Annotated in this window: 47 protein-coding genes (2 of these 47 running past the window's edge); 33 read left to right on the top strand and 14 right to left on the bottom strand. The window is 63.3% G+C overall.

What is annotated here, in order from left to right; translation table 11 throughout:
* From FBZ90_RS09120 to FBZ90_RS09075, 10 genes are all read left to right on the top strand, one after another.
* Nucleotides 1-332 carry the end of a thiamine pyrophosphate-dependent enzyme gene (locus FBZ90_RS09120; RefSeq protein ID WP_145731178.1) on the top strand. It extends 1825 nt beyond the left edge of the window, so 332 of the gene's 2157 nt are visible here — the last part of the coding sequence; its start codon lies beyond the left edge, outside the window; the stop codon is at nucleotides 330-332.
* Complete coding sequence (locus FBZ90_RS09115) at nucleotides 329-1900, top strand: indolepyruvate oxidoreductase subunit beta family protein (RefSeq protein ID WP_246130231.1); 1572 nt, start codon at nucleotides 329-331, stop codon at nucleotides 1898-1900. Before FBZ90_RS09120 ends, FBZ90_RS09115 begins: the two co-directional genes overlap by 4 nt.
* A gap of 86 nt (nucleotides 1901-1986) precedes the next feature.
* A complete protein-coding gene (locus tag FBZ90_RS09110) occupies nucleotides 1987-3393 on the top strand; it encodes an alpha/beta hydrolase domain-containing protein (RefSeq protein ID WP_145731176.1) in 1407 nt (468 codons plus the stop codon).
* 99 nt (nucleotides 3394-3492) lie between these two features.
* Nucleotides 3493-4137 carry a GNAT family N-acetyltransferase gene (locus FBZ90_RS09105; RefSeq protein ID WP_145731174.1) on the top strand — a complete coding sequence of 215 codons (645 nt, stop codon included), beginning with the start codon at nucleotides 3493-3495 and terminating at the stop codon, nucleotides 4135-4137.
* A gap of 184 nt (nucleotides 4138-4321) precedes the next feature.
* On the top strand, nucleotides 4322-5935 hold the full coding sequence (locus FBZ90_RS09100) for an AMP-binding protein (RefSeq protein ID WP_145731173.1): 1614 nt from the start codon (nucleotides 4322-4324) through the stop codon (nucleotides 5933-5935).
* Nucleotides 5932-7104 carry a thiolase family protein gene (locus FBZ90_RS09095; protein ID WP_145731171.1) on the top strand — a complete coding sequence of 391 codons (1173 nt, stop codon included), beginning with the start codon at nucleotides 5932-5934 and terminating at the stop codon, nucleotides 7102-7104. The genes FBZ90_RS09100 and FBZ90_RS09095 overlap by 4 nt, the downstream gene beginning before the upstream one ends.
* The gene (locus FBZ90_RS09090) at nucleotides 7101-8303 is read left to right on the top strand and encodes an SDR family NAD(P)-dependent oxidoreductase (RefSeq protein ID WP_145731169.1); all 1203 of its coding nucleotides are present in this window, start codon (nucleotides 7101-7103) and stop codon (nucleotides 8301-8303) included. Before FBZ90_RS09095 ends, FBZ90_RS09090 begins: the two co-directional genes overlap by 4 nt.
* The gene (locus tag FBZ90_RS09085) at nucleotides 8300-9085 is read left to right on the top strand and encodes a cyclase family protein (RefSeq protein ID WP_145731167.1); all 786 of its coding nucleotides are present in this window, start codon (nucleotides 8300-8302) and stop codon (nucleotides 9083-9085) included. The genes FBZ90_RS09090 and FBZ90_RS09085 overlap by 4 nt, the downstream gene beginning before the upstream one ends.
* Before the next feature lie 286 nt (nucleotides 9086-9371).
* Entirely contained in the window at nucleotides 9372-9857 is a 486-nt protein-coding gene (locus FBZ90_RS09080) for a DUF6644 family protein (protein ID WP_145731165.1), read from the top strand.
* A gap of 50 nt (nucleotides 9858-9907) precedes the next feature.
* Complete coding sequence (locus FBZ90_RS09075) at nucleotides 9908-10411, top strand: DUF6644 family protein (RefSeq protein ID WP_145731163.1); 504 nt, start codon at nucleotides 9908-9910, stop codon at nucleotides 10409-10411.
* A gap of 104 nt (nucleotides 10412-10515) precedes the next feature.
* Here FBZ90_RS09075 and FBZ90_RS09070 read toward each other — a convergent pair whose 3' ends face one another.
* The 4 genes from FBZ90_RS09070 to FBZ90_RS09055 all read right to left on the bottom strand — a co-directional run bounded on the left by FBZ90_RS09070 (nucleotide 10516) and on the right by FBZ90_RS09055 (nucleotide 14185).
* The gene (locus tag FBZ90_RS09070; RefSeq protein ID WP_145731161.1) at nucleotides 10516-10932 is read right to left on the bottom strand and encodes an acyl-CoA thioesterase; all 417 of its coding nucleotides are present in this window, start codon (nucleotides 10930-10932) and stop codon (nucleotides 10516-10518) included.
* A gap of 1 nt (nucleotide 10933) precedes the next feature.
* A complete protein-coding gene (locus FBZ90_RS09065) occupies nucleotides 10934-11416 on the bottom strand; it encodes a MarR family winged helix-turn-helix transcriptional regulator (RefSeq protein ID WP_246130230.1) in 483 nt (160 codons plus the stop codon).
* Between the two features lie 189 nt (nucleotides 11417-11605).
* A complete protein-coding gene (locus tag FBZ90_RS09060) occupies nucleotides 11606-12808 on the bottom strand; it encodes a hypothetical protein (RefSeq protein WP_145731159.1) in 1203 nt (400 codons plus the stop codon).
* A gap of 309 nt (nucleotides 12809-13117) precedes the next feature.
* Nucleotides 13118-14185, bottom strand: coding sequence for an AraC family transcriptional regulator (locus FBZ90_RS09055; protein ID WP_145731157.1), 1068 nt, complete (start codon nucleotides 14183-14185; stop codon nucleotides 13118-13120).
* A gap of 279 nt (nucleotides 14186-14464) precedes the next feature.
* Between FBZ90_RS09055 and FBZ90_RS09050 the strand changes: the two genes are divergently transcribed.
* The 3 genes from FBZ90_RS09050 to FBZ90_RS09040 all read left to right on the top strand — a co-directional run bounded on the left by FBZ90_RS09050 (nucleotide 14465) and on the right by FBZ90_RS09040 (nucleotide 17442).
* Nucleotides 14465-15604 carry an ornithine cyclodeaminase family protein gene (locus tag FBZ90_RS09050; protein WP_145731155.1) on the top strand — a complete coding sequence of 380 codons (1140 nt, stop codon included), beginning with the start codon at nucleotides 14465-14467 and terminating at the stop codon, nucleotides 15602-15604.
* Nucleotides 15605-15651: 47 nt separating this feature from the next.
* On the top strand, nucleotides 15652-16074 hold the full coding sequence (locus FBZ90_RS09045; RefSeq protein WP_145731153.1) for a Rid family hydrolase: 423 nt from the start codon (nucleotides 15652-15654) through the stop codon (nucleotides 16072-16074).
* A gap of 75 nt (nucleotides 16075-16149) precedes the next feature.
* Nucleotides 16150-17442 carry an NAD(P)/FAD-dependent oxidoreductase gene (locus FBZ90_RS09040; RefSeq protein ID WP_145731151.1) on the top strand — a complete coding sequence of 431 codons (1293 nt, stop codon included), beginning with the start codon at nucleotides 16150-16152 and terminating at the stop codon, nucleotides 17440-17442.
* Between the two features lie 115 nt (nucleotides 17443-17557).
* Here the strand turns inward: FBZ90_RS09040 and FBZ90_RS09035 are convergent, their stop codons facing one another.
* Complete coding sequence (locus FBZ90_RS09035) at nucleotides 17558-19096, bottom strand: aldehyde dehydrogenase family protein (protein ID WP_145731149.1); 1539 nt, start codon at nucleotides 19094-19096, stop codon at nucleotides 17558-17560.
* Nucleotides 19097-19157: 61 nt separating this feature from the next.
* Nucleotides 19158-20648: an APC family permease gene (locus FBZ90_RS09030; protein ID WP_145731147.1), complete on the bottom strand. Its 1491-nt coding sequence runs from the start codon at nucleotides 20646-20648 to the stop codon at nucleotides 19158-19160.
* Nucleotides 20649-21033: 385 nt separating this feature from the next.
* On the opposite strand from FBZ90_RS09030, the gene FBZ90_RS09025 reads away from it, so the two are divergent.
* The 3 genes from FBZ90_RS09025 (at nucleotide 21034) to FBZ90_RS09015 (ending at nucleotide 25814) form a co-directional block, all read left to right on the top strand.
* Nucleotides 21034-21972, top strand: a complete 939-nt coding sequence (locus FBZ90_RS09025) for a carbon-nitrogen hydrolase family protein (RefSeq protein ID WP_145731144.1) — start codon at nucleotides 21034-21036, stop codon at nucleotides 21970-21972.
* A 502-nt stretch (nucleotides 21973-22474) separates the two neighbouring features.
* A complete protein-coding gene (locus FBZ90_RS09020; RefSeq protein WP_145731142.1) occupies nucleotides 22475-24880 on the top strand; it encodes a TonB-dependent receptor in 2406 nt (801 codons plus the stop codon).
* Between the two features lie 274 nt (nucleotides 24881-25154).
* Nucleotides 25155-25814, top strand: a complete 660-nt coding sequence (locus tag FBZ90_RS09015) for a hypothetical protein (RefSeq protein ID WP_145731140.1) — start codon at nucleotides 25155-25157, stop codon at nucleotides 25812-25814.
* A gap of 12 nt (nucleotides 25815-25826) precedes the next feature.
* On the opposite strand, the gene FBZ90_RS09010 is transcribed toward FBZ90_RS09015, so the two are convergent.
* On the bottom strand, nucleotides 25827-26345 hold the full coding sequence (locus tag FBZ90_RS09010; RefSeq protein WP_145731138.1) for a flavin reductase: 519 nt from the start codon (nucleotides 26343-26345) through the stop codon (nucleotides 25827-25829).
* Nucleotides 26346-26568: 223 nt separating this feature from the next.
* Here FBZ90_RS09010 and FBZ90_RS09005 point away from each other — a divergent pair, with 223 nt between their 5' ends.
* From FBZ90_RS09005 to FBZ90_RS08995, 3 genes are read left to right on the top strand one after another with little or no spacing between them, the layout of a single operon-like run.
* Nucleotides 26569-27741 (top strand): MFS transporter, encoded by a 1173-nt coding sequence (locus FBZ90_RS09005; protein ID WP_145731136.1) that lies wholly within the window; start codon nucleotides 26569-26571, stop codon nucleotides 27739-27741.
* A gap of 26 nt (nucleotides 27742-27767) precedes the next feature.
* Nucleotides 27768-28562 (top strand): SDR family oxidoreductase, encoded by a 795-nt coding sequence (locus FBZ90_RS09000; RefSeq protein WP_145731134.1) that lies wholly within the window; start codon nucleotides 27768-27770, stop codon nucleotides 28560-28562.
* A gap of 11 nt (nucleotides 28563-28573) precedes the next feature.
* Nucleotides 28574-29818: an acyl-CoA dehydrogenase family protein gene (locus FBZ90_RS08995; RefSeq protein WP_145731132.1), complete on the top strand. Its 1245-nt coding sequence runs from the start codon at nucleotides 28574-28576 to the stop codon at nucleotides 29816-29818.
* Nucleotides 29819-29860: 42 nt separating this feature from the next.
* Here the strand turns inward: FBZ90_RS08995 and FBZ90_RS08990 are convergent, their stop codons facing one another.
* The 4 genes from FBZ90_RS08990 to FBZ90_RS08975 form a co-directional block, all read right to left on the bottom strand.
* Entirely contained in the window at nucleotides 29861-30802 is a 942-nt protein-coding gene (locus FBZ90_RS08990; RefSeq protein ID WP_044562934.1) for a LysR family transcriptional regulator, read from the bottom strand.
* A 213-nt stretch (nucleotides 30803-31015) separates the two neighbouring features.
* Nucleotides 31016-31492 (bottom strand): VOC family protein, encoded by a 477-nt coding sequence (locus tag FBZ90_RS08985; protein WP_145731130.1) that lies wholly within the window; start codon nucleotides 31490-31492, stop codon nucleotides 31016-31018.
* Entirely contained in the window at nucleotides 31476-32504 is a 1029-nt protein-coding gene (locus FBZ90_RS08980) for a WD40/YVTN/BNR-like repeat-containing protein (protein WP_186455684.1), read from the bottom strand. The genes FBZ90_RS08985 and FBZ90_RS08980 overlap by 17 nt, the downstream gene beginning before the upstream one ends.
* A 44-nt stretch (nucleotides 32505-32548) precedes the next feature.
* Entirely contained in the window at nucleotides 32549-34054 is a 1506-nt protein-coding gene (locus tag FBZ90_RS08975; protein WP_276509087.1) for an aldehyde dehydrogenase family protein, read from the bottom strand.
* Nucleotides 34055-34092: 38 nt separating this feature from the next.
* Here FBZ90_RS08975 and FBZ90_RS08970 point away from each other — a divergent pair, with 38 nt between their 5' ends.
* The 9 genes from FBZ90_RS08970 to FBZ90_RS08930 all read left to right on the top strand — a co-directional run bounded on the left by FBZ90_RS08970 (nucleotide 34093) and on the right by FBZ90_RS08930 (nucleotide 45098).
* On the top strand, nucleotides 34093-35010 hold the full coding sequence (locus FBZ90_RS08970; protein ID WP_145731128.1) for a 2-keto-4-pentenoate hydratase: 918 nt from the start codon (nucleotides 34093-34095) through the stop codon (nucleotides 35008-35010).
* A 13-nt stretch (nucleotides 35011-35023) separates the two neighbouring features.
* Nucleotides 35024-35827, top strand: a complete 804-nt coding sequence (locus FBZ90_RS08965) for an SDR family NAD(P)-dependent oxidoreductase (protein ID WP_145731126.1) — start codon at nucleotides 35024-35026, stop codon at nucleotides 35825-35827.
* A gap of 114 nt (nucleotides 35828-35941) precedes the next feature.
* Entirely contained in the window at nucleotides 35942-36550 is a 609-nt protein-coding gene (locus FBZ90_RS08960; RefSeq protein WP_145731124.1) for an amino acid synthesis family protein, read from the top strand.
* 12 nt (nucleotides 36551-36562) lie between these two features.
* Nucleotides 36563-37480, top strand: coding sequence for an alpha/beta fold hydrolase (locus FBZ90_RS08955; RefSeq protein ID WP_145731122.1), 918 nt, complete (start codon nucleotides 36563-36565; stop codon nucleotides 37478-37480).
* Nucleotides 37481-37489: 9 nt separating this feature from the next.
* On the top strand, nucleotides 37490-38863 hold the full coding sequence (locus FBZ90_RS08950) for an aminotransferase (protein WP_145731120.1): 1374 nt from the start codon (nucleotides 37490-37492) through the stop codon (nucleotides 38861-38863).
* Nucleotides 38860-40431 (top strand): acetolactate synthase large subunit, encoded by a 1572-nt coding sequence (locus FBZ90_RS08945; protein ID WP_145731118.1) that lies wholly within the window; start codon nucleotides 38860-38862, stop codon nucleotides 40429-40431. The genes FBZ90_RS08950 and FBZ90_RS08945 overlap by 4 nt, the downstream gene beginning before the upstream one ends.
* Nucleotides 40432-40663: 232 nt before the next feature.
* Nucleotides 40664-42979 (top strand): TonB-dependent receptor, encoded by a 2316-nt coding sequence (locus FBZ90_RS08940; protein ID WP_186455683.1) that lies wholly within the window; start codon nucleotides 40664-40666, stop codon nucleotides 42977-42979.
* A 109-nt stretch (nucleotides 42980-43088) separates the two neighbouring features.
* Entirely contained in the window at nucleotides 43089-43604 is a 516-nt protein-coding gene (locus tag FBZ90_RS08935; RefSeq protein ID WP_145731283.1) for a cytochrome b/b6 domain-containing protein, read from the top strand.
* Between the two features lie 42 nt (nucleotides 43605-43646).
* Complete coding sequence (locus FBZ90_RS08930; protein ID WP_420872590.1) at nucleotides 43647-45098, top strand: NAD-dependent succinate-semialdehyde dehydrogenase; 1452 nt, start codon at nucleotides 43647-43649, stop codon at nucleotides 45096-45098.
* A gap of 99 nt (nucleotides 45099-45197) precedes the next feature.
* Here FBZ90_RS08930 and FBZ90_RS08925 read toward each other — a convergent pair whose 3' ends face one another.
* From FBZ90_RS08925 to FBZ90_RS08915, 3 genes are read right to left on the bottom strand one after another with little or no spacing between them, the layout of a single operon-like run.
* On the bottom strand, nucleotides 45198-46607 hold the full coding sequence (locus tag FBZ90_RS08925) for an efflux transporter outer membrane subunit (RefSeq protein WP_145731113.1): 1410 nt from the start codon (nucleotides 46605-46607) through the stop codon (nucleotides 45198-45200).
* Between the two features lie 50 nt (nucleotides 46608-46657).
* Complete coding sequence (locus FBZ90_RS08920; protein WP_145731111.1) at nucleotides 46658-49687, bottom strand: efflux RND transporter permease subunit; 3030 nt, start codon at nucleotides 49685-49687, stop codon at nucleotides 46658-46660.
* 2 nt (nucleotides 49688-49689) lie between these two features.
* Nucleotides 49690-50736 (bottom strand): efflux RND transporter periplasmic adaptor subunit, encoded by a 1047-nt coding sequence (locus FBZ90_RS08915; protein WP_145731110.1) that lies wholly within the window; start codon nucleotides 50734-50736, stop codon nucleotides 49690-49692.
* Between the two features lie 92 nt (nucleotides 50737-50828).
* On the opposite strand from FBZ90_RS08915, the gene FBZ90_RS08910 reads away from it, so the two are divergent.
* The 5 genes from FBZ90_RS08910 to FBZ90_RS08885 all read left to right on the top strand — a co-directional run.
* Nucleotides 50829-51578: a response regulator gene (locus FBZ90_RS08910; RefSeq protein ID WP_145731280.1), complete on the top strand. Its 750-nt coding sequence runs from the start codon at nucleotides 50829-50831 to the stop codon at nucleotides 51576-51578.
* Nucleotides 51579-51583: 5 nt separating this feature from the next.
* Complete coding sequence (locus tag FBZ90_RS08905; RefSeq protein ID WP_145731278.1) at nucleotides 51584-52645, top strand: ATP-binding protein; 1062 nt, start codon at nucleotides 51584-51586, stop codon at nucleotides 52643-52645.
* A 1016-nt stretch (nucleotides 52646-53661) separates the two neighbouring features.
* On the top strand, nucleotides 53662-54627 hold the full coding sequence (locus FBZ90_RS08895; protein ID WP_186455682.1) for a LysR family transcriptional regulator: 966 nt from the start codon (nucleotides 53662-53664) through the stop codon (nucleotides 54625-54627).
* A 260-nt stretch (nucleotides 54628-54887) separates the two neighbouring features.
* Nucleotides 54888-57158 (top strand): TonB-dependent siderophore receptor, encoded by a 2271-nt coding sequence (locus FBZ90_RS08890; protein ID WP_145731106.1) that lies wholly within the window; start codon nucleotides 54888-54890, stop codon nucleotides 57156-57158.
* Nucleotides 57159-57183: 25 nt separating this feature from the next.
* On the top strand, nucleotides 57184-57671 hold the beginning of the coding sequence (locus tag FBZ90_RS08885; protein WP_145731104.1) for an ABC transporter ATP-binding protein/permease. The gene runs 1288 nt beyond the window's last position; the window shows 488 of its 1776 coding nt (coding positions 1-488); it begins with the start codon at nucleotides 57184-57186; the stop codon falls past the right edge of the window.

Raw genomic sequence — 57671 nt, 5'->3', positions numbered from 1 at the left:
GCGTGGTAAAGGAGCGCTTCGGCGTCGATGAGGATATATGCACCGGCGATCATGCCTGCATCAGGCTGTCCGGCTGCCCGTCGCTCTCGGTCAAACACCTTGACGACCCTTTGCGGGATGACCCCGTGGCCGCGATCGACAATTCCTGTGTCGGCTGCGGCAATTGCGGCGAGGTTTCGGAGGCCGCGGCCCTCTGCCCCTCCTTTTATCGGGCCGAGGTGATCCACAATCCGACCTGGTGGGACAGGGCGCAAGCCCGGTTTGCGATGGCCTTGATCGGCTTTCTGCAGCAGCGGCGTGCCCGCCATCGCATCGCGTTCGAGGTGGCATGATGGGGGACAATATCCTCAAATTGCCGCTGGCCGCCGCCGGAGCCATGACCGAGCGGCCCATTTCCGTCGCCATCGTCGCCATGGGGGGACAGGGCGGGGGCGTCTTGTCCGGCTGGATTGTCCAGTTGGCGGAAAATGCCGGCTGGGTGGCGCAGTCGACCTCGGTGCCGGGCGTGGCGCAACGCACGGGCGCCACCATTTATTACGTCGAAATGATGCCGCCCGCCGGGGGCCGCGCGCCTATTCTGGCGCAGATGCCCACGCCGGGCGATGTCGATATCGTGCTGGCGTCGGAATTCATGGAGGCCGGACGCTCAATCCTCAGGGGGATCGTCACCCCTGAGCGGACCACCCTGATCGCCTCCGACCATCGCTCTTTGGCGATCTCGGAAAAAAGCGCCCCCGGCGAGGGTATCGCCGACAGTGGCGCCGTGATCGACGCCATTGGCGTTGCGGCGCGCCAGCGGATCGTCTTCGACATGGATGAACTGGCGACGCGCAACGGCAGCGTCATCTCCTCCGCCATGTTCGGCGCGTTGGCCGGGTCGGGGGCCCTTCCCTTCGAGCGCGGTGCCTATCATGCCGTCATCAGGCAGGATGGCAAGGGCGTGGCCGCCAGCCTGAAGACGTTCGATGCGGCCTTCGAACGGGCGGCGAACCCGGTTCTCCCCGCCGTCGAGGCGGCGGCCCCAGCGATGCCGGGAGCGGGGGGGGGGCCATCATCAGCCGCCGATCCACGCGCCGCCCGCCTGCTCAGCCTGCTTCGGACGTCGCTGCCCGAGGGAGCTTGGCCGATGGCCTGGGCGGGCCTGCGTAAGGTGGTCGATTATCAGGATGAGCGGTATGGGGATGAGTATCTGGAAATCCTCACCCGGTTGCATGAGGTCGACCGGCAGGCGGGTGGGCGAACCCGGGGTTATGATTTCACCCTGGCCGCGGCCAAGTATGTCGCCAACGCGATGACCTATGACGATGTTATCCGTGTCGCCGATCTTAAGACCCGCCCGGGCCGGCGCAGCCGTATCGAGCGTGAGGTTGGGGTGGGGCCGCAGCAGGTGCTGACCACCACGGAATTCATGCACCCTCGAATGGAGGAAATCGCCGGCCTGTTGCCAATGGGGTTCGCGCGCTGGCTGAAGCGGCGGAACGCCCTCTATGCCTGGCTGGACCGCCGGGTGAACAAGGGACGCCGGGTGCGCACCTATTCGCCCGTCTGGTTCCTGGCGCTTCATACACTGGGGGGCATGCGCTGGCTGCGGCGGCGCTCGCTACGGCATGCCGAGGAGATGGCGCACCGCGACACCTGGCTCGACTGTGCCTGCGACCTTGTCCGCAAAGATTACGCCCTGGGCGTGGAGGTGTTGAAATGCCGGCGACTGATCAAAGGCTATTCGGACACGCATGCGCGGGGACTGTCGAAGTTCGACACGGTGGTCGCGGAAATCCGCCGTCTCGCCCACCGCGATGATGCGGCGGACTGGGCCCGGCGCCTGCGCGAAACAGCGATCAAGGACGGGGAGGGGGGCGATCTGGACGGCTTGATCCGCACGATCCGCTCCTTCTGCTGATGACCGGCCGGGGCTTTTCGGCGGCTTTCCTGGCCTTCCTCCTGTTTGGCGGCTGGGGGGCCGTCGCATGGGGGGAGGTGCCCGCCATGCCGACAATCATGCCGGTACCGCCAAGCGGCCAGCCGCCCCTGTCCTCGGCGCTGCGGACCACCAACCCCGGGACCGAATATGCCGATCTCAAGGGGAGCGGCTATGTCGAGGACGAGTACTACATGTCGGGCGTCGCGCCTGCGATCACGGCGCAGGGGGCGATACTTTTCCAGCTTCCTTACATCACCCGCATTCTGGTGCGGAGGCCCAAGGACCCGCGCAAGTTCAACGGCACCGTGGTGATGGAACCCTTCACCTGGATCGGTGAACGCGGGGCCGGCTGGATTCTGACCAAGGACTATCTGATCCGGCAGGGCTACGCATGGGTGGGATACACACTCAACATCAACAAGCCCGCGCAGGATCCCAAGACCACGACCGATCCCGATTGGCGGCCCGATCCGGAACCGCAGGACCTCAACTTCGACTTCATGCGCCGGTTCGACTACGCGCGCTATGCGCCTCTGGGGACGTATTACGATCCCGTGCGGTTCCAACGGGGCGGGCATGCCGACCCCTTTGTTCCGCAATCCCAGGGTATCGGAGCGCAGCTCGCTTTGGCGCTCAAATCCAACCTGCCGGATGGACCGATGCGCGGGCTGGAGGTCAGCCGCGTCTATGTCGACAGCTGGGCGGTGACGGCGCAGGTCTGGATGGATTATCTGGATCAAGGGCGCCATCAGCAATGGCGCATGCCGGACGGACGGCCCCTCATCGACGCCTACATGACGGGCAAGATGTCTTTCGGAGAGGTTGGCGGTGACGTCATCCGCGTGCCCCGTCATATGCCGGACGATGCGCCGTTCGTGGTCGTCTACAGCGAGTCAGAGGCCATGCACGACGCGGTCGAACAGATCGCCGTCCCGGCGGACAGTGATCGCCCGCGCCTGCGCTATTACGAGGTGGCCGGCGTTTCCCACCTGCGTCTGGCCGACCTCGGAACCGAGGAAGTTGAGGATTTGCCGGCGGATGTAGGCAAGGAAACGGACCCGCGCTGCCGCCATCTTTATGACGAGCCCGCACAGATGGTCGTATCGGCCCTTCTCGACGCGATGGACCGTTGGGTCCGGGATGGCAAGCCGATGCCCAAAGCGCCCCGTTTCAAGCGGGAGGGTCGCGGCATCGCGCGGGATCCGGAAGCCGGGAACATGATCGGGGGCGTGCGGCCCGCGTGGATCGAGGTGCCGGCGGCGGCCTACCTCACCGACCAGGAAACCGGTTGCGGCATGGTCTACGACACCAAGGTGCCCTACACGCGGGACAAGCTGAGATCGCTCTACGGCGATTTCGCCACGTACGCCCGCAGGTTCGAGGCGGCGAAATCACGGTCCGTGAGCCAGGGCTATCTGCTGCCCGCGGATGCCGGCCGGTTGGCGCCGATCGCCAAGCCCGACGACTTTTGAAGGTGCGCGCACCGACATATTTTCGAGACAGTTAATTTAAAATCTGTCTATTGTTTACGATACGGAACAATCATCAAGGCGCTTCAGGAGGCTCGTCACATGTCATGGGCATGGCCGGAAGGCATTAGGAACTTGCGGGGTGGCGGCATCAGGCTTGAGCCGCTGTCCTTGAGTCATGTCGCGGGCTTGACCGAGGCGGCGGCGACCGCGACCGACCATGAATGGGACATGGGCTTCGTTCCCAGGCCGGACGACATGAAGGTCTATGTCAACCGGGCGATTTACGATCTGCGGGCGGGACGGAGCTTTCCATTCGCCGTTTGTCTGGAGACGGGCGAACCGATCGGCACCAGCTGGTTCCGGGTATTCGATCCATGGCGGAAGAAGTTGGAGATCGGCTTCACCTGGTACGCGGCGCCATACCGCAAGGGCGTCGCCAACCTTCAGACCAAGCTCCTGCTGATGTCCTTCGCGTTCGACGTGCTTCACTGCATACTGGTCGAGTTCCTCGTATATGAAGGTAACTGGCCCTCACGGCGCGCTGTCGCCGGGCTGGGCGCGCGCCAGGACGGAATGCTGCGCCGCGTGATCCCCATGGGTGATGGCACCTTCGGCGACGTGGTCGTCTTCAGCGTCTCGAATGACGAGTGGCCGGGGGTGAAAGGCGCCATGGCCAGCCGGCTGGAGTCGCGAAGGCAAGTACTGCTCAATGGGCTCCGCGCCGCTGACCCAACTGAATCTTGACGACTTGCGCCTGGGCGGCGAGGGGACAGCCAGCGGCGCGATTTCCGGACGACCCCAGCGGGCCTGGATTCAAACAGTTTATGCTTAAAAAAATAAATCCGCGCACATGGGGCGGTAGGTCCCGGTGCATCGACCATCAGGCCACGCGCTGTCTGAGTGAGGGGCCTGTCTGAGAGAGGGTATTGTGAGCGGCGAAACTGTCTTTTCAAGGTTCGCGGCGGCGGCCGCGAAATATTCGGACAATCCGTTCCTGAACGTGCTGCCCGAAACGGCCGGCATATATGGCATCGCCGCCGGGGAGATCACCTATGCCACCATGCTGGGACGGGTGCTGGCGCGGCAGGAGGCGCTGCGCGCCGCTGGCTTCGGCGGAGGCAGCCGGATCGGCCTTCTGTTGCAGAACCGGCCGGAGTTCATCGAGATCTGGCTCGCGGCCAACGGCCTTGGCGCCTCGGTGGTGCCGATCAATCCTGACCTGCGGCGCAGCGAACTGGAATATTTGATCGGCCACTCGGAAATGGATGCGGCTTTCGTCCTGGAGGACCGGCGGGCGGAGGTGGCAACGGCCGCCCGGACCATTGGCCGCGCCATGGTCACGCTGCTGCCGCAAGAGCCGCTTCCACAAATCCCGGGGACGGTGCGTGATCCGGCGCCGCCGGATCGATCCACGGAAGCGGCCCTGCTTTACACCTCCGGCACCACGGGGGATCCCAAGGGTTGCGTGCTGACCAATGAATATTTCCTCCATTCCGGCGACTGGTATCGTGATGTCGGGGGACTGATTTCCCTAAGACCGGGGCAGGAGCGCATGCTCACACCCCTGCCGGTGTTTCATATGAACGCGATGGCGGTATCGGTGCTGGCCATGATCACCGTTGGCGGCTGCCTGACCATCCTGGACCGCTTCCACCCCAGCACCTGGTGGGATTCCGTGCGGCGCAGTGGCGCCACCTGTCTGCATTACCTGGGGGTCATGCCGTCCATGCTGATGAAGGCGCCGGCGAGCGACCAGGACCGGAACCATGCGGTGCGCTTCGGCTTTGGGGCTGGCACGCCCCGCGAACTCCACGCGCCTTTCGAGGATCGCTTTGGTTTTCCCTTGATCGAGGCCTGGGCGATGACCGAGACGGGCAGCGGCGGCGTCATCTGCGCCAGCCGAGAGCCGCGCAAGACGGGCACCAACTGCTTCGGCCGGCCGACCGACGAGGTGGAGGTCCGCATTGTCGACGACGTGGGGGCGGAGGTTGCCACCAACATGCCGGGCGAGTTGCTGGTGCGGCGCGCGGGTGACGATCGGCGCTACGGCTTTTTCAGGGAGTACCTCAAGAATCCGGCGGCGACGCAAGAGGCCTGGCAGGGTGGCTGGTTCCATACCGGCGATATCGTCGCGCGTGACGAGGACGGTGACCTTCACTTTGTGGATCGCAAGAAGAACGTCATCCGCCGCTCTGGCGAAAACATCGCCGCGGTCGAGGTCGAGGCCGTCCTGATGAAGCATCCGCTGGTGAAGCAGGCGGCCGTCGCCGCCACACCCGATGATGTGCGCGGTGATGAGGTCGCGGCACTAATCGTGACGACCGCCGCCCACGTTGGACATGGGTTGGCGGAGGAAATCGTGCGGTGGAGCCTGGGGCAATTGGCCTACTACAAGGTGCCAGGCTGGGTCGCCTTCGTGACGGAGTTGCCGCGGACGCCGACGGAGAAGATCCTGCGGGCGGCGCTCAAGACCCTGGTCACCGAGAAAATGAGCCAGGGTGCGTTCATCGACATGCGCGCGTTGAAGCGGCGGCAGACATGACGCGCGCCCGGACCCCCTACGATGGTGTCGCGCTGTGCGCGCCGGTGACGGTGGCCTATCAGCGGTATTCCGACCAATCCGCCCACTGGTGGGCCGGGCGGGCCATGCGGGGCCTGGCGGAAAGCACCGGGTTCGGTCCGGTCGATATCGACGGCTTCTGCTTCGCCAGCTTTTCGGCGATGCCGGATACGGCGGTCGGCCTGGTCCAGCATCTGGGCCTTTCCCCACGCTGGTTGGATCATATCCCGACCGGCGGCGCGAGCGGCGTCATGGCGCTGCGCCGGGCCGCCCGGGCGGTGCAATGCGGCGACGCGGATGTCGTCGCCTGCGTGGCCGCGGACACCAACCATCTCGATAGCTTCCGCCACACCCTGGCGACGTTCTCCCGGTTTTCCCAGGATGCCGTTTATCCCTATGGTTTCGGTGGACCGAACGCGACCTTCGCCCTCATCACCGACGCCTACATGCGGGCCTACGGCGTCACACGCGAGGACTTCGGCAAGCTGTGTGTCGCCCAGCGCCGCAACGCCCGCTCCAATCCGTCCGCCCTGCAGCGCGGGGAACTCACCTTGGACGACTATCTGCGCGCCCGGCCCATTTCGGATCCGGTCCATCTCTTCGACTGTGTGATGCCCTGCGCCGGGGCGGAGGCATTCATTGTGACGACACCGGAAATCGCCGCGCGGCACGGCCTGGGGGTGGCCCGCATCCTGGCGACGATCGAGCGGCACAACGCTTATCCCGATGATCCGGTGCAGCTGCGCGGGGGGTGGGCGATGGACGGGGAGTCCCTTTGGGCGATGGCCGGTGTTGCCCCGGCCGATGTCGATACGCTTCAGGCCTATGACGACTATCCGGTGATCGTAGCGATGCAGCTTGAGGATCTGGGCTTTTGTGCCAAGGGCCGGGCTGCGGAATTCATCCGTGCGACCCGCTTCGAGATAGACGGCGACCTGCCGCTGAACACCAACGGGGGCCAGTTGTCGCTGGGCCAGGCGGGGGCGGCGGGCGGCTTTCAGAACGTGACCGAAGGGCTGCGCCAAGTGTTGCGCCAACCGTTGGGGGCCCAGGTGCCGGATGCCGATATCGCGGCGATATCGGGATTTGGCCTGGTGAATTACGACCGCGGCGTGTGTACAGCCGCCGCCATTATTGAGGCCTGCCGATGAGCCATGAGAAGCGTGACCCGCTCGCCCGGCTTAAGGAGCGGCATGTCCCGCCCGGTATGCGCAGCCGCGCGATGCAAGCCATGGCCGCCAGGGCGGCCATGGGGCGCTTCGTGTTGCAGGGCTGCGTGGATTGCGGCGCGGTCACCTATCCGCCTCGTGACGTCTGCCCGCGTTGCTGGGGTGAATTGCGCTGGGCCGACCATGGGCGCGGTGCCCAGGTCCTGTCGGTCACCACCATCCGCGTCTCAACGGACCTCTACTTCCGCGGTCAATTGCCCTGGCGCATGGGCACGGTGGCGCTGGATGCCGGCCCCGTCGCGCTCGCCCACCTGCATGCGGGGTTGACGGCGGGCGACCAGGCGGAAATGCGGCTGATGCTGGACAGGGGCGGTAACGCGGCGCTTTTCGCCTTGCCCGCCGGAAAGGAACCTGACATGAGCGATCGGCAATGGCGCGAATTCGTCGTTCCTGTGAAGGGCCGCACGATCCTGGTCAGCGACGCCCGCGGGGCGATCGGCCGCGCCCTTGTTCAGGCGCTTCTCGCGGCCGGCGCCGGCCACATCGTCGCCGGACTGGCCCCGCCCGCACGGATCGCGGACCTGTCGGATAGCCTACTGGGGATGGAGAGGGTTCAGTCGGTGCCCCTCGACCTCACCGACCCGGTCATGGTTGCGGAGTGCATGAGCAAGATCCCCGGTCCCTTGGACATCGTCATCAACACCGCACGTCTGGTGCGGGGCGGCGGCGTCAGCGCGGACGGCAACCTTGTGGAGCAGAGGCGGATGCTGGACGTCGCCGTTCTGGGGTTGATGCGCCTGGTGCAGGCCAGCGCGCCCCTGTTGCAGGGGCGGCCGTCCGCTGCCTTCGTCGATATCCTCTCGGCGCAGGCGCTGGCCGGTGATGCCGCCTTCGCCGGCTATGCCGCCGGTGAGGCGGCCCGCCATGCGCTCTTGCAGAGCTTCCGTCACGAAATGCGCGCCACCGGGGTTCGGGTGCTATCGGTCTTCACCGGACCCAGCGATGACGAGGATCACCAGTCCGTCCCGCCCCCCAAGGTCGCCCCGGCCCGGCTTGCCCGGGAAATCATCACGGCGCTTGAAACGGGGCGGGAGGTCTCATGCGTCGGCGATGTCGCCGTCGATGCTATGGACCGCTGGCTGGCTGATCCCGCGCTTTACACCAGGGAGAGGAACCTATGACCGCGATGGATCCCATACTTGCCGGTCTGGTCGCCGGCATCGCTTCGCAGCGGCTCCGTGCCGTCGATCTGACCAACACGCTGTCGCCGGACTTTCCGGTCATCGTCCTGCCATCGGAGTTCGGCCAGTGCGAGCCATTCCGGATGGAAACGGTGTCGCGTTATGACGGGAACGGCCCCGCCTGGTACTGGAACAATATTTCGATGAATGAGCACACCGGCACGCATTTCGACGCGCCGGCGCATTGGATCACGGGCCGCGATGTGCCGAACGGGACGGTGGACGAGGTGCGGCCCGAAGACTTCATCCATCCCGCCGTGGTCATTGATATCAGCCGGGAGGCCGCCGCCGACGAAGATTTCATCCTGACCCGCGCCTTTCTTGACGATTGGGAGGCGCGCAATGGCCCGATCCCGCCCCGGCACTGGATTCTGCTGCGCAGTGATTGGTCTAAGCGGGTAGGCACCGTGTCCTACCTCAACCTCAGGGAGGATGGCGCCCATTCACCCGGGCCGGACGCGACTGCCATGCGCTTCCTGGTGCACGACCGCGACTGTGTCGGCCTGGGTGTTGAAACCGTCGGCACAGACGCCGGGCAGGCCGCGCATTTCGATGAGCCTCTGCCGGCGCATTCCATCCTGCATGGTAACGGGCGCTTTGGCTTGCAATGCCTGACCAACCTTGACCAGTTGCCCGCCTTCGGCGCGCTGGTGGTGGCGATGCCGCTCAAGATCAAAGGTGGTTCGGGCAGCCCACTGCGCGTGATCGCCTTGGTCGCGTGAGGAAGGGGCAGGCATCCATCCATTCGCGCACGGCTAGGCGATGGCGCGGATATTGCTCCTCAAAACCGCGCGGTACGGCCCATTCGCATTACCGTTTCATGGCGCGTTGTTCCCGTATCAAACCGTTTCACCGTGCGGGGATGGGGGGCGATGCCGGTATTCCTGGTGGCGGGATGGTCGTTACGCGTCGGGCACCGAACGACCGCCATCAACCGAGAAACATTGGGCGGGGCCCGGCCCATCGGCAGCCACGCCGCCCATCACCCATCAGGGGGGAGTTTGAGGGATGTCCATACAAACATTCGGCCAGTGGCTTTATACCACGCCGGTTGCCGCCACCATCCGCGAGACCGTGTGGATCATTCCCACGGTACAGGCGGTCCATATCCTTTCCATCGCGGTTCTGGTCGGCTCGGCGCTGGTTTCCAATCTGCGGCTGGCGGGGGTGTTCGCCGCCGATGAAGCATCCCCGGCGGTTATCCGCCGGTATCTGCCCCGGATGTGGTCCGCTTTGGGCATTTTGCTGCTGACAGGCCTTGTGCTGATCGTGGCCGAACCGGGCCGTACCCTTAACAACGCGGTCTTCTGGACCAAGATGGCGCTGGTCCTGATCGCCTTTGTGCTGACGCTGGTCTTCCAAAAGCCGCTGCTTCAGTCCCCACCGGGGGGCAATGGTTCCGACAGGTCGGCCATGACCAAGCCGGTAGCCTGGCTGTCGCTGGCGTTGTGGACGGTCGTGATCTTTTGCGGCCGCTTCATCGCCTACACCTGACGCCATTCCGTCGCGCGCGACCATAATCGAAGTAAGCCAGGGGGCCCATCATGTCCTTGCAGACCATCCTTCAGAGTATCCAGAATTCCGGACTTTCCCTATGGATTCGCCAGAACCCCGCGATTTTCCCCATCATTGAATCGCTGCATGTCGTGGCGATCACCTTGGTTTTCGGCACAATCATGATCGTCGATCTGCGCTTGCTCGGCTTCGCGTCGCATCGGCGTGGCGCGAACAAGCTTATCGCCGAACTGCTGCCCTTTACCTGGGGGGCCTTCATTCTGGCCGTGGCGACAGGATGCCTGCTGTTCACCGCCAACGCCCCGGCGTATGCGAATAACACCCAGTTCCGTCTCAAGCTGGTGGTGATTCTGGCGGCAGGCATCAACATGGCGGTTTTCCATGTGACCACCCATCGCCGTATCGCCGCCTGGGACACCGTGATGCCGCCGCCGACCGCCGCTCGCGTGGCCGGTGTGACGTCACTCCTGTTATGGGTCGCGGTGATTTACATCGGGCGTTGGATCGGGTTCACGCTGGACATCCTGTTCTGACCGCATGCCCCGTTTCGTCTTTATCGCCGCCGCCCCTGATGCCGCGGGGGCGGCGGTTGGGCGTTGGACGGGCTGGGTATGGGGCAAGGCCGGACATTGGGCGCCTAGATCGCGTAGGCGATCCCCTCCTGGATGCGGGCCCGTATCTCCTCCGGCCATGGTGTCGCGCGCCGGGTATGCAGGTCCATGCAGACCAGAACGACGTTGGCCCGCAGTCTCACCCGCTCATCCCCCGAGAACACGACATGCAGTTGGCAACTGCTGCGGCCGATCTCACGCGGCGACAGGGTGATCGTCAACATGTCGCCAAGCTCGCTGGGGGAGACGAATTCGACGTCAAGCTTGACGGTTGGCACCCCGATGCCGCGATGAAGGTGCAGGGTTCTGAAGTCCTGGCCCAGGGCCTGCGCGCACCAATCCTCGACCGCGCTATTCAACATCTCGAAATAGCGCGGATAGAAGACGATGCCCGCCGCGTCGATGTGGGAGAAGCGGACCTGGGTGGTGGTTTCGAAAGGCATGTCAGTTCTCTTTGGAAAGAAGCGCCCGCAGGTCTGTCAGCAGCTCAAGCAGCGCCGTCATCCGCTCCGCGGGGAAATTGCTGAACGCATCGGCGATCCATTGGTGATGCGCTTCGGCCAGGGTGAGGAAGCGTGCCCGCCCGGCCTTGGTCAGGGACACGATCGCGGACCGGGCGTCCTGCGGGTCAACCGCCGACTGCACCAGGCCCTGTGCTTGAAGCTGACGCACGATCGCGGTCACGTTCCCGTTGGAGACCAGAAGCGCCCGGGACAGGGCCCCCATGCTGAGGCCCGCCGGCACGCGATAGAGCGCGGCCATGACATCGAAACGCGGCAGCGTGGTGTCGAATTGTTCTTCGAAATTGCGCCTCAGGCGCTTCTCGCCAATCTTGGCGCAGCTGAGCAATCGGATCCACATGCGCAGTTCCGTGGAACCAGCCCCGATGGGGGAGCGCTCGTCACTCGTGTCGCTGTCAGCGGTCATGTGCACTCTAACGTCTGAAGGGAAGGAACGGCCCCGGTTACGCCAGCTTGCCGGCAAGCGTGTGGGGCCCGGACTCTTATCTAGGTTATTTTAGGTTTAAAGGAAAACGTCGACTTGTCCAAGTGGATTGCCGGCCGGCGGTTCCACGGGCCGATATTCCCCCAGAATGGGCGAGAGGGCGCCGATGGTTCAGTGGTGCGGTCGAACGAATACCGGGCGCTGGTCCAGGGCGACGCCATTGATGGCGCGAATCTCGAAAAGGGCTTCATAATCCCCATGAATGTCGGCGTGGGATTCGAGGGCCTGCAATTGCTTCGAATTCGAAATGAGATTCGCCATGTTCTGAACCGCCGTGTCGCCAATACCGGCCGCCACGAAAATATGCTGACCCATGGGACCAGACAGGCTGGCGATATAGCCATAGTCCACCAGCGGCTTGTTTTCCTGGCTGGTGTCCAGATCGGCGACAAATCGGTTGCCGGACGTTGAATCCACCAGTTCCTTGTAAGAGGCGCCGGGCCGCAGATGGGCCACCTGGAATAATGGCGCCGCAACGCGCCCCAGGTCGGAAAAGCGCCCGACATAGATCAGGTTTCCGGTTTCAAGCATATGGGCATCAAGCTTCGAGGCGGGCACCAACCGCACCAGATCGGGGCTGCCGGGATGGAACCGGGTGACGGCGTTCTGTACCGTCCACGCGGCGATCACCGTGCCGGCAGGCGCGAGGTTCAAATCCAGATCATAGAGCCGGTAAAAGGCGTCGGGATGCGTCTTGAGATAAGTCCCGAGGTCCTCGCGTGAGCGGATGCCAGGCTCTTGGATCATGCGCTGTATATCCCGTTGGTCTTCGGTTTCGGCGACCAGGAAGGCGTCGCCCACCACCAGCCGGGCCGCTTCCTTGTCAGCCGCGAGCGGCCACCAGAAGGCCGTTGCCCGCAATTGCTCTTGCGCCTCGCGCGCGACCCAATGCCCCTGGCCCAAGAACCAGATCGCGAAACCGGCGATGATCGAGATCAGCAACATACCGAACATGAGCATAAGCGGCCGTTTGCCTAGTTTCGGCCAAGTCCAGTTTTCCGGCGTGAGACGGGGCGGGTGATCAGCGGGCACGTCGGGGGGCAGGGCCAGGACGATACGGTATTCCCCTTTGGGAATTTCCAGCTTGGGGCCCGGCTGATCCGCGTAGAAGTCATGGAGCCGCTTTCTCAGCCTGTGAACGTACACGCGAACGCCGGAATCCAGCGACTGCGACGTGGCGCCGGGGTCACCGTTTCGACCGAACACCGCGAAGGCGATTTCAATTTCCTTCGGGGCGCGATCGTCATTGGATCGTTCGACCAGGAAATCGAACAACTGCAGCAAGGCCGCTGAACGGGCGGCGGTCAGCGCCACCCTGAATTTCGCCACCTCCTCTTCAAACGCGGATGGGGAAACAGGGGTATCACCTGACCGTGGGACCTTCACGCCTTGCTCCATTCTGAATCGGTCAAGTTTTGATTCAATCGCGGCCTGTCATTGGCCGCCCAGACCGCGCATATGCCCTTGGTGTCGCGGAAAGCTGTCCAGTGCTGCGCCGCATCGGCGGTTGGACGCTGCAATATCTTAGCCTAACAGTAAGGATCGCAGCCTTTCAAAAAGGTTTTGTTAATGACGCGTCGGATTATCGGGGGGACAAAGGGGAATGCGATGTCCGCTCAGGCGCTATCGCGTGTTCTTTGAATAGCGCCCAGGTGAAACGCCCGTCCAATCCTTGAAGGCGCGCGAGAACGTTGCCGTATCCGAATACCCCAGTTGCTCCGCCGCGACGGAGAGTGGAAGGTCGGCGGTCTTCAGCATCGACCTCGCCCGCTCCTGCCGCGCCTCCTGCAGCAGGGCCCGGAATGAGGTGCCTTCCTCCATCAGTCGCCGGCGCAGGGAGCGTTCGGAAAGATTCAATTCCGCCGCCGCCAGGGCGCAGTCGACCCGTGTGCGCCCCAGCCCGCGGGCGATGATGTCCTTGGTCTGGGCGGCCAATCCGCCGCTTGACGTCGCCGCCGGTCCCATCAGGTCAAGCAGATGCGTTTCCAGAACCGTCCTCAGCTTATTGTCCTCAGACGACAGGGCGCTGATGAGCGGCTTGTCCAGATCCTCGTTGCGGATGATCAGGGCGTTGGCCGCCTGGTTGCCGTTCACCGGGCTCCGGAAAAAGCGCAGAAGGAACTCTTCGCGGCCAGTGATCGGATGTTCGAAATGGATCTCGGCCGGGGACCATTTGGCAGAGGTCAGCTGCCGGATCAGGTTGGCATATCCCGATATCGCAAATTCCGCGTCCTGTTGCCGGGGCCAGATTCGCGCGTCTTCGATGCGATAACTGTAGGTGGTGCAATCGGGGCCGACCTGGCTGTCGAACGAGGTCTTGCTCTGCAGACGCGATTGGAACAGCGCCAGATAATCCAGCGCGCCGCGCAGCGTGCCGGAAGCGCGCAGCAGGGCATGGAACGGTCCCAGATCCGCAAGCCCGAATGATCGTCCCATCTCCAGGCCAAGGTTCGGCCGTTGGAGCTTCGCAGCCGCCTGTTCCAGCAGCGCGACATAGCGATGCAAGGGCACGCGCTCGTAGGGTTTATCCAATTGTGCCCGAAAGAAGCCGTGCTCCCGCAACAAGGGGTCGATGCGATCGTCCATCTCGGACAGGACATTGAGCAACGCGGGGAGGAACAGCACGCGGATCGTTGGCTGATCGGTCATTGTGACGACGGCCCCATCCGGCGGCGCAGCGCTTTTCGACATTCAGCGGAAACCTCCCCTGACCGATTCTGCAAAGCAGCGGTCCACCCCTGCAATTTACACAGTCTCCCCCTTCATTGAAATTGTTCTTCGTCCGCGCAGGACTAAGACCCCTTCCCGGCGATAACGCCCAATGGCCGCAAGGATAGAGGGAGACGTTCGCCACGGTCATTTTGTCCTGAGCGGTTCCATCAACTGGCATCCAGTCCCGCCGTTGCAATCGCGCGCGACGTTTGGGGGTGCCCGTGTCAACAGTAATCGCCTCTTTGCCGAGCTGGACCCATGAATACCTTGCCCAAGATAGATTTCATCTACCTTTCCGAACCGGACATGATCCGGGCCGGCGTGACCGATATGGCGGCCTGCGTCGACACAATGGAGGAGATGTTCCGTTTGCTCTACGCTGGCGACTATCGCATGGCGGGACCGGACAGCAATTCGCACGGCGCCATCGTGGTCTTTCCGGAAGACTCCCCCTTTCCGGACATGCCGAAGCCGACGGCGGATCGCCGGTTCATGGCCATGCCCGCGTATCTGGGGGGGAAATTCCGCACCGCCGGAATGAAATGGTACGGCTCCAACATTGAGAATCGGGACAAGGGGCTGCCCCGCTCGATCCTGATGTTCATCCTCAATGATGCCGATACGGGCGCGCCTTTGGCCGTGATGTCGGCTAACCTGCTCTCGGCCTATCGCACTGGCGCGGTTCCGGGGGTGGGGGCCCGTCATCTGGCGCGTAAGGAGTCCCGCGTGGTTGGTATCCTGGGCCCTGGGGTGATGGCCAGGACCTCGCTTGCGGCATTCATGGCGACTTGTCCCCACATCGATACCGTCAAGGTGAAGGGGCGGGGCCGGAAGAACGTCGACGCTTTCCTCGCCTGGCTGAAGCAGACCTATCCGCAGATCACCACCGTGAAGGTGGTTGATACCGATGAGGAGGTGGTGCGCGGTTCCGACATCGCCACCTTCTGCGCATCGGTTGCGACGGGCGACCCGTCGAAGTACCCGACGGTGCGGCGCGATTGGGTCAATCCCGGCACGTTCCTGTCGATGCCGGCGCCCTGCGGTATCGATGCAGGCATGGAGACGCCAGAAATCCGCAAGGTGCTGGATTTCACCGGCCTCTATGAAACCTATCAGGCGGAAAACCCCAAGCCTGTCCATAAGGTCATCCCGGCGGTCGGCGTGCGCTTCTTCGATCTGGTGGACGAAGGCCGCGTCGCGCGCGGGCAATTGGAAGACCTTGGCCGGATTGCCGCTGGCGATGCGCCCGGCCGCCGCAACGATGACGAGATCATCATCCTGTCGGTCGGTGGCATGGCGGTGGAGGATGTCGCCTGGGGCACCCAGGTTTACCGCAACGCCCTGGCCAAAGGGATCGGCACGCGCCTTCCCCTGTGGGACGAACCCGCGTTGCGATGAGGCCCCCGGCCCCCACCGATACACCCCTTACCGCCTGGGAAAGTACGATGCCCGATATCATCAAGATCAAGACCGGAAACAAATTCGAGGATCACGGCAGTTATTCGCGCCTGGTCGCCGTTGATGACCTGATCTTCGTGTCCAACACCGCCGGCCGCAACCCGCGCACCAAGGTGCTGCCCGATGACCCGGCAGAACAGGCATTGCAGGCGCTGAGCAATATCGAAGGCGCGCTGGCCGCCGTTGGCGCGACGCTGGAAGACGTGGTTGCCGCACGGGTTTTCGTGCAGTTCCCGCAGGACGTGGAAGCTGTCATGACCGCGTACGGCAACCGCATGCGGGGGATCAACCCCACCTTGACCATGACGTGCCCGCCGCTGGGCTCGCTCCAATACAAGGTGGAGATCGAGGTGACGGCTTGGCGCGGCGCGTCGAAAGCGGACGTCAAGGAAATGCGGATCACCCTTTGACCGTGGCGCCCGTCCCACACGGCACCGCTGACGCTGAAGGGATGGGCGCCCGCGTCCAGTTCGAAGAAATGGACCATGCCTCCTGATATAATTCCGGTAGAGACCTCCTCAGATTTTCCATCGTCAACCTCGGTTGTCATCATCGGTGGCGGCATCGTCGGGCTGGTGGCGGCGCTTACGCTCGCGGAACGGGGCGTTCCGGTGGTGGTGCTGGAAAAAGGGCGCATCGCCGGCGAACAGTCGTCCCGGAATCTCGGCTGGGTGCGCAAAATGCTGCGGGCCTTGCCGGATTTGCCGATGGCGCAGGCCGCCGAACGCCTCTGGGCGGAGATGCCGCGGCGTGTCGGCAGTGACTGCGGCTACCGCCAGGCCGGCATCATGTACGTCGCCCGCACGTCGGCGGAGATGGCCGCCCACGAACGCTGGCTGGACGCCGTCAAAGGGGCGTCGCTCGACAGCCGGCTGCTGACGCCGCGCGAGATCACGGAGATGGTGCCGGGTGGGGAGGAACGGTTCGCCGGCGGCATATACACCCCATCCGATGGCCGTGCCGAGCCCACGATCGCGTCCAGCGCGATCGCCCGGGCCGCAATGGCGAAGGGTGCTGTCATCGTCGAGAACTGTGCCGTCCGCACGCTGTCGATGGCGGCGGGCAGGGTGGCCGGTGTCGTGACGGAGCGCGGGGAAATACGCTGTGGCCAGGCCATTCTCGCCGGTGGTGTCTGGTCGCGGCGCTTTCTGAGCAATCTTGGGGTCCAGCTGCTGACCTTGCCCTTGGTCGCGTCCGTGTTGCGTACCACACCCATGGAGGGCCCAACCGATATCGCCGTGGGCGGCCCCGACTTTTCTTTCCGCAAGCGCCACGATGGCGGCTATACCATCACACAGCGGGGCGCCCTGTTCGCGCCGCTGCTGCTTGATCATTTGCTGATCGGCACCCGGTATCTTTCGACGCTGATGGCGCAATGGCGGAACTTGCGCGTCACGCTCGGCAAGGATTTCTTGAGCGATCTGGCACTGCCGCGGCGCTGGGGGCCGGGTTCTGTCTCCCCGTTTGAACGGATCCGCACGATGGATCCGCCGGTCAATGCGCACCTTAACAAGGAAGCCATGATCAACCTCACGGCGGCCTGGCCCACGTTCCATAAGGCCTTGGTGGCGCAGGCGTGGGCGGGAATGATCGACGTGACGCCGGACTCGCTGCCGGTGATTGGCCCGGTGGAGCGGATTCCCGGCCTGATTCTGGCCTGCGGCTTTTCCGGCCACGGCTTTGGAACGGGCCCGGCCGCCGGCCAGCTCGCGGCTGACCTGGTCATGGGCTCCACCCCCCTTGTCGATCCGACCCCTTACCGATTGGACCGATTTTAGAGGGTGATCGGTTCAGGAGGATAAAAATAAGGCCCGCCGCGCTTCGGGCAAAACGCGGCGGGCCTTGATGGTGTCGCCGGACGGCCCGAGAGGGGCAGCCGCCAGCGACACGTTCTCAGTACCGCATCGAACCGGGGTCAAGCCGCATGCACACGGCCTTGGGCTCGGTGTATGCCTGCATCGCGTCATTGCCGAACTCATGGCCGAGGCCGGACAGCTTGTGGCCGCCGAAGGGCATGGCGAGATCCAGTACATTGTGTGTGTTCAGCCACACCGTGCCGGCGTCGATCCGGTCCGCCAGCAGGTGCGCCCGGTCAAGGTCGCGTGTCCAAATGCTAGCGGCCAGGCCGAAGGGCGTGTCGTTGGCGATGCGGACGATGTCGCCAGGGTCGTCGACGCGCACCGCACAAACCACCGGCCCGAAGATCTCCTCCCGCATGACCGACATCTGCGCCGAGACAGCGCCGAGCACCGTGGGCTTGTAGAACCAGCCGTCGCCCTCGGCTGCGCCGCCGCCGGCCAGTGCCACGGCGCCCTCGGCCAGGCCATTCCCCACCATGGAGTCAACCCGTCGGCGGTGCTGCGCTGAAATGAGGGGACCCATCTGGGTGGCGGGATCGAATGCCGGGCCGACCTTCAGGCCGCGCGCGATATCGCAGATCCCCTCGATCACCGTGTCATAGATCGGTGCCTCGACCAGCAGCCGCGAGCCGGCGGTGCAAATCTGACCCGAGTTGGCGAAGACGGCCGCCGCCGCGCCGGGGATGGCTCGATCCAGGTCGGCATCAGCGAGGATGATGGTCGGTGACTTGCCCCCCAATTCCAGGGTGACCCGCTTCATGGTCCCAACCGAGGCGGCCAGGATGCTCTGGCCGGTGGCGGTTGAGCCGGTAAAGGCGATCTTGCGCACGGCGGGGTGGTTGACCAGGGCGGCGCCAACCTCCGCGCCGTCGCCGGTCACGATGTTCACCGCGCCGGCGGGAAAGCCGGCCTCCAGGATCAATTCGCCCAGCCGCAGCGTGGTCAGGGACGTTTCCGGTGACGGCTTGAGGACGACGGTGCACCCGAAGGCGATGGCCGGCGCGATCTTTTGGATGGCCTGGCCCAAGGGAAAGTTCCAGGGCGTGATGCCGCCGACGACGCCCAGGGGGCGGCGCTGGGTGTAGGCGCGATAGACCGCATCCTCCGGCATCAACGGCGAGTGTTGGATATATTCACCCGCGATCTTTGATGCCCAGCCGGCGTAATGCCGTAAGCCATCGATGGTGAACTGAAGATCGATCGCCCGGGTGATGCCCAGCAGCTTGCCGCTGTCCAGCGATTCCAGGACCGCCAGTTCCTCCCTATGCTCTTCCACCAGCAGGGCCAGCCGTTCCAGCAGCCTGCCGCGGTCCAGGGGGCGCATTGTGCGCCAGGCGCGGCTTTCGAAACAGCGCTGCGCCGCCATCACGGCCCGGTCTACATCTGCGCGCCCGCAGGCGTGGAACTGGATGATCGTGCGGGCGGTGGATGGATCGATGGCGTCGATCAGCCGCCCCGGACTTAGGGGCTCCGCCAATTGCCCATCGATCAGCGGCAAGCCTCGCGGCAGCTGTGGAGAAGGGGGGGGCGCCGCCTTGCCGCAGGGCGCGCGTTCGGTTTCGCTCGACATCATGGTGCACTCCAGAAGTTCACCCACGACCCGGCTCTTATGGCCGTTTCGATGGGGGCGGGCTTTATGCGGTTGCCTTGGCCACCGCCGCGTGGACATTCCCGGTGGACAGTCCCTCTTCGACCTGGGTCGCCCCGACCTTCGCGTAAGTGCCGGGACGGCATTTCCGGAGGTAGACGCCATGGATGAGGCCAAGCGCTGCTACCGCCAGGAAAAGAACGGGCAGGCAGTTGATGGCCAGAAGGGTCGTGCCGGTCAGGGCGGAATAGTTCCGCAGGGATAGGTAGGTGGCGATGGCGATCAGGATTCCACCCACCAAGGGCGCGGCGGTCTTGCTTGGCGAAAACTCATTCCGGCGGGCGAAATACAACGGTATGGAGAGCGACGTCGCCGTCAGCAGTATTTCAAGCCCCACCGCGCCCATGGAGGACAGGCTGGCGGCCAGGTTCAACAGCGGGTCAAGGCCAGCCAGGGCGAAGAGGGCGACAATGCCGGAAAAGATGCCGGTCAGCAGCCCACACGCCATGTAGGGCGACCCGTGGACGGAATGCGCCTTGCCCAAGGGGGATGGCAAGAGCCCGTCGCGCGACAGCGCGAACATGTAGCGGGTGATGTTGTTGAAGAAGCCGAGCGCCGCCGCGAACAGGCTGGTCACGGTGAGAAGGTTGAGGGCATCCCGCCCGACCTCCCCAAGATAGCGGGCGGCGATGCCGCTGACGAGGCGGCCTGGATCAGCCGCGGCGACCGCCTTGATATCGTCGGGCGCGGCGGCCAGAACCAGGCACCAGGTGGACAGCACGTAGAAGGTGCCGAGGATCAGCACCGCGCCGTAGGTGGCACGCGGAATGGTGACCTCCCGGTCCTTGGCCTCCTCCTGATAGATCGCGGTGGCTTCAAAGCCGATACATCCGTTGATGGCGTAAATCACGGAGATGCCCAGCCCAGGCGCGAATACGGTCGATGGCGTGAAGCTGTTGAAATCCAATCCCGAAAAGCCCTTCTCATAAAGGACCAGGCAGTCGATCAGGAGGATGAGGCCCACTTCCAGCAGCAACGCCACCGTCAGGACCTTTGCCGCCATCGTAATCTTGCGGTAGCCCAGCCAGGCGATGATGGCGATGCCGGCCGCAGCCCACAGTTCCCACCGGCTTTCAATGCCGAAGGTGCCGCGCAGGAAATCCGCGGCGAAGAAGGCCATGGCGCCCAGGGTGGAGGTGCCGGCGCAGATGTAGGCCAGGACGGCGGTATAGGCCGCGGCGATCCCCGCCTCCTTGTTCAGGCTGGCCGCGATATAGGCGTAAAAGGCGCCCGCGTTTCTCACATGCGGGATCATGCGGACATATCCCACTGCGAACAGCAGCATGACGGCACAAATGCCGAGCTGGGTTCCCGGCATGCCGGCGCCGTTCCCGAAAGCGAAGGCCAACGGGATGATCCCCGCCAGCACGCCCATCGGGGCCGCGCAGGCGAGGATCATGAAAATGATGTCGCCGGTTCCCAGCATGCCGGGAAGGAGGCCGGTTCGAGGGGCGGGATTGGATTCGGAACGGGTCATGACGAGGATGCGGTCCAAGGTGGGAGGGCCAGGGAAGGAAAGGGGATGTAGGGAGCTCATTTTATTTTAGGCATGAGGTTATTTTTGCGGCGTGCTCAGGCCCCTGATTAAGCGACCTGCCAGCTTGCGGCGGTGGCCTCATATGCGCTATTTCCGGCGGGCGGTCGTAACGGCGGCGACCGGTAATTCTCATTTATAATCAATATAATGATGTGAGACGGCGCCGTTGCGGGACCCTTCTGCCGACCTTCGTGGCGGGGCAGATGGGCGCCCCTGTTCGACGGCATTTATTATAGGCTTAAAATATCTTGCCTAACGGCCAGATGCAAGTATCTTGGCGGGCATACCAGCGCCACGGGGCGCTTTCAGCGTGGAAGGGATCGAAATGTCCTCGCAGTTTCGTGCCGCTGTCGTGCAGGCGGCGTCCCTGCCGCACGATGCGCCGGCATCGGCGCGCAAGGCGGCGGACCTCATTCGTGAGGCGGCGGCGAACGGCGCACGCCTGGTGGTTTTTCCGGAAGCCTTCCTGGGTGGATACCCCAAGGGGGCCTCGTTCGGCACACCCGTCGGCATGCGCAAGCCCGAAGGGCGCGAAGAGTATCGCCGGTATCATGAGGCGGCCATCGCGTTGGACGGGCCCGAGGTCGGGTTGTTGGCCGAAGCGACGGCGGCGACAGGGGCATTTGTCGTTATCGGGGTGATCGAGCGCGATGGCGGAACGGTCTATTGCACCGCCCTGTTCCTCGACGGGGAAAAAGGCTTGGTTGCCAAGCATCGCAAGCTGATGCCCACGGGGGCGGAACGGCTGATCTGGGGCTTCGGCGATGGATCGACAATGCCGGTCATCGAAACACCGCTGGGGCGGATCGGCGCTGTCATCTGTTGGGAGAACTACATGCCGATGATGCGCATGGCGATGTACGACCAAGGCATCACACTTTATTGCGCGCCCACCGCCGATGACCGCGACAGCTGGGCCGCCACCATGCGGCATATCGCCCTGGAGGGGCGCTGCTTCGTTCTGTCGGCGTGCCAGCACATTACGCGAGGTGCTTACCCCGCCGATTTCGACTGCGCCCTGGGGGACGACCCCGACACCGTCCTGTTGCGCGGTGGTTCGATGATCGTGGCCCCCCTTGGGACCGTACTCGCGGGGCCGCACTTTGGCGGCGAAGCCATCCTGTATGCTGATATCGATCCGGCCGACGTGGTGCGTGGCAAATACGATTTTGATGTCGCGGGCCACTATGCGCGGCCCGACATCTTCACCCTCACCGTCAATGTCGCGGCCCACCGCGCGGTGACGCGCGCGGGGCAGGCATGAAACATCGCCGCGACCGGCATCAGCGGAAATGATGATGTCCTCCATTCCTGGTTCGACGCTCGAAGGGACCGCCATCGCGGATGGGGCTGTGTCCCTGATCCTGGACGCTAGGGAAAACGGCGGGCTTATTCGCCCATCAAACGGTTTCGCAACCGTTAACTTAACCGTAACAGGGCGGCCGCCTGTCTTTATTTGACCCGACGGGCGCCTTGTTACGGTGCTGGTCCGCAAGAGAGGACGAAGGAAGAAGTACAGGCACTGGGATGGGCCTGGCCGCACCTGTGATGGTGCTTTGGGGACGCCCATTCCCGTTGATCAGCCGGCGGCTCGGGCAAGCCTGACCGACTTGGTCATTCCGTCTTGGATATTTGCCGCGTCCGTCATGAACCCGCTTCGGTGACGGGCCGGCGAGATGATTGCGAGCGTTCGCGCTCCCCACGGTTAAGGACCGCAAGCGCGGCCGTGGGAAAGAGAAAAATGACAAAGCAGGGAGTTACGAGACATGGTGTTCAACAATGAGCCCAGGCCGCTGGCGATGGTGGCCCAGGTGGCGGTCGGCAAGCGGTTTGCCTTGAATAAGCGCCGGTTCATGCGCCGGGCTTCCTCCTGCGCCTTGTTGGCGGGCTTCGCCTTGGCGACCCTTCATGCCGGTACGGCCGTGGGCCAGCAAAATAATCCGGCATCCACGTCCGCCGGGGATGACCAGCAGACCTTGCAGGAAATCGTCATCTCGGCACGCCGGAAGGACGAGCGGCTGACCGATGTTCCTGTTTCCGTTACGGCGCTTTCCTCGGACTTTCTGGAAAAGCAGAACATTCAAAGCTTTGCCGACTACGCGACGAAAATCCCCAATCTGACGTTCCAGTACGGCCAAGGATCGGATGGGACCGCGGTGGGCTTCAGCGGCGGCCGTCAAACGACGATACGCGGCGTTACCGGGACGAATACCACCGCCTATTATCTCAATGACACGCCGATCCCCTCAACGGTGAGTCCGCAGACCCTGGGTCTTGAGCGCATCGAGGTTCTGAAGGGGCCACAAGGGACGTTGTTCGGCGCCAGTTCGATGGGCGGCAACGTACGCTTCATCACCAAGAAGCCGTCCCTGACAAACAACGAGTCCTCGGTCCAACTCCAGGCGGGGGGGACGGACGGCGGCAGCATGGACGTTGGGGCCAATGCGCTGACGAATGTGGTTATTACGCCCGGCAAGGTGGCGATGAATTTCGCTGCCGGGGCACAACGGGACTCCGGTTACATTAAACGGGTTTTCCCGGATGCCAACGGCAACCCCGTCACCAGGGATGGGCAAGGACGCCAAGACGACTTCTCGGGAATGGCCACGCTACGTGTCCAATTGACCGAAGATCTGGAGGCATCCCTCACGGCCTTGGGAGAGGTCTCGGAACTCCACGGCTTTCCGGCCGCCTACGTTCCGCTGCCAGACTTCAAGCCGGTTTCCTATACCGTTCATCGTGACCGGGATGTTCAGGAATATTCCAAGGATCACTGGGGGCTTGGCTCCCTGGTGCTGACCTACAATGGCAATGGCTACTCGGTCGTATCTTCCACCAGCTATTTCGATCGTAAGGTCCGGGAACTGGAGGATGATACCGAGGGTACGAACCAATATTTCCAATCCGGCCTGGGTATCAACCTGCCGAGTGATCCCGCACTTTATGTCGTTGATGTCGTGCAGGACAAAAGGGTCACGCAAGAAGGCCGGATTTCCTTTGATGAGGGCACCCTTCTTCCGCACCTGTCCGGTGTGGCGGGTGTCTTCTATCAAGAAAAGGATGTGACATTTCATCAGCCGCCAATCCATGTGCCGGACTTTATCACCGCCGGACTGCCGCAGGATTATCAAAACTCTGATACCATTCCGACGCAGGAAGAAAATATCGCCGCGTTCGGTGAGCTGTATTATGAGGTCGTGCCCAAGCTGACCCTTACCGTAGGATTGCGGCAGTATTGGATAACGCAGCACGGCGACGCGCACGTGGCTACGGGCGTGGTCAATCCCCCTGATGGCGCCTACGCCCCCGAACTGAACAATTTCCAGTCGGGCCTAGTGCCCAAAGGGGTGGTGTCCTACAAGATCGATGACGACGCGATGGTGTACGCCTCGGCGGCCAAAGGGTTCCGCGTCGGTGGCGCTCAGGCGCCGTTGCCCGCCTTTTGCGCGGCGGACTTGGCGGCGATTGGCGTGAGCGCGGAGAAGGCGCAGCGCTTCCAGCCCGACTCTCTGTGGAGTTACGAGATTGGGGCCAAAGACCGGCTGGCCGGCGGGCGGCTGAATGTCTCGGTGGCCGGATTCCAAATCGACTGGTCGCAGGTCCAGCAGCAGGTCCAGCTTCCGCGGTGTTCATACAGCTTCTTGACCAACGCCGGTCGCGCGCAAATTCGTGGCGGGGAGATGGAGCTGTCGGGCCGCCCGTTCGCGGACGTTCCGCTGACCCTGCAATTCGGGTTGGGGTATACCGACGCCGTGCTCCAGGATCCGGGCCTCATTCCCCAGGCGCCGGATACCCGTCTGACCCAGGTTCCGAGATGGACAGGGACGGTATCCGGATATTATGAGACAGCGATTAGCGCCTCCACTGATCTGTTTGTCGCCGCCGACTACAGTTACACGGGCGCGGTTCTGGTCCCGAATATCGGCGCCAGCGGCTTCCTGAGGCGCGAGCCCTTCAACATCGTCAACGGCAATATCGGTGTGCGTTTCGGCGGGTCAACGCTGTCGATATATGGCAAGAACCTGCTCAACGAACGTTTGAACTATGGCAATCTTTATCCGTCCGGTTTCGTTCGTCAGGAGATTCTGCCAAACGGAACGTCCCAGGCCCTGCCCATGGCTGCGGTAAGCCGGCCGCGCCAACTCGGTATCCAGTACAGGGTCGATTTCTGAAATCGGCGGCGTGGCCGGCGTTCCTGGCATGTCGCCGGGGCGCCGGCGACGGCCTAACCCGGGCGCGTAACCGGGGGCCAACGGTTTCAGAACCGTTAACCCATCATGATCACGCGCCCGGCGGGCGATGCTTCGGGCGGCGCGCCCTGCCAGAGAGGCCGGCACTTCGCGATGTGTGCCAGCGCTTCCCCGCGCGACCGGGCGCGAGTGAGGTTGAGATACGGAGGTTCAATTATGAAAAAGGGGAGACGTGTCATGCTTCGAGGGGCCGAGTATGACCGGGCCTGATGCTGAAACGGCAGGCCACGCCCAGGGACCTGGGGCGGGCGGCCTGCGGAAAGCCCACCGGCGCCTGCCCAACGCCGCTGTGGCCATCGTCTTAATCTGCGGTGCCGTGGCCGGGGCAGGGCGCTGGTACGTCGCGCGCGCGGAAACGGCCCCGGTCGTGTCAACGCAGGCGGCGAAGTCCGGATCGCCATTTCGGGTGTATGCGACCATCCAGGAACTGATGGACAGCACGGTTGACCCAGCAGCGGACGGTGTCTGGGATTCCGTCGCGGTCATCAGCACCCAGGCCGGTGTCGAAAAGCGGGAGCCGCGGACCCCCGAGGAATGGCAGGAGGTCCGGCGCCATGCGCTCACCCTCCTGGAAGCCATGAACCTCGTGGTGATGGAGGGGCGCCACGCCGCGCCGCCCGGCGCTCAGCCGAAGCTGGGCGAACTCGCCCCCAAACAGATCGACGCCATGATCCAGGCGAACCGGCCCGCTTTCGCCGCCTTCGCCGACGACGTCAGAAACAGGACGCTGGAGGCGCTGGCGGCTATCGACAAGCGGGACGTCAAGGCGCTGGTTGTCGCCGGCGGTAATCTTGATCAGGCCTGTGAGTCCTGTCACGTGACCTTCTGGTATCCGGGGTCAGCGAAACCCCGGTGATTCAAGGTTGGCTCAGTCCGCGGCTGGCGCGCGCAAGGCCGCGGGCGGAGACAGGTGGTGAAACGCCCGGGCGAAGTAAATGAGGCCGTCGGCCCGTTCATTCATGCGGATGGCCTGTACCCGGGCGAACAGAACGCCGTGGGTGCCCACGTCGTTTATGGCGTCCACCGTGCAATCCAGGGCGACCGCGGCGTCACGGAGCACCGGGGCGCCGGTCTTGAGGGTATCCCATTCCGTCTCGTCCGCAAATCGCTCCACGGTTGGCGCGCCCGGCGTCGCAAACAGACGGCACAGGCCTTCATGCTGGGGCGCCAGAATGTTCACGCAAACAATGCCGTTGGATTTCAAAGTACCGTAGCCCCGGGATGACCGATTGATGCAGGCAAGCAAGGTCGCCGGCTGGTCGGTGACGCTGCAGACGGCCGAGACCGTCATGCCATGACGCCCGGCGGGGCCGTCGGACGTGATGATGCTGACGGCGGCGCCCATGCGCGCCATCGCCGCACGAAATTGGTCTTTTTCCACCGACATGGCCTCTCCCTAAGTCATGGGTGCTGGGGCACGCCCGGCAGCTCCGTGGTGTCCCTTCTGGATCTTAATTGGAACAATCATCGATTAACAAGACTAATGTTGCTAAAGAGAGACAATTGAGGCATGCTCATGTGGCCATATAATCTTTCGGGGGGCTATCCAGCATGATTTCACTGAGCATGCCCGCATTCCGGCCTCACGGCCCGGCCTCCGCCGTGCGGACATGGTGACGGTGCACCCGCACCGGCTTGATACGCCGGGTCTTTTGGCCGCCGTGGTGCTTGGTACCCTGGGCGGCCTGACGATCATGATCGTGCCCGGCTTCGTCGGCTTGGTCGGCAGTCTCACGGGACTGGACGATCAGTCCCTGGGCTACGTGGCGTCCTGGGACATCAACGCCATGGCCGTCGCGATTGGTGCCGGCACATTCCTGATCTCCCGATTCAATTGGCGCTACCTCGCCCTGCTTGCCCTGGCGATCATCGGTATCGGCAATCTCTGGACCGCAATGTGCACGACCTATCCAGCGGTCGTCGCCGCCCGCGTCCTCACCGGCGGTGGCGAGGGCCTGGCGATCGCGGTGTCATTCGCCGCGCTGGGCAGTGCGCCGAACCCCGATCGCGCCTTCGGGATTTATCTGGTCGTCGGCTTGGCCGTCAGCGCGGGGATCCTGGTGATCCTTCCCGCGTTGCAGGTGTCGATCGGGCCGTCGGCGACGTTCATCGGGCTGGCGCTGATTGCTCTCTCGGCCGCCGTGGTCGTGAAATGGCTGCCGACCCGCAGTTGCGTGTCGGCGGTGGGGGCGCCGGATGGCGTCTCGATCCAGAAGATCCTGACGATTGCCGGGCTCGCGGGCGTGTTTCTCTATTTCATCGCCCAGGGGGCCATGTGGAGCTATTTTGAGCGGATCGGTGCCAGCAACGGCATTGATCCGGACCTCATCGGCCAAGCCATGGGGGTTTCCTCGTTCTCGGGCACGGGCGGGGCCTTGCTGGCCGTCCTTCTGACGAACCGGGTCAGCCGCTCTTGGCTACTGGCCGGCAGCGGTGCGATCTCGGTGCTGAGTTTCTGGCTGTTGATGGGGACGGTATCCGCCGCGCAGCTGTTCGTCGCCGGCATACTCTTCAATTTTGGATGGAATTTGGCCCAGCCTCTGCTTTCCGGCGTCTGCGCCGAGGCGGATGCCAGGGGGCGCGTGGTCGTGGCCATGGGGTGCATTCAGACCGTGGGTTTCGGTGTCGGGCCCGCTCTGGCGGCGGCCTTGCTGACGAGGCACAACTTCGCGCCGGCGGCATGGATGAGCACCGCCGTCCTGGTCTGCAGCCTGGCCATTGTCCTTAGCGGCTTGAGGGCCCGCGGTGTGCAATCCCTCCCCCCCAATTCCGCCGTGCCGTGACCGCAACCGCAAGTCGTGGGAAGCAAATGAAGTTGGATTTGAACGAGCGCGTTGCCATTGTCACGGGTGGCAGTTCCGGGATCGGCCGGGCTGTGGCCAAGGTGTTGGCGCAGCAAGGGACTAAGGTGGTCATCACCGCCCGGCGCGGCGACAGGCTGAACACAGCCGCGGCGGAACTTGAGGCGGAAACGGCGGGCACCGTCATGCCCATTCCGTCCGACACGACCGACCAGGAGCGGGTCGACGGCATGGTCGCTGCCGTCATGGCCGCCTTCGACCGCATCGACATCCTCGTCAACTGCGCGGCCAGTCCGTCCAGTCCGGCGCAAGGGGAGATCTTGCATCTGGACGGCAACGCCCTGTTGGGGGACCTGGATACCAAGGTCGTGGGCTATGCCCGCTGCGCGAAAGCCGTGGCCCCGCACATGGTGAAACGACGCTGGGGCAGGATCATCAACATCGGCGGGTTGACGGGCCGATCGTCCAACCTGCTCAGCGGCATGCGCAACGTCGCCGTCTGCCACTTGACCAAGACCTTGTCGGATCAATTGGGCCCCGATGGCGTGACCGTGAACGCCCTGCATCCCGGCGTTACCCAGACCGAACACATCGTGGAACTTTTTGAGACCGAGGCGGCCAAGCGCGGGGTGAGCCCCGCTGAGATCGAGGCTGAATTCTCGGCGGCGACACCCATTCGCCGGGTCATCCGGGCGGAGGAGGTGGGGTACGCCGTCGCCTTCCTCGCATCGCCGCTGGCCGCCGCCATAACGGGGGAATCCCTGGCGGTCGATGGCGGCATCACGCGGGGTATTTATTTATAAGGAGAAGAATCATGCAGGCAGAGGAGGCGTGGGCACAGCCCGCATACATGCCCATATCCGGGGCCGGCCAGGCCGCCAACGACGCGTCGGATTTGGCCGATCAGTTGCTTCGGCAGGCTGAGGCGATGATCCCGGTACTGAAGGCTCGATCCCGAGCGGCCATCGAGGCGGGGCAAATTCCTGCGGAGACCATCCAGGAATTCACGGACGCCGGCTTTTTCAAGGTGCTGCAGCCCAGGCGCTACGGTGGGTACGAACTGCCGCCGCGGGTGTATTGCGCTATCGCCCGTACCCTGGCCGAGGGCTGCATGGGCAGCGCGTGGGTCTATGCGGTGATCGCTGTCCATAACTGGCAACTGGCGCTGTTCGATGATCGCGCCGCCCAGGATGTGTGGGGCGGAGATCCCGCCGTGCGCATCAGCTCCTCCTACATGCCGGTGGGAAAGGTGATGGTGGTGCCGGGCGGCTACCGCCTGTCGGGACGATGGGCGTTCTCCAGCGGATCGGCGCATTGCGATTGGGTCATCCTCGGTGCGATGGTTCCCGCCACGGAAGCGAATGCCAAGCCCGATCCACGCAACTTTCTCATCCCCCGCGCCGACTATCGGATCGTCGACAACTGGGACGTCATGGGACTGCGCGCGACCGGCAGCAACGACATCGTCGTCAACGACGCCTTTGTGCCGGAGCATCGGACCATCCGTGAATTGGACATGTTCGCCATGGATTGTCCAGGGCACGCCAGCAACACCTCAGCCCTCTACAAGATGCCGTTCGCCCAGATCTTCAACAGGACGGTGTCCACCACATCCCTGGGGGCGCTGAAATCCGCCCTGGATGTCTTCATCGAGACCACCAGGGAGAAGCGCGCCACCTACACGGGTGACCGCCTGGCCCGGGATACGACCATCCAGCATGCGGTGGCCCAGGTGGAGAGGACGCTGGACGAACTCTCCCTCGTGCTTGATCGGGATTGCCACGAATTGATGGAAAGGGCCATTGGTCGCGACTGGCCGATTGCGCGGCGGGCGGCCCTGGGGGCATCGACCACGGGCATGGTGGAGCGATGTGTCGATGCCATCGACACCTTGATGACGTTCAGTGGCGCCAAGGCCGTGTTCCGGGGGAACCCGGTCCAACAGGCGTTTCTGGACATCCATACGGCGCGGGCCCATGTCGCCAACAACCCTTATCCCTACGCCCGTAACCTGGGCGCCGTGCGTTTTGGATTTGAAAACGACTCCCTGGACATTTGAGCGTGTGGACGGGCGTCCGCGTGACGCCCGCCTCCACCGGCTTCAGGAGGCGTCGGCATATCCGAAGGCCTCTTCGCTGCGGGCCTTGGCGGAGGGAAGGTTCACGGACAGGAAGTCGACAAAGGCTTTGACCTTCGCCAGCAGGTAATTGCCCCGGGGGAAGATCAGGTACAAAGGCACCTTGGCCGATACGTGGTTTGAAAGGATCACCTCCAGCCGGTTGCCGGCGATGTCCTGTTCCAGCAGGAAACGGGGCAGGAAGGCGATGCCCATGCCGGCGAGGATGGCCTGGCGGGTCATGCGCACGCTGTTTGAGGTCAACTGCCCGCGCACCACCGGGACGACCAGATCCTTGGAAAGTTGCCATTCCCCGGGACGCGAGAGATGGGTTTCCACGACGCAGTCGTGTTCCTTCAACTCCGCCGGGGAGGAGGGCGTGCCGTGTTTCGCGAAATAGTCCGGCGATCCCGCCAGCACCATGTCGTATTCGCACAACTTGACGGCGTCGAGGGCGGAATCGTAGGGCTCGCCAACCCAGAACGCCGCATCGAAATGGCCGCGCAGCAGATCGACCTGACTGTCGGAAAGGTTCAGGTGGATCCGGACGTCCGGATGCTGTGTCAGGAACTGGGGAATGAACTCGGTCACTCGGAACAGGGACGCCACGACGGGGGCGTTGATCTTCAGGTCGCCGCGGGGCGTCGTCAGCATGCCCGCCATGACCTGGTTGGCTTCGTTGACCTCGTCAATGATGCGGGCGCAGCGATCATAGATTTGCTGGCCAGCCGGCGTGACCGAGATGCTGCGCGTCGTCCGGTCCAGAAGTTTGGTTCCGGCATCCGTCTCCAACTGGGCGATCTGACGGCTGACCGCCGCCTTTGAGCAGTTCAACCACTTCGCGGCGGCCGAAAAACTTCCCGTGCTGACCACCGCCGCGAACGACATCAGGGCGACAGCGTTCCCGACTTCAATCTTTTCATCCATGGCACGTATGTATCGTTATTTTTGCATTAAGTGAACAATAGCGCCAAACCTGACCCGAAGGTCAACAATTCGATTTTACCCGTTGATGATGATTTTCTTGTGATGGATACGCCGGGTTGGCCATGAGGCGCGGGGAGGGGAGCCAATGGCACTCACGCCCGCCGGTGAGGCGGGCGTGGTTGCGCATGCTCGGACCGTGGGTAATGGACCACGTCAGCTGTCGAACGTGATCAGGTCAGCCTGGCCCTGGTTCGCGCCCAATTCCGCGATGGCGGCCCCATTGTCGGGGGGGATGATCTGGGCGAATACCTCCAGCTGGTGCCCATCGGGATCATAGAAATAGATCCCGTTGGACACGCCGTGATCCAGGACCTCATGGATCTCGACGCCGTTCTCGAGGAAGGTGGCGTATATGTCCCTGAGCTTCCTGATGTCGCCGCCGACGTCGATCTCCAGGCCAATATGCTCGAACTCCCGCCCCTTGGGGGCATCGGTGCCGCCCGGGAACAAGGCGATGTCGTGATCGTAATGGCCGAAGCTTAGGAAAATCCCCCCGGCATAGGGGCCCTCGGCGACGCGGGCGCTGATTTGCATGCCCAGGATTTTGCCATACCACTCGGCGGATCTTTCCGGGTCGCGGACATAAAGGACGACATGTCCAATACGCTTGACCTTAGGGGTGGTGGGCATGATCGTCCGCCTCCTTGCCGGGCACGGCCGGCAGCCACACGATGTCGGTGATCTCGCTGAACTCACGCCATTCCTTGCGCCACGTCAGGCCGCCGTCCTCGCTCCGGTAAAGATGGCCGAACTTGGTGCCGGCCAGGATAAAGTCCGGATCGGCCGAGTTCGTGCCGACCGCCCAGAAGCAGGAGTTCGGCTGATTGGGCAGGGGCATTTCCTTCCATGTGCCGCCCCGGTCTTCCGACCGCAGGATGACCCCTGTCGACCCCGGGGTGCCGTCACCAATTCCCAGGATCAACTCGCCGTTCCGGGGGCGCCGGCGTAAAACACGGGTATAATAAAGACCCCAGGTTTCTTTTGCATCCAACCGGTTCCAGGTAACGCCATCGTCAGTCGACTTGTAAATGCCATTCACGACAAGCGCCAGGATCGTCTTGGGCGCGCCCGGGAACACGACGATATCATGCAGGTCCGAGTTGCCGCGACTGGGCGCCCAGTCGGTGTCGACGCGCTGCCAGGAATCGCCGCCATCCCGGGATCGGTAGAGCCCGCCCTCTTCCACCCCGGCCCACACGCCCAACGGGTCATCGGGGTCGACGGCCAGGGCCAGCATGCGGGGGCGGCTCACGCCGGCGCATTTCGGCGGCATCTCCAGCCCCGTGCGGCTCCAGGTCTTACCGCCATCGCGGGAGCGGAACAGGATGGCGAGCGACGGGGAACCGGTCCCGGCGTACATGATGTCGGGGTGGTCCGGATGCACCGCCAGCTTCCAGATGGTGAAGTCGTTCAGGACGCTGTCGATACGGGTCCAGTTGGCGCCGCAGTCGCCGCTGTAAAACAGGCCCTTCTCAGTGCCGGCGAACAGCGCTTCCGGATGCCGTGGATCGGCCAGCAGGCAGCGGACGCAGTCGTCATATTCCAGTTCCTGATTGATGGTCAGGCGCCGCCACGTCGCGCCATTGTCATGGCTGCGCAGGACCGCCTGGCCGTCGGTCGAAACGATCAATGTCTTGTTCATATCGGTTGCCTCGTTGTCACGGGGTGCAAATCGCTGGCGAAGCGTCAGGACAGGTTCACCCAGACGCTCTTGGTTTCGCTGTAGAGTTCCATGGCCTGCCGACCATGCTCCCGCCCCCATCCCGATTGCCTGAAGCCGCCAAAGGGGCTCGCGGGGTCGATCATGTTGAAGCAGTTCACCCAAACCGTGCCGGCCTTGATGGCGGCGGCGGTGCGGTGGGCCGCCTTGATGTCGTTGGTCCAGATTCCGGCGGACAGGCCGTATTCGGAATCGTTGGCTTGCGCCACCAGCTCGTCTTGATCGGACCAGGTCAACGCCGCCAGGACGGGCCCGAAGATCTCCTCCCGGACGATACGCATCGTCGGTGCCGCATTGACGAAGATGGTGGGCTCAAAAAAGAATCCATTTGCGAGGTTGGCGGGGCGTTGCCCGCCGGCGGCTAGCGTGGCGCCTTCCGCCGATCCCACCTCGACATAATGATTGACCCTGTCCCACTGCTCTTGGGAGATCAGCGGGCCGAAATCGACATCGGGCTGCAGGCCGTCACCGATCTTCAGTCGGGCCGCGGCGCCGGCGATGGCGTCCAGCAGTTCGTCGGCGCGGCTCTTGTGAACGTAAAGGCGCGACCCCGCCGTGCACGTCTGTCCCTGGTTGAAGAAGATGCCCTGGGCGATCGAGGCGGCCGCCACCTTGACGTCCGCGTCCGGGAACACGATTTGCGGCGACTTGCCGCCCAGCTCCAAGGACACCTTTTTCAAGTTGCCGGAAGAGGCCCGCACGATGGCCTTGCCGACCGCGGTGGAACCGGTGAAGGCCACCTTGTCGACGCCGTCGTGTTCCACCAAGGCCGCGCCGGCATCGCCGAAGCCTGTGATGATGTTGAACACCCCTGGCGGAACGCCGGCCTCAAGCGCCAGCTCACCCAGGCGCAGGGCTGTCAGGGGCGTCTGTTCGGCGGGCTTCAGAATAACCGTGCATCCAGCCGCAAGGGCCGGCGCCACCTTCCAGGCCGCCATCGACAGGGGATAATTCCAAGGAACGATGAGACCCGCCACGCCAACGGGCTCGCGCGTCGTGTAGTTCAGGATCTGCGCGCCGCTGCGCGGCGAGACCGGCAGCGTCTCGCCACCGAACTTCGTTGGCCATCCCGCGAAGTAGCGGAATGTCCTGATGGTTCCCTCAACCTCGACGGCGCGCGTCAGCGTCGCCGGTTTGCCGTTGTCGAGACATTCCAGAACGGCAAGGTTCTCGGCGTCGCGCTCCACAAGATCCGCCAGACGCAACAGCACGCGCGACCGATCCACAGCGCTCATGCGGGACCAGGCGGGATCGCTGAGAGCCTTCCGGGCGGCGCGCACCGCCAGATCCACGTCCGCCGTCGCGCCGTGCGCGATGTGGGCCAGCACCTCCCCCGTGGCGGGGTTGATGGTTTCAAACGTGCGGCCTGATACGGCCTCGACCCATGCGCCCCCGATCAACAGGCGCTGCGGCTGGGCCTTCAAGGCCGCCTTCAGGTGTTCAGCTCTTTCGATAGCGGTCGTTGTCGTCACGTATTCGCTCCCGGTCCCGACGTTGGGCGATGCCCTGAATGTCTTGTGATGGAGCGTTGATAGCATGGTCCATAAAAATAAACAATAAGCGCCATATCGATGAACTGTTGCGTAATCGGGACAATTCGGGCATAGAACCAGACATGCAGCCCAGGCAAGGTGATCTCATGGTTCCGTCCCCACTCATCGAACTCGCCACGGAACTGCTGGCGGCCCGCCGCGCGGGGCGGCCCATCGATCCCGCTACGGCGGCTTACATGCCGGCGAATTTGGTGGAGGCCTATGACGTGCAGGCGGCGACCACAGCGCTCCGGGGCGCCGAGGTGGCGGCATACAAGATAGGCCTCACCAGCACGGCGGCGCAGGAAGGGCTGGGCGCGACAGAGCCGATCGCAGGGCGGCTGACGCGGCAGGACATCCGGTTCTCCCCGGCGCGGATAGAGGTGAGCACCCATCTGCGCATCGTCGAGGCGGAGGTTATCTTCCGCATCGACGAGGATCTCCGGCCCGAGGCGGCGCCATTCTCGAAAGCCGATATCATGCGCGGCGTCGGCTGCGCCTTCGCGGGCATCGAGGTATGCGACACGCGGTTCATGGGCGATGACGACACCCTTCCGCGTATCGTGGCGGATAACGGCAATGCCGATCTTCTGGTCGTGGGAGAGCCTTTGCGTGATTGGTCGGAAGAGGCGCTGCGGGGGCTTTCGGTCACGCTGATGAGAAAGGCGCAGCCCGATGTGCGCGGCTCTACCGCGAAAGTCCTTGGCCACCCGCTGGAGGCGGTGACCTGGCTGGCCAATTGGCTGGCGGCGAGGGGGAAGGGGATACGATCAGGCCAGCTTGTCGCCAGCGGCAGTTGCACCGGGATGACAGTGCTCGGGCCTGATGAAGAGGTGACCGCGACCTTCGGCTCCCTCGGGAGCGTGTCGATGAGGTTTGTTCAGGCATCCAGGTGAAGGAGGACAGGGGATGAGTGTGGATTACGGCCTTGCCGGCAAGGTGGCGATCGTAACCGGGGGAAGCGTCGGTATCGGCAAGGAGACTGCGCGGCAGTTGGCCCGGCAAGGCGCGAAGGTGGTCATCGCCGCCCGCACGCGCGAAGCCCTGGAAGCCGCGGCCGAGGCGCTGCGCCTTGAAACCGGGGGGGAGGTCGTCGCCGTTCCGGTGGACACGACCCAGCGGACGTCGGTCGAGAATCTGGTGTCGGAAACGGCCCGGAGGTTCGGCGGCGTCCACATCCTGGTCAATTGCGCGGCGGCGCCCGGTGGGCTGGTCCGCAACGAGATTGAGAAGGCGGACGAAGACGGCCTGATCGCGGACCTGAACACCAAGCTGGTCGGCTATTTCAGAATGTGCAAGGCCTGCGTTCCCCATATGCGCAAGGCCGGCTGGGGCCGCATCGTGAATGTCGGCGGCCTTACCGCGCGTTCCACCGAAGCCCTCAGCGGCATGCGCAACGCGGCCTTGGTCCACCTGACCAAGACCTTGTCCGATCAACTGGGTGTGGATGGCATCACGGTCAACATCGTCCATCCCGGTGTGACGCGGACCGAGCACATCGAGGCCTGGTTTGCCGACATGGCACGGGCGGAAGGCACCAGCGTCGATGCCATCGTCAAGCGTGAAGCAGCGGACCCGGCGGCGATCCGGCGGATGCTGGAAGCCGATGAGGTGGCGAACGCCATTGTGTTCCTGGCGTCCTCGCTTGCCAGCGGCCTTACGGGCGAGTCCATCGCGGTGGACGGGGGGCTATCCCGGGCGGTGTTCCTCTGATGCCGCCCGCATCCAGAGTGATTGTTCCGAAAAAGGAACTATTAACTTGATATAGCCATATTGTTGTGAAAAAGTTCCTTCAAGAAACTGACAACCCACTGAACGGGAGTTCCCATGTCCAGCCGCCCCGCCAACTTCCACGGCCTGCATATCCGCAAGTGGTATGAGTTCCAGGAGGAGACCCTTGCCATTGAGACCGGGCCGCTGGCCGATGGCGAACCGGTCGTGAAACTGGTGGTGGCGGCCGCCATCGCCAATCCCAACGCCGGGCGCTTCGTCGCCTCGTTTGACGAGGTCATCGCCGCGTCCGAACATCTCGGCATCGAGTTCGCGCGCCGCCTGACCGCCCGTCTTGGCGGCCGCCCGGTGCAGAGCTACGGCAAGGCCGCCCTCGTGGGCGTCAACGGCGAGTACGAGCATGGCAACGCCTTCCTGACCACGGCCTTCGCCGAACCCATCCGCGAGGCTGTCGGCGGCGGCAAGGCCTGGGTCCCGTCCACCGGCAAGCGGGGCGGGCCGGGAACGGAAATCGACATTCCCCTGGCCCACAAGGACGCCCTCTACGTCCGTTCCCACTACGACACTATTTCCGTGACCTTCACCGACTCCCCCGGCCCGGATGAGGTCGTCATCGCCATGGCGGTGGCGACGCGCGGGCGGCTGCATGCCCGTCTGGGCGGCATTCCCGTGGATGAGATCATCGGCGAAGACGGGCTACGCTGAGGGCGGGCGGTGATGACGGACCCCACCCCCCCGGCCCTGGATGACGGCCGCCCCGTCGCGGAGGAGTTGCTTCCCGATGAGCGTCTGGGCGCCCGGGAAATCAATGGCTTGCGGCTGGCGTTTCGTGAGTGGGGTCCGCCGGACGCGCCGCCGGTCGTGCTTCTCCATGGCCTCCGTGGATATTCAAGCACGTGGCGAACCTTGGCGCGAACGCTTGCCCCGTCCCACCGGCTCATCGCCCTTGATCAGCGTGGTCGCGGCGACAGCGATTGGGACCCGGGCCGCAACTATTACACGGACAGTTACCTGGCCGACCTTGAGGGCTTCGTCGACGGTCTTGGGCTGACGCGGTTCCACCTGATCGGCCATTCCATGGGCGGCACGACCTCGTACGTCTATGCCGCCAAGCATCCCTCGCGCTTGGCGGCGCTGATCATCGAGGATATCGCCCCGGGTTCTTCGGCGCGCGGGGCGGGTGCCCAGCGCATCGTCGCGGAGATGGCGTCGCTGCCCCGGGAGTTCACCACCTGGGGGGAGGCGCGGGCCTATTGGCATAAGAGCCGGCCCATGCTCAGCGGTGAGGCCATCGAGCAGCGCATGGCCGAGAGCCTGAGAGAAGACGCTAAAGGCTGCATCACCTGGCGCTATGACGCGGAGGGCATCAGCCAGACGCGGATCGCCCCTGATCCGCGGCGGGTTGTTGATCTATGGCCGGCCGTGGAGGCGCTGCGTGTTCCAACCCTGGTCATCCGGGGGGAGCGTTCCGACTTTTGCGCCGCCGATACCGTTCGCGAGATGGCCCGGCGCAATTCCAACATTTCTTCGGTCACGGTCGCCGGCGCCAGCCACTACGTGCACGACGACGCCCCGATCCCTTACGCCCAGCATGTCGGCCGGTTCCTGGCCGGACATCCGCTCGGTTCAAGCTGACAGGAAACAATGATGACGTTCGACATCCAACGCGCCGGCCAAATCGATCGCGCCTCTCTTTTCCATCCCTTCACTTCGGTGGCCGACCTGATGCGCGACGGGCCCCTGGTCATGGCGGAAGGGAAGGGGGTGCGCCTGAAGGACATCGAGGGGCGCAGCTATCTCGACGGCATGGCCGGACTCTGGTGCGTCAACCTGGGCTACGGACGGGAAGACATCAGCGGCGCCATCGCCGCGCAAAGCACCAAGCTGTCTTTCTTCCATACCTTCAACGGGCTGTCGACGGACGTGGCGATCGAATGCGCCGAAGCCCTGTTGCGGCGGGCGCCGGTTCCCATGGCCCGCGTCTTCTTCGGGGCGTCGGGCAGCGACGCGAACGAGACGCAGCTGAAACTGATTTGGTATTACAACAATCTGCGCGGCTTGCCGAAGAAGAAGAAAGTCATCGCGCGCTGGAACAGCTATCACGGGTCGGGCGTAGCCACCGCCAGCCTGACCGGCTTGCCGGGCATGCACGGGCTGTTCGACCTTCCCCAGGGCCCCATCCTTCACATTTCCAATCCCCATCACTATCGCAAGGCGCCGGAGGGTGTCTCGGAGCGGGAGTTCTCGCGTCAACTCGCCGCGGAGCTTGAGGCGCTGATCGCGCGTGAGGGGGCGGAGACCATTGCGGCCTTCTTCGCCGAACCCGTCATGGGCGCGGGTGGTCTCATTCCTCCCCCCGAGGGATACTTCGAGGAGATCGTCCCCATCCTGCGCAAGCACGACATCCTGCTGGTGCTGGACGAGGTGGTGTCGGGCTTCGGCCGTCTGGGGACGTATTGGGGCAGCCAGCGCTTCGGCCTGGAACCGGACCTCATCACGGCGGCGAAGGGCGTGACCAGCGGCTACTTTCCCATGTCCGTCTGCTTCGTGTCGTCGAAGGTCTGGGACGTGATCGAGGCGGGGTCCGAGAAGGCCGGCCTGTTCGGCCATGGCTACACCTATTCGGCCCATCCGGTCGCCGCGGCGGCGGCATTGGCCACCCTCAAGGCCATCGACCAGGAGGGGGTGGTGGAGAACGTGGCGCGGTTGGGCCCCTATTTCCATACGGCCATGCGCGAAGCCATCGGGGATCATCCGCTGGTTGGCGAAGTCCGCGGCCTCGGGTTCATGATGGGCATCGAATTGGTGCGTGACCGGGCGGCGAAGACGCCCTTCGCTCCGGAACTGCGGGTAGGACGGAAGCTGCTGAAGGATCTCTTCGGTCGCGGCCTGATCTCCCGGGCCCTCGGCGACACCATGGTGTTCGCGCCGCCGCTGGTGGCGACCAAGGCGGATCTCGATGAGATCATCACCCTCTTCAAGGCGGGGCTGGACGCCGTCGCCAAGGAGGTTTCATGACGACCACCACTTGGAACGGGGCCCATCGTCTGTTGCAGGCGGCCCGGGCGCGGGGGATAGACATCTGCTTCGCCAATCCGGGAACGACGGAACTGACCTTGGTCAGCGCCCTTGACGACGTGCCCGGCATCAGGCCCGTCCTGGGGTTGTTCGAGGGGGTGTGCACGGGCGCGGCCGATGGCTATGCCCGCGTGTCCGGCAAGCCGGCGCTGACGCTGCTGCACCTTGGCCCGGGTTTGGCGAATGGCCTCGCCAATTTGCATAACGCTCGCCGCGCCCGGTCGCCGGTGGTGAACATCGTGGGCGACCATGCCACCTGGCATCTGCCGTTCGATGCGCCGCTGACGTCCGACATCGACTCCTTCGCCAAGCCGGTGTCGAAGGCCGTCATCCATCTGCGGGACGGGGCCAGCCTGCTGGCCCAGTTGCAGGAGGCGTTCGACATCGCGTCGGGGCCGAATGGCGCGGTGGTCACCGTGATCGCCCCGACAGATGTGATGGATGCCAAGGTGGCGGACGCCGCGCCGGCCCTGCCGGCGCAGGCGCCGGGGAAGGACGCTGTCCCGGATGGCGATATCGCCGCCGTCGCGGCGGCGCTGTCGCGCAAGCGGCCTCTTATCCTGCTGCTTGGCGCCGATGCGCTGACCGAGCGGGGGCAGCGCGCGGCAGCGCGCGTCGCCAGTGCCCTGTCGGCGCGGCTGCTTATGGAATCCTATCCGGCGATCGTAAGTCTGGGCGGCGATCTTCCGCGTCTCGAACGCTTGGCCTACTTCCCGCAGGACGTCCTGAAGCAATTGGGCGATGCCACGGTGGTGCTGGTCGGGGCGAAGGCGCCGGTGAGCTACTTCGGATACGAAGGGCAACCCAGCGCCCTGGTTCCGTCGGATCGCGTCATCGAACTGTCGCGGCCCGACCAGGATAGCGTCGCGGCGTTGGAAACCCTTGCGGCCCGGATGGAGGTGCCGGCGCTGGCTGCGGAAACCGCTGCCACGCCCGTGGTGCCATCCGACACGGGCGGCGCCGGGCCTCTTTCCCCGGTCGATGTCGTCGATGACCTCATCGACCGTCTACCGGAGGGGGCGATCATTTCCCTGGAGGGCTCCACCCTCGGTGGCCCCTTCCTGCAACGCGCCTACCGTGCCCGCAAGCACCGCGTGATGACGAATACGGGTGGCGCGATCGGCCAGGGCTTGCCCTGTGCCACCGGGGCTGCCCTGGCGGCGCCGGGTGCGCGCGTCGTGTCGCTGCAATCTGATGGCAGCGCTCAATACACCGTGCAGTCTCTCTGGACGATCGCCCGCGAGAAGCTGCCGGTCACCGTTATCATCGCGGCCAATCACCGGTATGGAATATTGCAGACCGAGTTGAAGCGGGCGGACGCCTCCATCGATGGCGATGTGACGGGCCGCTTGACCCGGCTGGACAATCCCCGCGTGGATTGGACGGCGTTGGCGCAGGGATATGGCGTTCCCGCCATCCGTGTGGCCAGCCGCCGCGACCTTCAGCAGGCGTTGGAGCAGGGCTTTGATGAGGAGGGGCCCTTCCTGATCCAGGTCGATCTGCCCTGACCTTCGCGGCCAATTGCCGAACCTATGAATGACTCCGCCTGATGCCGGGAGATGGAGGAGAGCAGAGTCTCAGTTTCAAGTAAAAAAACGTCCGGTTATGTCTTCTCGCCCGCCACCAGGCGATGTGGGTCCAATCAAGGGTCCCCTATAAGAAAAATAAAACGACGCAATCCAGACGAAAATAACATGCCGTCGAAAAAACTCGATGGCCGTGAACAGAGAGGGTTGTCTTATGGAATTATCCAGCAAGGGCGGCTCGGGCAAGCCGTCACGACTCCTTCCCATCATGCTGCCGGTCATCCTGGCTGGGTTGCCTGGCGGGGCGTGGGCGCAACAGCAAGGACCATCGACCGACGGGGACCAACTGACGGAAATCGTGATCACGGCTGAAAAGCGTGTGTCCACGGTTCAACAGACGCCGATCAGCATCACCGCCGTCAGTGGCGACCAGTTATCGAAGGAAGGGATCACTGACGTGGGGCGCCTGGCGTCCCAGGTTCCAGGTATCGCCATGGCGTCCGAGGGCCCGGGGCGGACGCAGTTCAACATTCGCGGACTGTCCAGTTCCGGTGGGTCATCGCCGACGGTGGGCTTTTACTTGGATGACGTGCCGGTCACGCCGCCGACATCGCAGCTGGCATCGGCCGGGAAGGTTATGATCGATCCAGATTTGTATGATCTGGCGCGCGTGGAAATCCTCCGAGGCCCCCAAGGCACCTTGTACGGTGCCAGTTCAATGGGCGGCACCATTCGTCTGATCACCAACGATCCCGATCTCGAACATTTCTCCGGGCGCGTCCAGGCCGGTGTATCCGGCACCGACGGCGGCGGCGTCAATTACAGCGGGAATTTCATGCTGAACGTCCCGATTGTCAGTGACAAGCTGGCGCTACGCCTGGTTGGAACGGAAAAGTATAATTCAGGTTTCATCGACCGTATCGTGACCAACGATTTCCCGCTGCCGAACGGAACGATGCGCGGCGACGTCGCCAGCGCGCCTGTGGCGAAGGTCCATTCCAATGATAATGACGATAGGACAACCGGCTTCCGCGCGACCTTGCTTTTCAAGCCCACCGAGGATCTGAGCATCGAGCCGGCGATATTTCATCAGCGGCTCACCACCGGCGCATTGTCGGCCATCGACATGCCGCCCGGCACCATGGCGCATTACCAGCCTTATGACGTGCCGGAATCCTCATTGCAGGCGTTCGACGACTACAGCCTGCGCATCAAGTATGATTTGAGCAATATATCGTTGCAGTCGATCACGTCTTTGCTTCGGGTGAGTTCCTACGTCAAAGAAGACGATGCCGAAAGCCAGTATTTCGCGTTCGGTCCCATGGGGCCGACGGGATTGCCCACGGACAACAGCACGACCGAACGGCATTCCTCACACCAGTTCAATCAGGAACTGCGCGTATCCTCAAACGAAGAGTCCAGCCTGCAATGGGTCGCGGGCGGCTTCTACAGCCGCTTCTCCGACCATCTGCTGGTACGCAACACGGTGAACGACCTAGTGCCGATCTACGGCACCGCCAATGCGTTCACCGACGTTGAGCCCGACAGCCTGACGCAGCAGGCGCTTTTCGGGGAGGTCAACTATCAGTTTCTGCCGGATTGGAAGGCGACGGTCGGCTTGCGGTATTTTCACTATCGGTTCGAATATCAACAGAACGCCGACGGTTTGGCCGCCCAGACGGGGACGTTCAGCGGCGCCGCCGGCGCCTATGGCCTGACGCCCAAATTCACCCTGACCTACACGCCGGACAAGAACCTTCTGCTCTACGCCACGGCATCCAAGGGATACCGACCCGGTGGCCCCAATCTGCCCATTCCAACCAGCGGCGTCGTCGACTGCTCATCCTCTTATCAGCAATTGGGAATCAAGTCGGAGCCGTCGACCTTCGGCCCGGACGCCGTATGGAACTATGAGATTGGTGAGAAGGCGAAGCTGCTGAACGGCCGGGTGACGCTGAATTCGTCCTTCTATTATATCGACTGGCAGCGTATCCAACTCCAGACGACGCTGGGGTGCGGGTATTTCTTCACCGCCAACTCGGGCAAGGCCTATTCGGAAGGGGCGGAAATCGAGGCCAGTATGAATATTGGCGGCGGCTTCCGACTCAACCAGTCGCTGGGGACGACGCGCTCGGCGTTAACGGACGCGGCCCTCCCTGGCAATTCGCCGATTGGCCAGCAATTGCCCGACGTTCCGCGTTGGACGGCGACGACCTCCCTGGAATACTCCCGGGACATTACGGCTGACCTGATCTTGAGCGCCCTGCTGACGAACCGGTTCGTCGATTCCGAGTATGATTACAGCGCCGTGCCGGCCAGCTATATGCAAAAGCCGGCGTATGACTTGGTCGATATGCGCATTGGGCTGGCGGGCGGCAGTTGGTCAACGTCGCTTTACGTTGACAACCTGTTTGATCGGCGGGCGATCACCGGCATTAATCGGAACGTCTCGCAGAACAATCCCTATTATGCCCGGGTGTTCGTCAACCGGCCCCGGACCATCGGGATCACGGCGGAGACGGAATTCTGAGCGTTCGCTGCGGTGGCCCGGGACGGCTGGGTGCCGGCCTGGGCCGCATGCCGGTTTTCATCATTTTCCGGAGGATACCTTGAGTTCAGTGAGAAAATATCCCTTGGCCATGCGGATCATTCATTGGGCTCGCGCCGCCATCATCTTGGGAATGATTTGGCTGGGCTGGAAGATGGTATCCTTAGGTGACAATATTCCCCAAAAATTTGAGGGATTCTATCCCCTTCACAAGTCGTTCGGCCTTGTAGTGATCATCCTGGTCATCCTTCAATTGTCACTGCGGGGGTTCATGCCAACCCCGGTGCTTAGCACCGGCCTTTCGCGGATCGAAGCCGTTGCCGCCAAAATCGCCCATGTGGTGCTTTATGGACTGATGATCCTGGTGCCGGTGATTGGATATTCCCGATCCAGCACCTTCTCTGAAAGTGACGGCGTCACGTTGTTTGGGCTCAAGATTCCTGAGCTTCTGGCGAAGAACGACGCCCTTTCCGAGAGGCTGAGTTCCATTCACGCGGTGCTGGCGTACACCCTGCTGGCCGTGATCGCCATCCATGTGTTGGGTGCGCTGAAGCACCGTCTGTTCGACAAAGACAAAAAGAACGATCCGCTGTCGCGGATGATCTGATGGCATTGGGTTCTGCATTAAAGAAATGGCTGGAGATGTGCCGTGGTGAATCGCTATCTGCGTGAGCAGAACTATATCGACGGTATGTGGGTGCACGCGGATTCGGGCGCCACGATAGACGTCACCGACCCCGCGACGTCGGCACGCATCGGTGTCGTCCCCCGGTCCGGCCAGGCGGAGACGCGGCGGGCCATAGCCGCGGCGGATGCCGCGTTTCAAACCTGGCGCCGGACGACCGCGCTGGAGCGGTCTCAGCTGCTGCGCACGCTGCATGATCTGATCGTGCGCAACCAGCAGGCATTGGCTGAGCTGCTGACCTTGGAACAGGGAAAGCCTTTGGCCGAGGCGGTGGGCGAAATCCGCGCATCCGCCGGCTACGTCCTTTGGTTCGCCGAGGAAGCGCGGCGGACATATGGCGAGATGGTTCCATCCCCCTGGGCTGACCGGCGCATTCTTGTCACCCGGGAACCGGTCGGGGTGGTCGCGGCGATCACGCCCTGGAATTTCCCTTCGTCGATGCTTGCCCGCAAGCTCGCTCCCGCCCTTGCAGCGGGGTGCACGGTCGTTGCGAAGCCGGCGACGCAGACGCCCTATTCAGGACTGGCCTGGGGGGCACTGTGCGAGGAGGCCGGCTTTCCCAAGGGCGTGGTAAACATTCTGACGGGCAATGCCGGCGAGATCGGCGACGAGCTTTGCCTCAACCCCATCGTGCGCAAGCTGACCTTCACCGGCTCAACGGAAATAGGGAAGGTCCTTCTGGCGAAATGCGCCGCCACCGTTAAGAAGGTGTCCATGGAATTGGGCGGCAACGCGCCCTTCATCGTCTTTGACGACGCCGATATTGATCGCGCCGTGGACGGAGCCATCACGTCGAAATACCGGAATTCGGGGCAGACGTGCGTTTGCACCAATCGCTTCCTGGTACAGTCGGGCGTCTACGACCGGTTCGTTGACAAGCTGGCGGCGGCGACAGGGAAGCTAAAGGTCGGTTCCGGCTTGGATCCGCAGACGCAGCAGGGCCCCCTTATCGACGCCAAGGCGGTGAACCGGGTTGAGGCCTTGATCAAGGACGCCGTTGGCAATGGCGCGCGCATCGCCACCGGCGGCAAGCGTCATATGCTGGGCGGCAGCTTCTTCGAGCCCACCGTCATCACCGGCGCCACCTCCGACATGCTGTGCATGAAGGAGGAGATTTTCGGGCCCATCGCGCCCGTGTCGCGCTTTGAAACCGAAGAAGAGGCGATCGCGCGGGCCAATGATACCGAGTTCGGCTTGGCCGCCTATTTCTACACGGCCGACCTTGCCCGAGCTTTCCGTGTCATGGAGCGGCTCAAATACGGCATGGTCGGTGTCAATGAAGGTCTGATCACCACCGTTGAGGGGCCTTTTGGCGGCCTTAAGGAGTCGGGAATTGGCAAGGAGGGGGGGCGCCAAGGGATTGATGACTACCTCGATATGAAATACGTGTGTTTGGGTGGTTTAGAGGGCTCATAGGACTGTGCCGTTTTAACCGGGGGAACCTCGGAAGCTGCACACAGGGACTTGGTCGCAGCGTCCTGTCCTATTCCGGTGGGCGCTGCGTTTTGGTCGGGGTCATGGTTGCGGCTCGCTCCGGATTTCGTCCGCCGCCCCGCCTCCCAATGCCCTGTACAGCGCCACGGCGTTGGCGATCTCCTCGCGGCGCAGGCTCAGCAGCGCCTGCTGTGCCATTTGAAGCTGGCGCTGCGCGTCCAGCAGTTCCAGGCTGCTGTCCAGTCCGGCGCGGTAGCGCGCCTCAGCCAGACTCACCGCGTGGGCGGATTCCGTCACGGAGCGGGTCTGGGCCTTGATCTGGGCGCTGAAGGTGGCGCTTCCCGCCAGGCCATCCGCGACCTCCCGGAACGCCGTCTGGATCGCCTTCTCGTACTGGGCCACCGCTTCGTTTTTGCGAACCTTCGCCAGGTCCAGGTCGGCGTTCAGTTTGCCGCCATCGATGATGGGCAGGATGGCGCGGGGCGAGAAGTTCCAGCCGTTGTGCTCACCGTTGAACAGGGCCGCCAGCGATGGCGAGGCGAAGCCAAACGTGGCGGTCAGCGACAGCCGGGGGAAGAACGCGGCGCGGGCCGCGCCCACGTCGGCGTTGGCGGCGGCTAGGGTTCGTTCGGCCTGGCGGATGTCTGGACGGTTGAGCAGCAGGTCGGAAGGAAGGCCGGCCGGCAAACGCGTCACCACCGGATCGAGATCCAGCGCCAGCGGCGGCGGCAGATCCGCTGGCACCTCGACCCCAACCACCAGCCGAAGCGCGTTGTCGGCTTGCGCGGCAGCCCGTTCCCGCGCGTGCAGATCGGCCTCCGCCGACGCCACCTGGGCTTCGGCCCGGACCACATCCACGGTCCCGCCCCGCCCGCTTTGCTGGAGAATGCGCGAAAGCTCCAGCGACCGACGCCAATCCGCCAGCATCTGGTCCGCGAGTGCCCGCTGCTCGACCGCCAGCCGCTCGGCGAAGTAGGCGTCGGCGACGGCCCCGGTCAGGGTGACGTGTGCCGCCTGGAACCCCTCGGCGCTGGCGAGGTAACGGCTGAACGCGGCATCTGACAAGGCGTGCATCCGACCGAACAGGTCGAGTTCGAAGGCGGTGATACCGATGGACGCGCCATGCTGATCAGTGGTCGCGGGTTGCCGCTCGCCAAGCCCCGCCATCCGCTCGTGGCTATACGTCGCTTGTGCATCGACACCGGGCCACGTGCTTGCTGTCTGTGTCCGGCTTTGCGCGCGGGCGGCTTCGACGTTGAGCATCGCCAGCCGCAGGTCGCGGTTGTTGGCGAACGCCACATCGATGATGCGGAGCAAGCGCGGATCGCGGAACACCTCGGCTCGACCCAGTCCAGCCGCGCTGGCACCCGGCGGTGCCGCTTGGTGGTTGGGAAAGACAGCGGGAATGGGCGGCTCCGGCGTTTGGTGTGGTGGCACCAAGGAGCACGCCGACACCGTCAGCGTGAGCGCGAAGAGGATGAAGAAACGCATGGGTTCGTTCCTTGCCCCTGGGAAACAGGAGTGCGTCTGGGGAAACGGGGTCAGAGCAGCCGCTGGAGCCGGGGCGCCAGCCAGTCCTGGAAATCGCGCACGTAGTCGAACAGCACAGGCACAAAAACCAGGCTCAGCGCGGTGGACGAGATCAGGCCACCGATCACCGCGATCGCCATTGGGGCGCGGAACGCGGTGTCGAGGCCCAGGCCCAGGGCGATGGGCGCCATGCCCGCCAGCATGGCCAGAGACGTCATGATGATCGGCCGGGCGCGGACGGCGCAGGCATCGACGATCGCTTCACGCCGGGGGGTGCCGGCCCGGATGCGCTCGACCATGTAATCGACGAGCAGGATTGAGTTCTTGTCGGCGATCCCCATCAGCATCAGGATCCCAATGGCCGCCGGCATGTTGAGATCGGTTCCGGTCAGCAGCAGGGCGAGGAAGGCGCCGCCGATGGACAACGGCAGCGCCGCCATGCGGGTGAGCGGCTGGATCCAGTCTTTGTAGAGCAGAACCTGGATCGCATAGACCATCATCAGTCCCGACCCGATGGCGGTCAGGAAGCGGGAAAACAGGTCGGTCATTTCCTCCACATCGCCAGTGTTCCGGACCTCGATCTCCTTGGGCAGCGCGCGCATGGACGGCAAATCCCGGATTTTTTCCATGGCGTCGCCCAGGGGAAGACCATCGAGGTTCGCCTCGACCGCGATCTTGCGGCGGCGGTCGTAACGCTCGATGCTCGCCGGACCAGACCCGAGCCGGATGTCGGCCACGGCGGCAAGCGCTACGGAACCGCCCGATACGGTCGGAATGCGCAGCTCCCGTATGGTGTCGAGCGACGTCACCGGGGCGGCGGCCAGACGCGACCGGATGGACAAGCGGCGTCCGTCACGGTTGAGTTTGGCGAGATTGCTGTCGATGTCACCGATGGTGGCGATGGTCACCGCGTCGCTGAGCGCCTGAACGGTGACGCCGAGCTGCGCCGCCTTGGCGAGGTCGGGAATGATCAGGATCTCCGGCTGCGCCGCAGGCATCGTGCTGCCTACGGAGGTGATCCCGGCGATGCCGCGCATGTCGCGCTCGATGCCAACGGCCGCCGCCTCCAACACCGCCACGTTCTCGCTGGTGAGCGCGATGCTGATGTCCTTCGCACCGGCGGAGTTGGAGAACTTGACGCGCGCGTCGGGCTCGGCCGCCAGATCCGGAAGAACCCGGCTTTCGAAGTCGCGCTGGCTGATGTCGCGCGCCTTCGGTGGCACCAGCTTGATGTCGACGGTGGCCACGTTCACACCGGAATCGCCGCCGGAGTTGGTCAGGACGTACAGAACCTCGGGGTGGTTCTTCAGGGTGCCCGCAACGCGCTGTGCGACCGCGTCGGTTTGCGCCAGCGTGGAGCCGCGTGGCAGTTCAATGGTCAGGCTGGATTGCGAATAGTCCTCATAAGGCAGATAACCGGTCGACAGGTGCGGCAGCAGCGCGAACGATAGCGCCAGGCTGAATCCGGCGACCCCCAGGGTCTTGGCGCGGTTGTCCAGCGTCCATTCGACCAACCGGCGATAGCGGCAGGTCCACACACCCGCGGGCTCGCCCGTGTGGGCCGGGGCCTTCAGGACATAGGCGGCGATCAGCGGTGTCAGCAGCCGCGCCACCACGAGAGAGAAGAACGCGGCGACAGCCACCGTCACGCCGAACTGGGCGAAGAACTGGCCGGAGGTGCCGCCCATGAAGCTGACGGGCAGGAACACGGCGCAAATCACCGCCGTTGTCGCCACCACAGCCAGCCCGATTTCATCAGCTGCGATCATGGCCGCGTCATAGGGCTTTTTCGCCGTCGCCATATGGCGGTGGATGTTCTCAATCTCGACGATGGCGTCGTCGACGAGCACGCCGGTTACGAGCGAAATCGCCATCAGGCTTACGAAGTTCAGTGAGAATCCCAGCAGATGGATGACCAGGAAGGTCGGGATGATCGACAGCGGGATGGTCAACGCCGCCAGCGCCGTCGCCCGTCCGTCGCGCAGGAACAGGAAGACGGTCAAGATCGTCAGCACCGCGCCTTCGACGAAGCTCGATATTGTCGAATCGTAGCTGGTCTTGGTGAAGTCGACGAGGGAGAAGAGTTCCATGAAAGTGACGGTGGGGTTGGCCGCGTGCATCTCCGCGATCGCCGCCTTGATCGCGGCGCCGGTGGTGATCTCACTGGCTCCCTTGGCCCGCTGCACGGAGAAGGTGACGGCCGGCTTGCCATCGATCGTCGTGATCGAGCGCGCCTCCGCCCCACCATCGGTCACGTCGGCGATGTCGCCCAGGCGGACGCCGCGACTGGCGCCGAGCCCAATCCAGGTGTCGCGCAGCGCCGCCACCGACGGTGTCCCGCCCAGTGCCCGCAGACTGTATTCCGTGCCCGCCTGGACCAGGCGCCCGCCCGGGAAGTCGGCGCTGGTCTGGGCCAGTTGCCGGCTGATGTCGGCGGCGGTGACGCCGAAGGCGGACAATCGCAGCGGATCAAGGGTGACGGTGATTTCGTGCGTGACGCCGCCACGCCGCGCCACTTTCGCCACACCCGGAACCGACAAAAGCTGACGGGTCACGGTATCGTCGATGAACCACGTCAGCTCTTCCGCCCGCATTTCAGGGGCATGGGCGCTGAAGATGAGCAGCGCACCGCCCTCTGCATCCTCGCGCCGCACCTGGGGTTCTTGAACTGCGCGCGGCAACTGGTCACGAATGCCAGCGACGGCGTCCCGCGCGTCATTGGTCGCGCGGTCGAAATCGGTACCCAGGTGGAACTCGACGGTTGTCTGCGACACGCCCTCCGAAACCGTCGAGGTGATGTGCTTCACCCCGTGCAGCCCGGCCAGGGCGCCTTCGACGCGCCGGGTGATCTGGGTTTCCATCTCGCTCGGCGATGCGCCGGGCTGGCTGATGGTGACGCTCACCGCCGGGACAATGACGCTGGGCATACCGTTGACGGGAATCTGGAAGAACGCGACTAACCCCGCGATGGTCAGGGCCAGAAACAGGATAATGGGTGGGATAGGATTGCGAATGGCCCAGGTCGACACAGGCATCGACATGATCAGCGCGCCTCCACAATCTTCACGGCATCGCCGGACCGGACCAGCGATCCGGCCCGGGCGACGACGCGCAGGTCTGACGTGACGCCCGTGACGAGGGTCACGTCATCCTGTTGTAGAAGAGGGGTGACGGCGTGGCGGACGATCCGCCCCTCAGCCTCGACCGCCCACACGAACGCCCCGCCACCATCCCGCTGGATGGCGGTGCCGGGCACGGCCAGGGCGGTGACGGTGGTCAACGCGATGTCGGCGTGGACATAAGCGCCGACCTTCAGCCCGTCGTTGGCGGGGATCGCCACGCGGACCGGGGCGGAACGGTCTGACGCGTCGATGCGCGGCGACACCAGGCGCACGGTTCCCAAAGACGGGACCGCCTGTCCCGAAATCGACAGGCTGACGGCCGCTGCCGGCGGCACACGGCTCGCGGAACCTTCGGGAACACGTAATTCCGCTTCGATCTCGCCATGGCGGGCGATGCGGAACAGCACCTCGCTGGTGTTCGCCAGCCCGCCGATGGTGGCGCGCCGTTCGAACACGATGCCGCCCTCAGGGGCGGTGACGGCGGTGCGCCGCACGGCTAGCCGAGCCTCCTCCAGTCGGGCCTTGATCGCGTCCACGGCCTTCTTCTTTTCGATGACGAGCCCGGTGCTGACGGCCCCCGTGTCCTTGATCGTGTCCACACGGGAAAACTCATCGCGGGCCTTGGCGTATTCCGCCTCCATCTGTGCGATCTGCAAGCGGGCGCCTTCGGCGTCGAGAACGGCCAGCGTGTCCCCCTTGCGGACATGGTCGCCCACCTCCGCCGACACGATGAGGATGCGGGCGTTGGCGACCTCGGCGACCACCGTGACCTCCTCGCGTGGAACCAGCGTGCCGGTCACGCCGACACGCTCGATCACCCGTTGTTCGGTGGGATTTGTGACCGTGACCCTCAAGGTGTCGCCCGGTTTGCCCTGGCCCGCCTGCTTCGGCTCATCGCTTGAAAACGAGAACGCCGCGTACGCCCCCGCGCCCAACACCGCCACCAAGAATAGGACCTTCCGTTTCATCGCTCCGCCAGCCCGCAGTCTTTGGCGCGGCGTTCGGTGCCGGCCACCCGACGCCGTAGATGGTGGACGACGGTTGCGTTTGGGCGGCGGGTATGTGGAGATATGATGGAGGCCCCAAAAAAGAACGGACCCCTACGGTGGAAGAGCAAGCCCTGGTTCTGGTTGCCGAGGACGATCCCGACATCGCTGACATCCTGACCACCTATCTGGAGCGGGCGGGGACCCGCGTCGTCCGGGCGGAGGATGGGCGGCGGGCGTTGGACCTTCACCTGTCGCTGAATCCCGATCTGCTGATTCTGGATGTGCAGATGCCGCGCCTGGATGGCTGGCAGGTGCTGACCGAGGTTCGCCATCGTGGCGATACCCCCGTGATCATGCTGACGGCGCTGGATCAGGACATCGACAAGCTGATGGGCCTGCGGATCGGCGCCGACGACTATGTCGTGAAGCCCTTCAATCCCGCGGAAGTCGTGGCGCGGGTCAAAGCGGTGCTGCGACGGACGAGCGGCGAGGGCTGGGCCGCCTCGCGCCGCGTCCTCCGCTTCGGCGCCCTGACGATCGATCTGGAAGGCCATCAGGCGGCGGTCGAAGGCAAGGACGGGCGTGAAAAGGCGCTCGACCTGACGCTTACCGAATTCCGTCTGCTAGCCCATCTGGCCCGAACACCGAAACGCGTGTTCAGCCGGGGCCAGCTCTTGGAATCCTGCCTACCGGAAGGCGAGGCGCTGGAGCGCACGATCGACAGCCACTTGAGCAAGTTGCGCAAGAAGCTGGAAGCGCATGGGGTGATGGGGGTGCCTGCGAACGTGCGAGGCGTCGGCTACCGTTTGGGAGGCGTGTGACGCCGATGGCCGAGCGGCGACAAAAGGGGTCCGGCCTGCGCCGACAGATCGTCCTGTCGATGATGGTCTTGGCGTTTAGTGTGGTCTTGCTGGCGATCTGCGGATCGTATGTGTTCTACGCCATCTTCATGACCTACTCCCCGACGAGCATTTCCGACGGCCTCGTCCCCGCCCCGGCGGAACTCACCTGGATGGCCATGACGATGCTCGCGGCGCTGGTGCTGGCGACGGGTGTCGCTGTCAGGCTGGCCCGGCGGATTCTGGCACCGCTCAATTCCGTCGCCGATAATCTGCGGCTGGTGGCTGAAGGCGACCTTTCCGCCCGCGCCATCGCAGACGAGCATTCGATGGGGGAGGCGACGCGTCTCGTCTCCGATTTCAACAACCTGGCCGAACGTCTGGAGCGCATGGCGCGAGACCGCGCGTTCTGGAATGCCGCGATTGCCCATGAACTGCGAACCCCCGTGACGGTGCTGCGTGGTCGACTTCAGGGGCTGGCGGAGGGGGTGTTTCAGCCGAGCCCTCAGTTGGCGTTGGGGCTGCTGAGCCAAGTGGAGGGACTGTCCCGGCTGGTCGAAGATCTCCGCCTGCTCAGCCTGGACGAAAGTGGTCGCCTGGCGCTTCAGTTGGAGCAGTGTGACCTTGCCGCCGAGATCCGGTCCACGGTGAACGCCTTTGAACCGACCTTGCGCGCCGCGGGTTTCACGCTTTCCCTGGAGCTGGGCGAATTCGAAGCGATCTGCGATCCGGTGCGGATGCGGCAGGCTTTACTTGCGTTGCTGGACAACGCTGTCCACCACGCCTCCCCTGGCCCGTTACGCATTCGCTTGTTCGAAAGCGCCGGCATGGCTCACCTCGAGGTCGAGGACACCGGGCCAGGTATTCCCGTTGGATTGATCGAGCGCGTGTTCGAGGCATTCCATAGCGGCCAGGGCGACGGATCCGGTCGGGGCAGCGGCTTGGGCTTGGCCGTGGTTAAGGCGCTGGCACGGGCGCACGGGGGTGACGCGATGTGCCGCGCATCCGGCACCGGGGGAACGGTCTTCGAATTGGTTTGGCCTACCTGAGAGTCCCTCTGAAGTCCATTAATGTCGGGTCAGGCATTATGTAAGGTCATGGCCCGATTGAGACGCTTCACCGCCCTGGGCCCATGCTGCGGCGGCCCCCGCGTCGACTGCCAAGAGAAGCGCGTGGCCCAAGGGAGATGCCACGTATCAGGTAGGCGCAGCGGTCAGGAGCAGCTTCACCTCAACACCCCAATCAGACGGGGTCTTATGCCGCCGCGCGAAACAGCAAGTTAAGATGGTTGCGGGCCCGGGATTTGAACCTGCGAATTGCTGAAATTGGATCGGAGCATGGGCTTCTGTCAGAATAGAACCGCGCAACCAAGACTCTATGTTGGTATTGCCGTTGGTATACTGGTGCCAGTGCTCGCGAATATAATCGTTTTATGACAGTAGATTAGGATGCGGAATTCGATTCCGCCCCTGGGCACCATTTTCTCCTACGCCATCGTTTCCGCAGGCCGACAAAAATACGCGCTGGCGTAATCTAACCCCTTATTGGATATCGGGTACTTCACGCATGACCGTAGCTTGGCCGGGCTGAGCGTATCCCCGGGATACACCCGTCATTGAAGCCGCCTGTCGGTATTTGGGGTGGTATCGATACATGTCGCCAGTCCGTGACGGGAAGCGAAGGAAGAGCCGGGGCAGGGGGGCACTGTCGTCGTGGCCGTACTTCAGAGCGGCGACAATGCCGCCAACCAGGTGGGGCAACGGCTGGCCGCCAAGGACCCGGGCGAGCAGCCGACGCTTACGGGCCGGCCTTGATTGTCCTGGCGTGTGCGGGTGAACCGCGACTTGGTTTTCGAGCCGTACTTTCAGGAGTGGAAGCCTCCACCAATCCCGAAGCGGTTAAGTTAGGCGCCTTGACCTATGATTTCACTAATCGATGTCAGGGCCGGCGGGCGTTAAGCGTATTGGGGCGCTGTTACGCCAATTCCGCCATGTCTTTAACGCATATACGGAGTGATTCCGGTGACGTTTTTCCTTGCCAGCGTTTGTGGCGGGAAGTGAAGCTGATGGTCGGAATCTTTATGAGGATGATCATGGTTAACGGGGGCGTGGATTTCCTTAAGAGAAGTAATTTAAACCAATTCTACGCCCTTGATGCCATTTTAAACACGGCTTCCATAACGGAGGCCGCGACCCGCATGCATATTAGCCAGCCTGCGATGAGCCTGGCGCTTAAGAAATTGCGGGAACACTTTAGTGATGAGCTGGTCGTATACAGTAACGGGCAAAGGCAGATGACGGCGTTGGCGGAGGCCCTTCGTCCCCGCGTGCGCCATTTGTTGCGGGAAGCGGCGGACGTTTTCGGCACGACCCTGAGCTTCGATCCGGCGACGGACCGGAGGACCATCCGCATAGCGGCGCCTGACATGGTGGAGATCACCTTCCTGCCTCTCGTCATCCGGCGCCTTCAGAAGGAAGCGCCGGGCGTGGATATCCATGTCGCCCCCTTCCAATATGCGACTGCGGAAGTATTGCTGGAAAAAGATATCGATTTGGTGATCGTCTCGGAAAATTTCCAATCAAACAGCCTGTCGAAGACTCATCTATTCTACGAGCAGCTCTCCTGCATGGTCTGGAAGGATCATCCGGTTGTTGATTATGAAATGAAATTGGAGACCTATTTAACGGGACGCCATGCGGCTATGTTCCAGTCAATGGAATTATTTGGAAATATAAGCGCTGAGACCCTGGATATTTTGGATCGTCGCCATGTGGCGGTCCGCACCGCACGCTATGCGATGCTGCCAAACATCGTGATTGGTACCGATTTGATCGTCACGACTGTTTCACGGTTTGCACAGTTCTTTGCCAGTATATTGCCGTTGAAGGTTGTCCAGACGCCATTCCCGAGCGAATTCACATCCATTGCCATGCAATGGCATTCCCATCGTGACCAGGAGCCGCTCATGCGCTGGCTGGTGTCCATCATACATGACGAGGCGTCGCGCTTTTATGTCCATAAATTAAGGTGATATGGGCATTAGCAGAACTGATTTGCCAGACCAGCGCTATTCTCCCAATCTAATTCTCAGCTTCTCACGAGGAAGTCGCCAACTACCTCTATGATAGGGGTGAATGGCTAAATGCCAAAAAATAAAATTCGGGCAACTGCGCGCCATTCCTTAACGGTTTGGTGACAGCGGAATAATAATATTCAGCCAACATAACATTGTAGTCTGGAATCATTTGAGATTCCGGCAGCGATGGCGGCTGACAGAACAGGAGCAGGGGAATGAAGAGTTGGGACCTGTTGGCCGGTGTTTCGGCCGTGGCGGCCTTTGCGGTGGCGCTGCCGGCGGTGGCGCAGAATGTGAGCATTAGTGTGCCGTCGATGCCGATGGAACAGGCGCTGAAGGAGATTGAACGGCAGTCCGGTCAACACATCGACTATGACCCCGATGCCGTCAAGGGTTTGAAGTCCGTGGCCGTCACCGGCGCCAAGGACGAAAACGATGCCATTGAAAAGGCCATCGCGGGCACGCGCCTGGTCCTGATCAATGATAAAGGCACCCTCACCGTCATCAGCTTCATCATTGTCATGGCGCACCGCGATGAGGCCGAAACCAGCCTTTTGGTCCGCGACGCCTCCACCTCCAGCCGCAGCGGCGCGTCCCTGCGTGAGCAGGCCCGCAACACGACGGTTATTTCCAGCAAGCTGATGGAAGATCAGCAGGCGCAGAGCGTGACGGACGCGCTTCGGGACGCCGGCGGCGTCATCCCGAACTTCGCCACCGTCCAGGGCGGTACCAGCTATAGCGTTCGCGGCTTCGGCAGCACCGGCTTGACCAACGGCCTTTCCTCCTCCGTCGGCAACAGTTCCATCGCGGGGGCATCGCAACCGGTGGCGGGGCTGGAACGCGTCGAGATTCTGAAGGGGCCGGACGCTCTGCTGAACGGCTCCTACAGCCTGGGTGGCACCATCAACCTGGTGACCAAGAAGCCGACGGCTGATCCTTTGCTGAACGCCTCCCTGGAGTACGGCAGCTATCAGACACGCAAGGGCACCGTCGATGCCTCTGACGCGTTGAGCGACGACGGCAGAATAAGCGGCCGCCTCATCCTGTCCGGCTCCGATGCCGACCACAACATGCAGAATTACCGCGGGGATCAGAATTATCTGGTCGCCCCCAGCCTGCGCTACAAGGACGAGAAGACCGACGCGATCCTGAGCGGCCAGATCTATCAGCAAGATACCGGCGTCAACCCCTATACCTATATGTATAAGGGGCAGATCGTCCCGGCCAGGACACAGCCCATCGGCCCCGCCGACACCGGCTTCACCGCGAAGGACAAGGAAGTCACCTATTCGGTTGAGCACAAGGCCGCCGATTGGCTCACGGTTGTCAGCCGCGGACAATACCAGAAACAGGACCTTGGCTTCGGGTTGTACGCGCCCTTCTCCGTGCTGGCGCCCACGACCCTGCTGATCAACAATGGGCATGACGAGCAGCGCAACCAGACCTGGTCCTTGGATGATTATGCCAGGCTGAAATTCGACACATTCTTCATCAATCACAACGTCAACATTGGCTATAGCTACGTTCAAACGCACGACGACGCGCTGGACGCATCGAAATCGAGCTTCTTTCCCTTCAGTTTGACGACCGGTGTGGTCAAGCCCATGCCGTCCATCGATGAAATGTCCTATAGCCTGGACTATAATGAGCAGGCCTTCTACTTCCAGGATATCATGACCTGGGGGCCGGCCCACTTCATTGGGGGGGTGCGGCAGAATTGGTATGACACATCCAGCCATATTTACGGTCAGCGGCCGTCGACCAGCCAGAATTCCGCGTCGTCCTCGGTGCCAAGTTTCGGCGCGGTGTACGACGTAACCGACGACTTGTCGCTTTTCGCTAACTATGCGCTTGGTTTCATTCCGAATTTTTCCCTGGACTATACAAAGAACCGCTTGCCTGACATCACGTCCAAGAATCTGGAGGGCGGCCTGAAGCTGTCCATGTTGAACCAGAAGCTGGAATTGGTGGCGTCGGTTTTCCGCCTGCAGCAAAGCAACGTCCTGATCGCCGACCCGGCCCACCCCGGCTATTACCTCGCCAACGATGGTCAGGAAAGCAAGGGCGTCGACCTCGATTTGCGCGGCACGATCCTGCCCGGCTGGACGGTGGTTTCCACCTTCACCTACAGCAAGTTTGATCAGATGAACATCAAGGCTGGCGCCTATGTGGCGGGCCAGCCGCGCGTCAAGTACAGCCTTTACACGTCCTATACCCAGCCGGTGGGCGAAGACCTGAAATTGACCCTGTCGGGCGGTCTGTATGGAAACTCCAGCTCCTACCTGAATACCAAAGGGACGGAGAAAACCCCGGATGCCAAGCAATTCGACGTCAACGTCATTGGCGCCTATAAATCCTGGCAGCTCAATGTGGGCATCAAGAACCTGTTCGATCGCCGTAACTACGGTGTCTCGACTGTCGATAGCTACCTACCCATTATGGAACCGCGTACTTGGCGGGCCACCTTGTCCTACAAGTTCTTTTAATTTGCCCAGATCGAGTGTGGCCTGAATGAGCATGTCGAACCATACAGTGAAGGAAGCCCGGCCACCGGCCGGGCTTCCCAGCGTCAGCACCGAGGTGCGGGTACGCCACTTTCTCAAGCTGCTGACATCCTACTGGGTTTCCTCGGATTGGGTGTTTGCCTGGTTCGGCACCGCTTTCCTTTTGGGAAGCAAGTACATCGTTATTTATCTTTCCGTTCAGGCCAATAGTTGGCAGCACTATTTCTATGATGTCGTCCAGAACAAACAGGTGGATTTGTTCCTGCCCCAGGTCATCAAGTTTTTTTTGATCAACGGCTGTTCAGCCGTGGCCATCGTCCTTGATCTATACTTCTACGGCATGTTCTCTTTGAGATGGCGAACCGTCCTGACCACGGAATATGTGGCGCGCTGGATGAAGAACAATGGGTTCTATTCCATGGAAAGGGCCGCGTTGATCGATAATCCGGACCAGCGGATAGCCGAGGATATCAAGGACTTCACAAATAGTGTAAT

This window comes from Nitrospirillum pindoramense, from assembly GCF_007827955.1.
In the GTDB taxonomy this organism is placed as follows: domain Bacteria; phylum Pseudomonadota; class Alphaproteobacteria; order Azospirillales; family Azospirillaceae; genus Nitrospirillum; species Nitrospirillum amazonense_B.
This window is presented reverse-complemented; position numbering and strand designations above follow the sequence as displayed.

Excerpts from the sequence above, each read along its gene's own strand:
- FBZ90_RS08895 (WP_186455682.1), top strand. The coding sequence starts at position 53,662 with ATGGTCGGAATCTTTATGAGGATGATCATGGTTAACGGGGGCGTGGAT.
- FBZ90_RS09015 (WP_145731140.1), top strand. The coding sequence starts at position 25,155 with ATGACCGGGCCTGATGCTGAAACGGCAGGCCACGCCCAGGGACCTGGG.
- FBZ90_RS08965 (WP_145731126.1), top strand. The coding sequence starts at position 35,024 with ATGAGTGTGGATTACGGCCTTGCCGGCAAGGTGGCGATCGTAACCGGG.
- FBZ90_RS09030 (WP_145731147.1), bottom strand. The coding sequence starts at position 20,648 with ATGACCCGTTCCGAATCCAATCCCGCCCCTCGAACCGGCCTCCTTCCC.
- FBZ90_RS08950 (WP_145731120.1), top strand. The coding sequence starts at position 37,490 with ATGATGACGTTCGACATCCAACGCGCCGGCCAAATCGATCGCGCCTCT.
- FBZ90_RS08995 (WP_145731132.1), top strand. The coding sequence starts at position 28,574 with ATGCAGGCAGAGGAGGCGTGGGCACAGCCCGCATACATGCCCATATCC.
- FBZ90_RS09065 (WP_246130230.1), bottom strand. The coding sequence starts at position 11,416 with ATGACCGCTGACAGCGACACGAGTGACGAGCGCTCCCCCATCGGGGCT.
- FBZ90_RS08985 (WP_145731130.1), bottom strand. The coding sequence starts at position 31,492 with ATGCCCACCACCCCTAAGGTCAAGCGTATTGGACATGTCGTCCTTTAT.
- FBZ90_RS08945 (WP_145731118.1), top strand. The coding sequence starts at position 38,860 with ATGACGACCACCACTTGGAACGGGGCCCATCGTCTGTTGCAGGCGGCC.
- FBZ90_RS09050 (WP_145731155.1), top strand. The coding sequence starts at position 14,465 with ATGAATACCTTGCCCAAGATAGATTTCATCTACCTTTCCGAACCGGAC.
- FBZ90_RS09080 (WP_145731165.1), top strand. The coding sequence starts at position 9,372 with ATGTCCATACAAACATTCGGCCAGTGGCTTTATACCACGCCGGTTGCC.
- FBZ90_RS09075 (WP_145731163.1), top strand. The coding sequence starts at position 9,908 with ATGTCCTTGCAGACCATCCTTCAGAGTATCCAGAATTCCGGACTTTCC.
- FBZ90_RS08910 (WP_145731280.1), top strand. The coding sequence starts at position 50,829 with ATGTGGAGATATGATGGAGGCCCCAAAAAAGAACGGACCCCTACGGTG.
- FBZ90_RS09070 (WP_145731161.1), bottom strand. The coding sequence starts at position 10,932 with ATGCCTTTCGAAACCACCACCCAGGTCCGCTTCTCCCACATCGACGCG.
- FBZ90_RS09000 (WP_145731134.1), top strand. The coding sequence starts at position 27,768 with ATGAAGTTGGATTTGAACGAGCGCGTTGCCATTGTCACGGGTGGCAGT.
- FBZ90_RS08920 (WP_145731111.1), bottom strand. The coding sequence starts at position 49,687 with ATGTCGATGCCTGTGTCGACCTGGGCCATTCGCAATCCTATCCCACCC.
- FBZ90_RS09115 (WP_246130231.1), top strand. The coding sequence starts at position 329 with ATGATGGGGGACAATATCCTCAAATTGCCGCTGGCCGCCGCCGGAGCC.
- FBZ90_RS09045 (WP_145731153.1), top strand. The coding sequence starts at position 15,652 with ATGCCCGATATCATCAAGATCAAGACCGGAAACAAATTCGAGGATCAC.
- FBZ90_RS09090 (WP_145731169.1), top strand. The coding sequence starts at position 7,101 with ATGAGCCATGAGAAGCGTGACCCGCTCGCCCGGCTTAAGGAGCGGCAT.
- FBZ90_RS08980 (WP_186455684.1), bottom strand. The coding sequence starts at position 32,504 with ATGAACAAGACATTGATCGTTTCGACCGACGGCCAGGCGGTCCTGCGC.
- FBZ90_RS09040 (WP_145731151.1), top strand. The coding sequence starts at position 16,150 with ATGCCTCCTGATATAATTCCGGTAGAGACCTCCTCAGATTTTCCATCG.
- FBZ90_RS08940 (WP_186455683.1), top strand. The coding sequence starts at position 40,664 with ATGGAATTATCCAGCAAGGGCGGCTCGGGCAAGCCGTCACGACTCCTT.
- FBZ90_RS08915 (WP_145731110.1), bottom strand. The coding sequence starts at position 50,736 with ATGAAACGGAAGGTCCTATTCTTGGTGGCGGTGTTGGGCGCGGGGGCG.
- FBZ90_RS09110 (WP_145731176.1), top strand. The coding sequence starts at position 1,987 with ATGCCGACAATCATGCCGGTACCGCCAAGCGGCCAGCCGCCCCTGTCC.
- FBZ90_RS09020 (WP_145731142.1), top strand. The coding sequence starts at position 22,475 with ATGGTGTTCAACAATGAGCCCAGGCCGCTGGCGATGGTGGCCCAGGTG.
- FBZ90_RS08960 (WP_145731124.1), top strand. The coding sequence starts at position 35,942 with ATGTCCAGCCGCCCCGCCAACTTCCACGGCCTGCATATCCGCAAGTGG.
- FBZ90_RS09095 (WP_145731171.1), top strand. The coding sequence starts at position 5,932 with ATGACGCGCGCCCGGACCCCCTACGATGGTGTCGCGCTGTGCGCGCCG.
- FBZ90_RS08890 (WP_145731106.1), top strand. The coding sequence starts at position 54,888 with ATGAAGAGTTGGGACCTGTTGGCCGGTGTTTCGGCCGTGGCGGCCTTT.
- FBZ90_RS08935 (WP_145731283.1), top strand. The coding sequence starts at position 43,089 with ATGCGGATCATTCATTGGGCTCGCGCCGCCATCATCTTGGGAATGATT.
- FBZ90_RS08970 (WP_145731128.1), top strand. The coding sequence starts at position 34,093 with ATGTCTTGTGATGGAGCGTTGATAGCATGGTCCATAAAAATAAACAAT.
- FBZ90_RS09035 (WP_145731149.1), bottom strand. The coding sequence starts at position 19,096 with ATGATGTCGAGCGAAACCGAACGCGCGCCCTGCGGCAAGGCGGCGCCC.
- FBZ90_RS08955 (WP_145731122.1), top strand. The coding sequence starts at position 36,563 with ATGACGGACCCCACCCCCCCGGCCCTGGATGACGGCCGCCCCGTCGCG.
- FBZ90_RS09085 (WP_145731167.1), top strand. The coding sequence starts at position 8,300 with ATGACCGCGATGGATCCCATACTTGCCGGTCTGGTCGCCGGCATCGCT.
- FBZ90_RS08925 (WP_145731113.1), bottom strand. The coding sequence starts at position 46,607 with ATGCGTTTCTTCATCCTCTTCGCGCTCACGCTGACGGTGTCGGCGTGC.
- FBZ90_RS09005 (WP_145731136.1), top strand. The coding sequence starts at position 26,569 with ATGGTGACGGTGCACCCGCACCGGCTTGATACGCCGGGTCTTTTGGCC.
- FBZ90_RS09055 (WP_145731157.1), bottom strand. The coding sequence starts at position 14,185 with ATGTCGAAAAGCGCTGCGCCGCCGGATGGGGCCGTCGTCACAATGACC.
- FBZ90_RS09105 (WP_145731174.1), top strand. The coding sequence starts at position 3,493 with ATGTCATGGGCATGGCCGGAAGGCATTAGGAACTTGCGGGGTGGCGGC.
- FBZ90_RS08990 (WP_044562934.1), bottom strand. The coding sequence starts at position 30,802 with ATGGATGAAAAGATTGAAGTCGGGAACGCTGTCGCCCTGATGTCGTTC.
- FBZ90_RS09025 (WP_145731144.1), top strand. The coding sequence starts at position 21,034 with ATGTCCTCGCAGTTTCGTGCCGCTGTCGTGCAGGCGGCGTCCCTGCCG.
- FBZ90_RS09010 (WP_145731138.1), bottom strand. The coding sequence starts at position 26,345 with ATGTCGGTGGAAAAAGACCAATTTCGTGCGGCGATGGCGCGCATGGGC.
- FBZ90_RS08905 (WP_145731278.1), top strand. The coding sequence starts at position 51,584 with ATGGCCGAGCGGCGACAAAAGGGGTCCGGCCTGCGCCGACAGATCGTC.